The following is a 57,671-nucleotide window of genomic DNA, read 5'->3' on the forward strand; positions in this document are numbered from 1 at the left end:
TCTCCTAGAAATTTTGCTCCGGCACGCCCCGAATATTCTCAATACCTATACAATCCTCGAGCAGGGCTGGAATGCCTTAGAGGTGCCTAGTGATGAAACCTTACGCACCCACATGAAGGGATTGCGAAAAAAGCTGAGGCTAGCCGGAGCCGCGAATGATTTTATTAAAACGGTCCATCGCCAAGGCTATCGCCTGAATCCGCTATATGGAGAAGTGGCCCCAACAGCCCAAGAAAAAACACCGACTCTCTTGCAAATGGCGGAAATTAAAGCGGTTAATGAAGAGCTACGTACGGCCTTAGAGCAGCTCCAGGCGACCCAAGCAGAGTTACAAATAAAAAATCAAGAATTACAAATGGTACGCGATGAACTTGAGCAACGCGTAGCAGAGCGGACAGTGGAGTTAAGGCAACAGGAAACCTTTTTACGCAGTATCTACGAGGGCACAGCCCAGGCAATTTTTGTGGTGGCTATCACGGAAACAGGGGACTTTCACTATGTGAGTCTGAATGCTGCAGCCCAGCGCTTGACGGGGCTTTCCCAAGAAGCATTCCAGGGGAAAACACCGGAGGCAGTTTTTGGCCCCGAGACTGGTGCTCTTTTCCGTCAAAACTATAGGGAATGTGTGCAGGCCCAGCAGAGTATTTTTTATGAAGATTATTTTGTGTTTCGGGGCTCTCCTGTGTGGACGCTGACAACCCTGTCGCCCATACGTAATGCCCAGGGCCAAATTGATCAACTGGTGGGAACTGTTTTAGACATTGGCGATCGCAAAGCCATAGAAGCGGCTCTCCAAGCTTCAGAAAGTAAATATCGCGCCTTATTTAACGAGATTGACGAAGGATATTGTATTGCCGAAATTATTCTCGATGATGCGGGAAACCCTGTTGATTATCGGATTCTCGAGGCGAATCCCCAGTTTGAGCAGTTAACAGACCTATCCCTTGAGATTGCCTTAAGCGGGCAGACGATCCGCGAAATCGCCCCGGAGCTTGAAGAACATTGGTATCAAATCTATGGCAATGTTGCCCTGACGGGCAAGCCAATTCGTTTTGAACAACAAGCTGCTGGTTGGGGACGTTGGTATAACGTTTATGCTTTCCGGATCGGTGCCCCAGAGAAACGCCAAGTTGCCATCCTATTCAGTGACATTAACCACCAGAAAAATGCAGAGACGGCCCTCCGGCAGAGTGAAGAAAAATTACGTTTATTTGTTGCTGCAAGTTCAGATATCATCTACCGAATGAGCGCAGACTGGCAGGAAATGCGTTGCCTTGAAGGAAAAGAGTTTCTTGTGAGCACTGATATTCCCCGCCGCAACTGGCTGAACATCTACATCCCTACGGAGGAACAGTCCCGGGTGATGGCGGCGGTCCAAGGTGCCATCGATACAAAGCGCTTTTTTGAATTGGAACATCAGGTGATTCGTCGGGATGGCACAATTGGCTGGACATTTTCCCGGGCGATTCCTATTTTGGATGATCAAGAAAATATTATCGAATGGTTTGGGGCGGCCAGTGATGTGACAGATCGCAAAAATGCTGAGCTTGATCTCAAGCGACAAATTCGTCAGGAATATTTGTTGGCAGATATTGCTCGGGAAATCCGCCAGTCCCTTGATTTGGAGCAGGTGCTGCGGAGTACGGTTGTACGGGTTAGGGAGTGGTTAGAGTGCGATCGCGTTGTGATCTTTCAGTTTGCCCCCGATTGGCAGGGCAATGTGATTATGGAATCTGTTAGCGATCAATTCAATGCGCTTCAATCAGCGACGATTGTTGATTCTTGCTTGACAGAAAACTTTCTTGAACCCTATTGCCAAGGTCACATTTCTGTTTTAAATGATGTTAATCAATCTGATTTAGATCCCTGTTACGTTGAGTTATTAAAACAATTTCAGGTACAAGCCAGTCTTGCCGTGCCGATTCTCCAGGGTCAGGGTCTTTGGGGATTGCTCATTGCTCACCAATGCGCTGCTCCCCGCCATTGGCAAGATAATGAGATTGTGACTCTCCGGCGCTTGGGGACTCAAGTGGCCATTGCTATTCACCAAGCCGAGCTCTATGAGCGGATTCGTCAAGAACTCACGCATCGGGCCCAGATACAAACTGTTTTACAAGAGAGTGAGGCACGACTTCAGGCGATCGTCGATAATGCTCCGGTCGTCATCTATTTACTCAATCCTGAAAATAGGCATTTGTTGGTAAATCGCAGTTATGCAGACCTCCTTGAAGTGACGCCAGATAGCCTGATTGGGAAAAATGTATATGAGGTCTGGCCCGAGGCGATCGCCGATATTTTTGTCTCCCAAAATCACAGCGTCCTAGAAACAGGTCGGCTTCTCCAAACAGAAGACGTAATTTCCTTATCGGACGGCTCCCATACCTACATCACCATTAAATTTCCTCTGTATGACGCCAGTGGTGTCCCCTATGCAGTCTGCGGTATTTCCACAGATATCACCCAAAAGAAACTTCTTGAAGCTCAGTTTTATCAAGCGCAACGCCTAGAAAGCCTCGGTACATTAGCTAGCGGCATTGCCCATGACCTGAACAATGTATTGACACCAATTCTAGGAATGACGCAAATTTTTCGTTTAACCCAACCAGACTTAGATACAACAGGTCTAGAACAACTCCAGTTTATTGAGGCCAGCGCTAAACGAGGGGCAAACTTAGTCAAGCAAGTTTTATCGGTCACCCGAACAACCCAAGGAGAACCAACGACCGTTAATTTGGCGGCACTATTGCAAGAAGAAATAGAGATGATTCGCCAGAGCTTTCCCAAATCTATTGAAATTCAAGTTAATTTTTCTTCAACCACAAACGCCCAAGCAGATTTAGGCCAGATTTTGGCTGATCCTATTTTCTTACATCAAATTATTTTAAACCTATGCATTAACGCTCGCGATGCGATGCCAGCTGGTGGTCTAATCACAATTTCTGGGGAAAAAGTCTTTGTGGATAAAACCAAAGCCGCAAAAAAATTAGATGCCCACATAGGACATTATGCGGTTATTAGCATTACTGATACGGGATCTGGCATTCCCCCCGAAATACAAAAACGAATGTTTGATCCATTCTTTACAACGAAAGGGCCAGGTCTGGGTACTGGATTAGGTTTGACGACAGTGAATAGTCTAGTCAAATCAAACCAAGGATTTTTAGAAGTTTTTAGTAAAGTCGGCCAAGGAACCCAGTTTAAAATTTATTTTCCTCTGATAGAAGATGGTCGACTTACTGACGAAAAGTCATCAAAACTCACGCAAGCACTCAAAGCGAATAATTATGGGGAGTTAATTTTGGTGGTAGAAGATGAAGCCCTTCTCCGTGGTATGTTGCAGTCTCTGTTAGAAACTCAACATTATCAAGTTTTATTAGCAGAAAATGGCGCGCAAGCTTTGGAACTATATCAGCAGCATCAAGAAACAATCAAGCTGGTCATGACTGATTTGATGATGTCTCCCATAGATGGGTTTGTGCTCACAGAGCATTTGAGAGCAGCGGGAGCTTCAATTCCAATTATGGCTCTCAGTGGTGTACCTACCCATGAACAAAAGGCGATCGCCACGGGTGCTGACTGTTTTATGACAAAACCTTTTGATATCAATATCCTGTTAAGCCAAGTTGCTGCACTATTAGAGAACATCTGAAAAGAACCTGACAATCGTCCTTACTAGAGTCAGTTTAATAAAAAAATAGAGATTTAGGGGCCAATTCAGTGAAAAGCATGTGGTTTTTATAACCCCTGAAGTCCTCTTAGATCTCCTCTTAAAACCAACACGTCCTTAAACGTAGCTTTCTTATTTTAGATATTGCTATAATAGTGCTATATGAGCATGTCAGATAATATCGAGCCAGACCATTATCTCAATCCACACAAATCAACTATCTCATCCCATAAATTACCTTGAGCAAGGAGAGTCTATACGTGAATAAGTTACTCTCAGTCTTCCTCGGCACCGTGGCCGTTGCTTTTGTCCAACCAGTTCAAGCTGAGCCTGTCTTTATTGATTTCGATTATCAATATCGTTATGGCTATGAATATAACTATGACTACGATGATTATAGTTATTATTACTATGCAAATATCTACACATACAACGATCACTCGGTAGCGTTTTCCGAGCCTGTCCTAATCAGCGCAGTTTGTCAACAGCCTCAAGTTCCTGCAGTAATTGAGCCCCAAACCAGTGCTTTTAACCATGGGAATGTATTTATTGAAGAGTCCAATATTATCATTGACAACAATTTCAGCGTAGAATGCTCTGTGCTGACAGAAAAAAATAATCCTGCGTGGGTAGAAGAAGCTATAGACTAACAGGATTCTATTCTTTTGAGTCTAGATAAAAATCTAAGTGAAAAGCTCATTAATTCATAGCTATCCAGATAAAAATCTGTGAGCTATATCCTAATAGATTTGGGAAAAATTTTACTAGCTGCGATGTTTTGAAAAGTGCGCTACTTAGACGATTCATTCATTACTAGAAGGCTGACCTTGCGAAACTAAACGAACAGCAGAACATTGCCGTGCAAGTATAGGATAAACTTCTGCATCTACCTGAACGCCTGCAGAAATCATATTTGTACAAAGCTTAACTATTTCTGCTGAAGATTCTACTTGATATCTTTCTAATTCAGCCTGTTCTCGGGCGAGTAAGGTGGTGCTAAATTCTTCGCAATTTCTCCCCACTTGCCCACCTAAAGGGATAATGATTGCCCCAGAAACAGCATAAGAATCAGAATCACTTCCATCAAATGTGTTTCCATTCATAGAACCACTAAATACTAGAGATGGCCGGGGGCAGACAATTCCCCTAAAACCGTAAGTCGCGCTTTGTCCTAGGTTATATACAGCAGTTTGGTTAACGACACCAGTATTTCCTAATGAATTATCATTATTCATGGTATTACTCTGATTTTGAGATGATTGCGCTCTAACATACATCGGTGTTGCTATGACTGCAGACATCGCTAATAGAAGTGAGACACACTTTTTAAAAAACATAGATAAAACCTTTAAAAATCAATGGAGAGACTATTTTGAAAAGTAAAAGAAGCACCAAAGGTTTCAACTGAACCACTAATATTTCTGGAGTAACCACTGATCACAAACTCTGATGCGCGTGAATACTCGCTTTCAACAATGTATTCATTGAATTCTGTGCCATTATTAGTTGGATTGACAGAACCCGAAGTCTTAAATTGTGACAGCTTTGTTTCAAAATAACTGGACTGTAGGCCAGATTCTGTTTTTTCTTCAATCTCTGTTAATCTGTGAAATGATGATGCGGAATTAGAAAAGCTTGCCCGGATTGTGGGACCAGCATCAAAGGGATCTGGATTGATATCTATTGCCAAAGGCTCGCCAATATACAATCCACTATAGTAGGGTTCCCCCATGAGCATATCACCCGCAAATGCCGGGCTGGCGATAAATATTGTCATCGCCAAGCCGAGCATTACTTTCATGGCTTTGTCCGTAATATTTGAAATTTTAACTACAGAATAAATAACCGTTAATTTTATCGGTTACCAGCCGCAGTTTCATGGCTATTACTGACAGAGTTGATGATGCTGTTAATCGTACCAAAGACAGTCGTGCTAGAGCCAAACTCTTCGGTGCCATTTTCTACCGCAAGGGCAGTATGGAAGGTGAAACCATCGTAGTCTGTCGTGGTCGTAAAGTTATCAGCAAAACCAGTGGAAGTGCCATTTAAAGCGATAGTGCCTTCTGTTTCTCCAGAAAAATCATCCACATAGAAATCAACAGCACCATTACCTGCATTTTCACCATCGATAACAGTACCGTCAACAGTACCGTCAAAAGTTCCATTCAAAGCAATATCACTCTCGAATGAACCATCTACGATTGTTGATACGGCGCCATCATAGTATTCTTTATAGGCATAGTTAGCCCAGTCGCGGCTACCATGGGACCATTCATTAGAATACATATACAGATTGGTTTTAGTTTGAGAATTGCTGTTAGTCCAGGTGTTAGAGACATAACTTTCACCAGCTTGGGCGGCTTGACCGATGGCTCCGAAAGCAATGATTGTACCGAGGGCGATCGCCGAAGACTTAAATTTCATCATTGTGGGAAATCCTCAATAAAATTAGGTTTCGTATGAAAAATTACATAGAAATTCAGGTAAATGAGAGCCTTTGAGCAATTGCATCAATGAAGCTTTTGCTATTTATCTTGATTAGTGGCAGAAATCTTGTTGAATTGAACCCTTTAAGCAATACTAATTGGCTATTGCTTATGTGGATGATAAAAGAATGCCTTTGAGATAAATAAAGCCAGTTCACTTCATATCTGAAGATGCTCCTTTGCTTTCACTTACGTATTTCTTTGTAACCCAGTTATATTCATTTTTTCTAATGGAGTCAACCCACGGTTTTCCTTTTTAATAAAGTCTATAGAATTGATAAATATCGAAACTTTTTAATGCAAAATAAACGTGAAATTGGTGTGAGTTTTATGGAATTAGAAACAATAAAATCTCATGTAATTGATAGGTTTGAAATGAAATTACTGTGAAGTAAACATAAATCTATAAAGCCGATTTTTTGAAATGATGCTCCTTTAAAGAGCATCTTTATGCTTTCTATGGGCAGTAAATCAGGGACTTTTGAGAGAGATAGTGATCGCCAACTGGCCAATCATGATCAAAAAAAATGTGACAAGATATCAATAAAACCAGAGCTTAACGGTGCACCTAGGGGGCGATCGCCCTACGTTATCTTTTGGGTTACTGCCGCGGTAACAGCGCAGCTATTGTAAATAGCATGTTTACAAATCGCGTATTCCGGCAAGACCTATCATTACCGAGTGCAATCAAGGAGCGAAGCATGCATATAGCCTGCCTGGGAGCTGCCATTGAGGGTGAAAGTGACGAAATACCAATCTGTTGAATTAGCCAGGCGATCGCCGATAACTTTGCTCTCTACTCTTACCCTTGCTGCTCGAGTTAACTCCCTGACGATGATTGCGTTAGCGGACGGTTCCGTTCGCACCCGCCCTAAACCACTTCCGGCCGCGACATTGAAGGCACACCATGTGGGTAAATAGCTAGGTAACAGCGGTGATTGAGCCACTGGGAGTGAAACCGCATTTGTGTCGATGAAAACCGAATAATCTACAAGGATCGGTAAACCCTGTCCATGGACAAGGTAACCCTCTAAACTTTTGGCAAGATCATAGAGACGTTGATGCTCTGTGATGCGAACACAGCCATGGCCGCTGCGGTCAATGAAGCCATCGTGTTGCAGAGGACCTGCCCCCCAGACAGGGGCATGGAGGGCAAAACCATTGTGGATCTGCATAAAATTTCGAATTCCGAGGGATGTCCTAGACTGTAGGCCATGGATATTGAAGTGAGACCCCATCCCATCACCAAATCTTTGGTTTGTACTTCTGGCGAGGTTTACTGTTTCTGGTGCCCAGGAAATTAATCCCAACTCGAAAACGATATCGCTTCCCCCATAGTCCCTGGTCACTTTGCCATGCATCCGACCAGCGGCATCTTTATAGAATTTGACGTAATAGATATCTTCGGGCTTTGCCCCCATTTTCGCGAGGCGAGTATGCCAGTCAGAGATGCCTCGGATAATTTCTTTGGGAGCTGCTTGGGTTATTGTTGCGGAGCTGACATTTAGATACAGGTTTTCCCTAGGCTGCCTAAGACCATAACTTGATAAAACGAACAAACAGCCTAGTGAGCAGATTAGTCTGAACAACCCAGTGCTTATCGAGTTCATAATCCTATTTTAAGTGCCCTGGCTAGGCGATTGGCGGCTTCTATTGCGCGATCGCAACAAAGAAATACACCAGGTCAACCCCGTCTCGGAGGCCGTAGGCGATCGCCCTGGACCAGGTAAATTTATATGAGGAAATTTTCACTTAATGAAGCATATTTGTATCATTGAATACAGAAACTGAAAAATAAGATTATTTTCGAGAAAGCCATGACAAGTGCCGTTGCTACCCCGTTGGATGTGTCTGCGATTCGTTACTGTGCCATCACCGCAGAACATCCTTTTGATACTAATTTCGCCCCGGCCCAGGCCAATAGCGACTGGGTGAAGTTAGTAGAAACCGAAGATGATGAATATGCTCTACTGCTCTGCTCCTACTCCCAAGAAGAATGGGTTGTCTGGCTGCCCTCCCAAGGGGAAACCATTCTCCATCAAGAAAAAATGTGTCGTCTTGCTTAGGTTTAGGCTGTGACAGGGTTTTAATCATCACTGCAAACGGGTGATTTATTTGACCCCTGGTGGTTCCCCGGTGGTTATGGAGAGCGATAAGGCTGAGGCTGATCCCAGAAGTTGGGAGTATAGCCTCGGCAAGATTTCAGCAGATTCAGGGGTAGATTGATTTGGTGTGGTTGGTGGTTTTCGTAAAATTTCCGTGGGCTCCCATAGTAAGATCAGTGGGCTAATGCCATATTGTGAGTTTTTTATAAGTCCATGGTTGCCCCTGAGTCCGCAGAAAATCTGTCTGAACAACTTGATCGCATTCATCGGGAATTGTTGGCGATCGCCAGCCAGTATGAAGGTAATGGGGAGCGTCTATTAGAAATTTTGCGCCAACTCGAACTCACCCATCGTCAGATTTCTGAAGAATATTTTTACCCGAGTCTGCCGGAGCGACGTCGGGATTTATACAATATCCTGCGGGATATGGAGACAGAGGGGGGCTGGCCGTATATTGCTCGCCCAAAGTTAAAGTTTATTTTAGAAAAATTACTGGCGGCTGAGACGGAAAATTCTACGGCAGAATAGGTTTTATCCAGTCTTTTGCCGAGCCCATGTGCCCTGTTCATCCACACCATCAGCTGATTCGCAACATCCAGGCCGCCATTGATACCACCCAAGATTTGGCGGCTTTGTTTCCCCGGGCGATCGCCGACTTGCAGGCTGCTTTTGCGGTGGATGAGGCCACAATTGGGCTAATTAAATCGACCCATCCCCTCCGGCAACGGCGGGAGCAGATCGCCACGGCGACCCTCGAACTACAACTGCCCTCAGAACAGCTGCCCTGCCGCTGGGCCCTCCAGGATTGTGACTTTTGTCAGGCGGCCTGGCATCAAGCACCGGAGATTTGGATGCTCTCCCCAGGGCAGGCTCAAAGAGAGGGGCGATCGCCCCTCTCCTTGGCGCAGTATCATCAAATTCTGCTCGCGCCACTCATGGGCGGCCAACGTCTTCTCAACCAAGAACAGACTGTTTTGGGGTTCATCATGCTCATGGGGCGATCGCCCGGGGTGTGGCTCCCCGAAGATCTTTCGACCCTCGCGATCATCGCTCACCAACTGGGTCAAACAATCATCCACCGCCAGACCCTCAGACAAATCCAAGCCTTGGTAGAAGAGCGCACCCGACAATTGCAGTGGAGCCTCGAAGTTCAGGGTAAGCTCAGTAAAAAAATGCGCCAGCAAATCCAACAACTGCGGCAACTCAACCGCCTGAAGGATGATTTTCTCAGTACCGTTAGCCATGAGCTCAATACTCCCCTTGCCACAATGAAACTGGCGGTGAAGATGCTCAAGCAGCCCGGGCGATCGCCAGAAAAACAACAGACCTATTTAGATATTTTGGATGAAGAGCTCAACCGCGAAAGTAAGCTGATTCACGATCTATTACAGCTCCAACAGGCCGAGGCCAGCACCTTTGCCCTCAAACCCCAACGGCTGAACCTCATTCCAGCTTTGAACACCTTGGCTGAAAAATTCCAGGCCCGCTGGTTTCCCCTCAAGCAACTCCAATTGCAGTTGAGCCTGAAACCCACAACCTTGGGGGCGAATCTCCAGCTAGAGACGGATCCAGAACATTTCCTCAATGCTATCAGTGAGCTCCTCACCAACGCCGGGAAATATGCAACCCCCAACAGCATCGTTCAACTGGAGGTGCAATATTTCAGGCGATCGCCCGCCCATATTCAAATTCGCATCTGCAATGATGGCATAAAAATTGAAGGCGCCGAACAGGGCCAAATTTTTGAAAAATTTCAGCGGGGGGAAGCCGCCACCCAACGCGCCATTCCTGGCACAGGTTTGGGGCTAACCCTCGTCAAAACTATTGTTGAACACCTTGAAGGGACAATTACCGTTTCTAGCGCACCCAACCCAGACCGGGAGGATTATCATACCTGCTTTAGCTTGGTTTTTCCCCAGGCGATCGCCTCCATTTAAGCCGGAAAAATCCGGAGGCGACGGTTGGGTTCTTCCCCAAAGCTCGACGACTGCAAATGGTAATGCTCGATGAGTTCATGTTGCATCTTGCGGATTTTTGCCGAACGGGGCAGCAGCTCCACTGGCTGACCCTGGGGAATCACAATTTGTTCTACGGCAAGGCGGGCTTCTTCGAGGGCATCGATTTCATCGTCACTGTTGCTTTGGGCAAAGAGGCGCACATCCGTCGGTTCCTGATTGTTTGGGTCATCCATATTGAGCAATTGCCGCAATGCCCTGGTGATCTGAGGAATGCTATTCGACTTCACCGCATGGATTGGCACATGGCAAGTTTGAGCAATTTGGCGCAGTTTAGAATGATTTTTGAGCTGCGATCGCAGGGCTAAAACCGCATCGGCGCTCTCGAGATCCTTCGTCAGTTCAATGGGTAACCGCAAGATTTCGATGACTTGCTCCAATTGCGATCGCCCCACGCCGTAGGGATACACATAGACGGGGTAATCTTCACCGTTGGGGCCAGGAATGCGTACTTTCTCCTGCTGTTGGGGATCGCGGGCCATCCAGGATTGATCAATCAACTGGTCGAGGGGGTTTGCCCGGGGGGAAAGCAATTTTTTTTTCGGGCTACCGAAGGGGAGGGGGGCCATTTTCCCCGATGCCCGCAACCCCTGAGGACGGCTAGGTTCGGCCACCATCGGCGTTTGGGGGTTCCAGTTGGGAATCTCAACGGGATGTTCCATTTCTTCGGTGATCTTCACATTGCCTTGATCATCGACGGTGCGCACCTCCAATAGCGGCTGGTGGCCCCGCAGCAGAGTATCAATGGTGATTGACACATCGCTATGCACCACCCACCGTTGCCGCTCCAGCATTTCTACGGCCACATCAAAGGTGGGGGGAGCTTTGCGTTCGAGGACGGTTTTTTGCGATCGCCGTTTGCGGGCCTCTTCATCTCCCAGGGTCACCGCCTGGATCCCCCCCACGAGATCAGAGAGGGTGGGGTTTTTAATCAAGTTTTCAATGCGATTGCCGTGGGCGGTGCCAACAAGCTGGACACCCCGTTCGGCGATCGTTCTGGCGGCCTGGGCTTCGAGTTCTGTACCAATTTCGTCAATGATAATCACTTCGGGCATATGGTTTTCCACGGCCTCGATCATCACTTTATGCTGCAATTCTGGGGTGGCCACCTGCATCCGCCGGGCGCGACCAATGGCGGAATGGGGAATATCGCCGTCCCCAGCAATTTCGTTGGAAGTATCGATAATCACGACCCGTTTGCCAAAATCATCGGCTAAGACCCGCGCAATTTCCCGGAGAGCTGTGGTTTTACCGACCCCAGGCCTCCCAACAGGAGGATCGATTTGCCGCTTTCGACTAGCTCCTGAATCATCAAAATCGTGCCAAATACGGCGCGACCGATGCGACAGGTCAACCCGACAATCTCCCCTTGGCGGTTACGCATGGCGCTGATGCGGTGCAAGGTCCGTTCAATGCCGGCACGGTTATCGCCACTAAACATCCCCACCCGCTCTACGGAATATTCCAAATCGTCGCGGCTAATGGGGCGATCGCCTAAATCTTCGGCACTGTTTTCAAAGCGGGCTTCGGGGATGCGGCCCAGATCCATCACCACTTCAATCAGAGCATCTTTGTGGGGATGATCCGCCAGGCGATCGCGGATCGCATCGGGCAAAATCGTCAGCAGTTTTTCGAGGTCGTCCGTCACCAGGCGGCGGTGGGCCGGAAAAGCAGGGGATTGGGGTGCGGTCATAGACTAAGGCTTGGGTTTAACGAAGATTTTAGTGGATTTATCAGTTGGGTGGCACAGGCGATCGCCTGGTCGAACCGTTCGGGATCAGATTCGAGGGGTTTGGGGTTGAGATCAGCGGGATTTTCAAGGAGGGGCTGGAGGATTTTTCGGGCATAACCCCCAAAGGCAATCCCGGAAATAAAAGGTGCTTGGCCTTCATTTAAGAGACAGAGGTGTTGCAGCTTCTCAACGGTGTGATTATTCGTCCCCCCTGCCAGTTGCACATACCCTGGCAAGCCGCTCCGGATCACCTTTTGGGCAAATTGAATACTCGCGTGGATGGTACCTTTGCCGATATCACCGCTCATGGGCCGCCCGTCCGTCTGCCAGAGGAGCAGACAATCTAGGGGCTGAATTTCTATGAATAATTGTTCGAGATAAGGCAGAACATCGGGGTGATCTTGGCAGCTAATCGCCAACAGTTTTAAATGGTGATGGACAGGTTTTAGGGTCTGCCAGAGCCGCTGAAAATCCGCAAAATGGCCCACTTGGGTATGAATCTCCACCGCATCGATCGCCATAGTCGTGATCATCTCGGCGGCGGCCTTGGGACTGGAAAGATAATTCTGCGCTTCGATCAAACCCAGGGGACAAATAGGTAAACAGCGACCACAACCATAGCAGCGATCACCAATCACCCCAGTCTGGTTAATCGCCAAGGCGGGGCAAACCGTTTCGCAGGGGCGCGGACAGTCAGCCGGACAACGACGCGGATCAAAATAAGCTTTGCGGAAATGGGGATCCTCGGCGTCATTGAGGCTGATCATCAGCCAGGGTTTACCCTGCCACCGGGGAAAATTGTCAGGATTTTCGGCGGCGATCGCCTCGGCTATTTCCATCGCCTCCTGGGCCATGGTCACCACTGCTGGGTCTGCTGCGACATCGATGCAATCAGCGCCCACCAAACTATAAACAAGGGTCAAATCACGGATCGCGGGGAGGTGCTGAAAACTGGCGCCACAGATGAGTTTGAACCAATGGCCAGCAGTGAGGGATTGGGCAGGAAAAGAATATTGCTTCACCTCCCTATCGTACCGCTCTGATTTTCCCTTTGGAAGGCCTGATTACGAAGATGAAGATGTAAACAACCGTAAGGGCGATCGCCTTTCTCCCCGATTCCTAACCCACAATAGATTTAATTTTCCATTTTTTAAGGATCTCCAGAGATGACGTGGCCCCCAGAAAATCGCACCGTGATTCCCGTCCGCGAAGAATTTTTTAACGATGGCCATTGGTATGTGCTCACTTCGACCAGCTTGGGGGGTGGCCAACTGTCCCTCAAGGCGATCGCCGACCAATTACAGAGCGATGATCCCGCAGATTTTGTGCAACTCCTCGAAAATGGCATTTGTTTACCCCTCTGTTTTCCGGCTGATTGTTGTCTAGATAATGCGGTAATTGTGGTGGGTGATTTAACAGCGCAGGAGGAGCAGGCATGGTTGGGCCGGATTCAAAGCGTGTTGGAAATTCCCTGCGGTGAATTTGTGCTGATGGGGGGCGGCATTGAAGAAGATTTTGAAATAGCAACCCAGCATTTTGCACCGCCCAATCCCCATTTTCAATTTTTCCAAAAGGTCAGAGTCCCCCCCGGTCGCTACCTCGTGGAAGTCTATGCTTTTATCGGCAGCATTATCGTCACCGACGCTTGGGATGCCAATGATACTGCCACCATCTTAAAAACCCGATGGCAAACCGAACATCCCAGTGCACCCTATCCTGATTGGTTGACGGAATATCTGGAAAATGGCTATGTTGATGCAGAAAAATTCGATTTCCTGGAATATTTAATTCGCCTCCAGCCCTTCACCGATGGCGATCGCCCCCCATTGCCTGCCCTTGGTCAATGGTGTGATGAATTTACCATCCGTCAACCGATAACCTTTCCCATCGGTTTATCTCGTAGTCATTACGGCAAATTAGGTCACACTGATTAACATCAAAAAATATGACAGGCGATCGCCCTTCTCCCTGATCCCTAACCCACAATGGAAGGAACAACTCCCGAACTTTGTGGATATGCTGCAACACGACGTCATTATCGTTGGCGGTGGTCTCGCTGGCTGCCAGGCTGCCCTAGAAATCAAACAGAAAAACCTCCACTTCGATGTGGGACTGGTGGCGAAAACCCATCCGATCCGTTCCCATTCCGTGGCCGCCCAGGGGGGCATTGCCGCCAGCTTAAAAAATGTTGACCCAGAAGATAGCTGGGAAGCCCATGCCTTCGATACCGTCAAAGGTTCTGATTACCTCGCCGACCAAGATGCAGTCGAAATTCTCACTAAGGAAGCGCCTGAAGTAATTATCGAATTAGAGCATTTGGGGGTATTGTTTTCTCGCCTTGAGGATGGACGCATTGCCCAGCGGGCCTTTGGGGGGCATTCCCACAAACGCACCTGTTACGCTGCCGATAAAACGGGTCACGCCATTCTCCATGAGCTGGTGAGTAACCTGGGGCGTAACGGGGTCAAAATTTACGACGAATGGTACGTGATGAACCTGATCTTTGAGGACAATCAGGCCAAGGGCATTGTCATGTACCACATTGAAACGGGCCATTTGGAAGTGGTACGGGCGAAGGCGGTGCTCTTTGCAACGGGGGGGTATGGCCGCGTGTTTAATACCACCTCTAATGATTTTGCCTCCACGGGGGATGGGCTGGCGATGACGGCAGCGGTGGGGCTACCCCTAGAGGATATGGAGTTTGTGCAGTTCCATCCCACGGGACTGTATCCGGTCGGTGTTTTAATCTCCGAGGCCGTGCGGGGTGAGGGGGCATATCTGAGAAATAGCGCAGGCGATCGCTTCATGGAAAAATACGCCCCCAACCAGATGGAACTGGCCCCCCGAGATATCACTTCCCGGGCGATCGCTTTAGAAATTCGCGCTGGCCGGGGGATTAACCTTGATGGCAGTGCCGGGGGGAATTTTGTCCATCTCGATCTGACTCACATGGGCAAAGAAAAAATCATGGCGCGCGTCCCCTTCTGCTGGGAAGAAGCGCACCGCCTAGTGGGGGTTGATGCCATCACCCAACCGATGCCCGTGCGGCCCACAGCCCACTACTCCATGGGAGGCATCCCGGTGAATACCGATGGTCGCGTCCGAAAAAATAGTACCGAATTAACTGAAAACTTTTTTGCGGCGGGGGAATGCGCCTGTGTCTCCGTCCATGGGGCTAACCGCCTCGGCAGTAACTCCCTTTTAGAATGCGTTGTTTTTGGGCGACGGGTCGGGGCAAAAATTGCCGAATATATTGTTGACCAGTCTTTCCCAGAAATTGATGAACAGTTCTATTTAGATGCCGCAAAAAACCGAATCGGCCAACTCCTCAACCAATGCGGCAATATCCGCATCCATAGCCTTAGACAAGCGTTTCAAGATACCATGAGCGACTATTGCGGTGTTTTTAGAACTGAAGCAACAATGGCCGGAGGCTTAAAAAAAATCTCCACTTTAAAAGAACAATACAATTGCCTATTTCTTGACGATAAGGATATTCATTGGAATACGGAACTCATTGAAGCTCTGGAGTTACAGAGTATCCTGAAAGTTGGTGAGGCAATTTTAACCTCTGCCTACCACCGCCAGGAAAGTCGCGGCGCCCATTCCCGGGAAGATTTTCCGGCTAGGGATGACCAAAAGTATTTAGCCCATACCCTGAGTTTCTGTAGTGAATCAGGTGTAAAAATCGAATATATGCCTGTGGTGATCGATCGTTTTGTACCGAAAGAACGTAGATACTAAGCAAAAAGCTTTTTAACTTCTATTTCCACATCTGGAAAAGCATGGGGCGAAATGGTTCCGTCCGTATGGATAATCAGAGAATGATATTTATCATCGATTAAATCCTTAAAAACATGGAGCCGCTGATTTGGAATATCAATCACCCAATATTCTTGAATACCTTCCTGTTCATAGACATCTTTTTTGTCATGTAAATCATAATTCAGAGTGGAATTAGACACTTCAATCAATAGCAAAATATCAGCTGCAAAGGGGTGCTTTGTGCGGTATTGCTCTTTAGGTAGCTTTGCCAGGACAAGATCAGGTTCTGGCTCTGATTGACTGAGGGTAATAGGATGCCCCTCATAGATAACTGCCCTATCTTTAACTAAGCTTTGAAAATAATCATTGCCATGGCTCATTGTGTAGCAATGAATGGGACTTTCGGGAGTTATCTCAACTAATTCCCCTTGTAATAATTCCACCCGTTTGTGATCCAAAATACCCTTGTCAACCATGGCATGGTACTCTGCAACCGTCCATTTAGTGAGGGTTTTCATTGTTCCTTAACCTCTACGGATCTAGACATTAAAATACTTCGACACAGGATGGTAGGTGATAATTGCCGAGGTAGATTGTTCCGGATAAATTTGCTCACTTTCATCCATATACATCCCGATGCGGTCTGTTTTGAGTAGTTCTAATTGGGTGTATTGATCCAAAATATTCGGACAAGCCGGATAGCCAAAACTGTAGCGGGAACCCTGATACCGTTGTTTGAGCATATCTTTGATGTTGTCGGGCTCTAAATGCCCAAAGCCTAGCTCACGCCGAATCCGCGCATGACACCATTCCGCTAGGGCTTCGGCGGTTTGGACGGCAATGCCATGGTAATAGAGATAATCGGTGTATTCATTGGCTGCAAAGAGCTTTTGGGCGTATTCCGTCGCAATCTCCCCAACAGTTACTGCTTGCATCGGAAAAACGTCTAAAACGTCGGAGTCTGTGGAGGCAAAGAAATCCGCAATACAGAGGCGCTTGCCTGATTTTTGGCGGGGGAAGGTAAATCGAGCTACTTCGCTTAGGGTTTGTTCCGCTACATATTCATCGGGATCATAAATGATTAAAGTGTTTCCTTCCGATTGGCAGGGAAAATAACCATAGATGACCGTTGGATCAAGAATTTTTTCGGCGATCGCCTTTTCTTTCCATTGCGCTAACAGAGGGTGAACGGTGTCTTGGATAAACTGATCATACTCTGCCTTCGACTGGTCTTTGGTCTTGCGAAACTGCCACTGACCCACAAAGAGCGCTTGCAGATCCAGATGCCAAAAGACATCCTCTAAATCAATATCCTCAGCGCGCAGAATTTTTGTCCCCCAGAAGGGCGGCCGGGGCCGGGCGATATTTTCATCTACTGCCTCCGAGCGGCGAGTATCAAGCACTTCCGGTTCTTTCGCTTTACTTTCTTCCGCCATGATTTCCTCCCCATCACCACTATAGGTGCGGGTATTTTCTTCGGCATATTCCCCTAGAAAGCCTTGGAAATTATCCCATTTGCCATGGTTCTTAGCAGGCATGAGTTTGTCCATAAAATGGAGGTCGGCAAAGGCATCTTTGCCGTAAACCACTTGGCCCTTGTAGGTATTTTGGCAATCTTGGTAGACAAATTTCGGGGTGAGGGCTGCCCCACCGAGAATGACAGGAACCGTGATTCCTTTTTCGTTGAAAGCCTCTAAATTATCTTTCATAAAAGCCGTGGATTTCACCAAGAGGCCACTCATGGCAATGCAATCAGCGCCATGTTCTTCGTAGGCTTGGATAATATTTTCAACGGGTTGTTTAATCCCCAGGTTGATCACTTTATAACCGTTATTCGACAGAATGATATCAACAAGATTTTTACCGATATCGTGGACATCACCTTTGACGGTGGCGATGATAAACGTGCCCTTACCGCTGTCGTCTCCTTCTTCTTTATCCATATAGGGTTCGAGAAAGGCCACCGCTGCTTTCATAGTTTGGGCTGACTGCAAAACAAAGGGCAATTGCATCTGTCCAGAACCAAAGAGTTCACCGACAACTTTCATGCCATCAAGCAAAAAGATGTTGATAATATCGAGGGGTGGATGGTTTTCGAGAGCCTCGGTGAGAGCTTCTTCTAAACCAAGTCTTTCACCGTCAATGATGTGCTGTTTTAAGCGTTCGTTGATGGGGAGATTTTTATCGATCGCCTCGGCTTTCTTCGCTTTTTGGCCTGCAAAAATTTCTGTTAATTTGGTCAGGGGGTCGTAGGTGCAGACCTCGCCATCAAACTCGCGGCGATCGCCAATGAGATCCCGACAGATCTTGATGTGCTCCGGGTCAATTTTCGCCATGGGCAGAATCTTGCTGGCGCTGACGATCGCCGAATCCATCCCCAATTGCATCGCATCATGGAGGAAGACAGAATTGAGGACTTGCCGGGCGACGGGGTTCAGGCCAAAGGAAATATTCGAAACCCCGAGGATAATGTGACAACCGGGCAATTCATTGTGGATGCGTTCAATGGCATCGAGGGTGGCTTGGCCATTGTTGCGGTCTTCCTCAATCCCGGTGGAAATCGGTAGGGCCAAAGGATCAAAGAAAATTTCGTGGGCAGGCAGTCCGTAGGCGATCGCCGCATCATAGGCCCGCTTGGCAATTTCAAATTTTTTCGCGGCGGTGCGGGCCATCCCTTCTTCATCGATGGTACCGATCACCACCCCGGCACCGTATTTTTTCGCGAGGGAGAGCACTTGATAGAAGCGTTCTTCACCGTCTTCATAGTTGGTGGAGTTGAGGATACATTTGCCCCCGGCCACCTTGAGGCCCGCTTCCATTTTTTCCCATTCGGTGGAGTCGAGCATCAAGGGCAAGGTGACATTATTCACCAAACGGGAGGCCAGTTCGTGCATATCCCGCACCCCATCGCGGCCCACATAATCGACGTTTACATCGAGCACATGGGCCCCTTCTTTCACCTGGGATTTTGCCAGGGACACCAAACTATCCCAATCTTCAGCATTTAACAGGGTGCGGCATTTTTTTGAGCCACTGGCGTTGAGCCGTTCCCCGACAATCAAGAAAGAATTGTCCTGGATGTAGGGTTGGGGACTATAGATCGAAGCTGCCGCTGGTTCATATTGAGGCTGGCGTTCCTTGGGTGTCAATTCTGCAGCGAGTTCGGCAAGGGCCTTGATATGGTCGGGCCGCGTCCCACAACAGCCGCCGATCACCTGGACTCCCAGATCTTCGACGAAATGCATCAACGCCATCTTCATTTCCAGGGCGGTCAATTTGTAGTGGGCTTGGCCGCCAATGTTTTCTGGTAGTCCGGCGTTGGGAATGCAGGAGACGACAAAGGGGGAATGGGCCGAGAGATATTTGATGTGATCCTTCATCAGGTCTGGCCCAGTGGCGCAGTTGAGGCCCAGAATATCGATCTTGTAGGGTTCGAGGATCGCCACGGCGGCGGCAATTTCCGTGCCCACGAGCATTGTCCCCATGGTTTCCATAGTCACAGACACCATGATCGGCAGGCGATCGCCTTTTTTCTGAAATGTGCGTTCTACCCCATTCAAGGCCGCTTTAATCTGCAAAACATCCTGGCAGGTTTCCACAAGCATCAGATCCACACCGCCGTCATAGAGCCCCTCCGCCTGCTCTGCGAAAGCATCCTCTAAACTGTCGTAGTCAATGTGGCCCAGACTGGGGAGTTTTGTCCCAGGGCCAATGGAGCCGGCGACGAAACGGGGTTTTTCGGGGGTGGAAAATTCGGCAGTGACACTTTTCGCCAATTCCGCCGCTGCTTTGTTCAGTTCATAGGCGCGATCGCCCAGGTCATATTCCGCCAGCACAATGGAAGTACCGCCAAAGGTATCGGTTTCGATCACATCGGCTCCGGCTTCGAGGAAAGCTCGGTGGACAGTGGCCACCGCTTCCGGCTTCGTTTTTACCAAGTATTCATTACAGCCCTCATACTCGGCCCCGCCAAAGTCTGCAGCGGTCAGATTTTGCACCTGCAAGTTAGTTCCCATCGCCCCATCAAATACAAGGACGGGACGTTCGGGACTGTGGAGGCGATCGAGGAAGGCACTTTTCATGGAGAGATGTTGTGGCGGTGTAGAACAAAATCAAGGAATTGCGTCCTATATTCTAACCTGATTCCCCCGCTTGGGTTTGCCCAAAAGCCTAGACAGGGAGAGGCCCTCAGGAGAAATTTTCAAAAATTGACTAAGGCGATGGAACCGTTAGGTCAATGGTCGCTTTAACCACTTCAAAATTTTGCCGCTTCAGGGTAAAGCCCGCCTTTTCGGCCACCCGTTGCATGCCTTTGTTTTCGGCGAGAATATCGGCATGGACCGCCGTTAAACCTTCATTGCGGGCGATCGCCACTAGGCGTCGTAGGATTTCTGTACCCAGACCCTGGCGCTGGAGCGGGTCACTGACAATCATCGCAAACTCCCCCTCTGTCGTGCCGTGCAGTTGGCTTAAACGGGCCACCGCATACACTGCCTTGGTTTGGGTATTGGGGTCGGTATATTCAGCAACCAGGGCCATTTCCCGGTCATAGTCAATGAAACAAAGCCGGGTCAGCCGTTCATGGGCGACGCGACTTTGCAGGGTCACCAGGTGAAAATAGCGAAAATAGACGCTCTGTTCGGACAGGGTTTTGTGAAACTGCACCAGCATCGGTTCATCTTCCGGGCGGATTGGGCGGATCATCAACTCCCGGCCATCGGCACTGGTCCAGGCTTTTTCGTATTGCAAGGGATAGGGGCGGATTGCGGGCTTGGGTAAATCTTTTTCAGCTAAATCCAAAGGGTGCAGCACAATGCGACCATCGAGGGCGATGAGGCGATCGCCTGAGGCAAAGAGGGGGTTAATATCTATTTCTTTGATCCAGGGCTGCTCCACCACAAGACGACTAAAACGCACCAAGATTTGCTCTAGTTCGTCTAAACTCACTGCCTTACGGCCCCGCACCCCCTTGAGGGCTTGGTAAATTTTCGTCTGTTCCATGGCCCGCCGCGCCAGGGTACTGTTCAAGGGAGGTAAGGCGATCGCCCGGTCTTGAAACACTTCCACCAATTGGCCCCCTGTCCCAAACACCATCACCGGGCCAAATTGCGCATCGATGCTGCTGCCGAGGATCAGTTCATAGCCATCCTTGAGGTTGAGCATGGGTTGCACCGTCACCCCCTGGAAATGTTCGGCGCCGGCCTTTTCGGTGACGCTCTGGCAAATCCGTTCAAAAGCGCCCCGCACACTGTCGGCATCATTGAGATTGAGTTCAACGCCCCCCACATCGGTTTTGTGGGTGATGGTGGTTGAAAGGAGTTTTAAGACCACCGGATAACCCAACTCTGCCGCGAGGGCGATCGCCATCTCCGGGCTGTGGGCATTCCCTGTAGGCACAATGGGAATGCCGTAGGCGGCCAGGATTTTTTTTGACTCCGATTCCGTGAGTAGGGTTCTCCCTTCGGCGCGGATCGAGTCGAGAATGACTTTCACGTTGTGGCGATCGATTAGACCATCGGTGTCGGGGGCGAGGGTGGGCGTTTCGTAGATGCCTTCGAGGGTATATTTGTAGCGCCAGAGCAGTTGGAACAAATAGGCAGCGGAATCGGGATAGCGATAGGTGGGCACCTGGGCCCGGTTGAGAAATAGTTCCCCCTCGGTGACTTCGTTGCCCCCCATCCAACTAGCTAGTACAGGTTTATTGGTCTTTTCGACGCATTTTTGCAGGGCGATCGCCGTTGCAGTGGGGTCGGTCATTGCCTGGGGGGTGAGAATCACTAAAAAACCGGCACTGTTGGGGTCGGCGATCGCCACGTCGAGGGCTTGGGCATAGCGCTCCGGTTCGGCATCCCCCAGAATATCAATGGGATTACTGCGGCTCCAGTGGGTCGGTAAAAATTCATCGAGGGCGGCGATCGTTTCCGGGGCCAATGCTGACAGTTCGCCCCCCCGCTGAATCAGCGCATCGGTGGCCAGCACCCCGGGGCCCCCGGCATTGGTGATGATCGTCAGTTTGGGTTTTTTGGGCAGGCGGGGTTGTTTGGCAAGAATTTCGGCTAGGTTAAACAGCTCTGAAATGCGATCGACCCGGAGCACCCCGCATCGCCGGAAAGCCGCATCAAGTACCGCATCACTCCCTGCGAGGGAACCCGTGTGGGACGCAGACGCCTTTGCAGCGGCTTCTGTTCGGCCTGCTTTGATCACGATGATCGGTTTGGCGATCGCCACCTCCCGCGCTGCCGAAAGAAAAGAACGGGCCTCCCCCACCGATTCCATATAAATCACAATGCTTTTGGTATTGGGGTCATCGCCGAGATAGGTGATCAAATCGCCCCAGTTCACATCCAGCATCGACCCGAGGGAAATAAAGGCACTAAACCCGACATTTTCCGGAAAGCTCCAATCCAGTACCGCCGTACAAAAAGCACCACTCTGGCTGATAAATCCCACATGGCCGGGTTTGGCCATGGCGTGGGCAAAAGTTGCATTGAGGCCGCTATAGGGATTCATTAACCCCAAACAGTTTGGCCCAATGAGCCGCATTTTTCCGGCGGCGATCGCCATGATTTCCTGTTCTAAAGCTTTCCCTGCCTCACCAATTTCTTTAAACCCGGCGGAAATAATGATCGCAGCTTTAACGCCGATTTCGACGCATTCGCGAATGATGGTAGGCACCAAGGGCGCAGGAATGGCAATAATCGCGAGTTCAACCAGCTCGGGGATAGCAGCAAGGTTTGGGTAGGCTTTAATGCCGAGAACACTGTTACGCTTCGGATTAACGGGATACACCGTACCCCCGAAGGGATTACTGATTAAATTCCAGAGCAAAGTACGGCCCACACTCCCGACTTTATCGGTAGCGCCGATCACCGCCACAGACTTGGGATTGAAAAAATAGCTGAGGGGCTGCTTTTCTGATCGAAGGATATCGTAGGCCGGATCAATGGTGATCGTCAGGGGATTACTGCTCATGGGAACTTGCTGATACTGCTCTGCCGCTATGCTACATCAAGTGTTCTGGGAGCAGCCGTAGGTTAAGGTTGAGACATCAGCGCCACCAAGGAGCAAGGGGATCAGATTGGGAATCACAATTTCCCCTGTGCTAGAGTCGAGATTTCTTGTGAAAAAGTTATTTTTTCCTGCTCATTTCACCCAGTTTCCATGCGCGTTGTTCAGCTCCAAGATGATATTCTCTGTATCCACCAAGACGATGTTCCCCCCTATAAAAAAGGCGGTTCAGTGGTGCGCAACAGCTATTTTTGGGCGCTCAAATCCATTGCCTGCTATGCACCGCGCCAAGGTGATTGGGAATTTGACCAGGTGGTGTGGGTGGCCCTGGCCCGTCTGCTGATGGCCTTTACCACTTCCGGTTATTTGGGCACAGCGGAAACCACCTTAGAATTTCCTGAGGCGATCGCCATTCCTGAAGCGTTGCGGTCTGTGTCTACCTATCTCTAGGGATTTTCTGGGCGAAAGACAATGGAGTCATTTAAGGCTTCAAGGGTAGTACCTGGGTAATAAAACGCCAGAATGCGTGCCGCTGACCAGCCCAGATTTGCGAGGTTGTAGGAGCCAAACTGACTCATGCCGACCCCATGGCCGAAGCCGCCGCCGACGAAAGTATAGCCCGTCAGTTGATTTTGGCCATTCATGTTGGGCCGTAGGTAAAAGAAGGTGCTGCGGGGTGGACCCAGAGCACTGCGAATTTCATTTTTAAACAGGCTAACAATACCGCGATCAGTTGTTACTTGAAGTTCGAGAATCCGGCCCGAAGGCGATCGCTCGATAATTTCTAGCTTTTGTACCGATTGGATCCCGGCGAGGGGATGCTGAGTTCGTTCGAGATAGGTTTGCAAAGTGGTGGTTAGTTCCGCGAGGGTAGCGCCCTGTTCCCAGCGAAACAGAGGACTACGGCCCACTTCATTAAACCCCTGGGTTTGATCGATAAATTTGCGGAAGGCTTGCTCATCGTCCAGGGGAGCACTAACAATGTTCCATGGGGCATTGGGCGCATCCACAACGGGCCTGAGATAAGGCCGATCCGCCCCGTCCCACACGTCACTAAAAAATGCCGTAACGCCGCCACTGGTGGAGGAATAGAGGGCATCGACCAGTTTATTGTCATAGGTCAAGACTAAGCCTTCAGTGCGGGCGATCGCCTCATCGATGCGGGGAATGGTTCCCTGGAGCCCTTTGTAAACTTGGCAGTGCACAGTGGCGCAGAGTTCATAGTTGTCCGCCTGGAAGCGGCGCAGGTTCCGCAGGGCATAGGTGCGGGCAATAATGGTCTGGGCTTCGACGGCATTATTGGGGGCATTGGGGCCGATTTCATGGGGCACAACTCCCCGGAGATAGGTTTCGATATCGACATCATTGACCAGGGTAAATGTGCCATAGGCATTGGGCTGGAGCCGGAGCTGCCCAGCAAAGCGATTCTTCGGCCCTTCATTTTCTTGGATTTCAAAGCGGCCATTACCAGAGCGGAGGGTCATTTCCGTGCGGTTATACCGGTAACCCCCCACCACAAAGGAGGCGATCGCCCGTTCTGTGCGCACGGTGGAACTGAGGTAAGGCGTAGTATGGCCCTGCTCCCGCAGTTGCTGGAGTAGCAGGCGACGAAGGAGGGGCGTCTGATAAACATCTCGCTTGGCCCACACTTGCCAGCGGCCCGGCTGGGTGATTTCCACTTCAACACCCTGTTCTCGCCAAAATCTAGCGCTGTCCTCGGCGGTCTCAAAAGTACCCTGGTCACTGAGGACAATGTACTCAACCAGTTCTGCTTGGGCGAGGGGCTGAGCCCCAATTTCTAGGGTTACTTGATCGGTCTCAAGGATTTGCGGAGTGCCGCCGCTGATAATTTCTACCTGGAGGCGATCGCCTGAAACACTGGAGATGGTCAAAGTATCATCCTGTTCTTCCCCGAACCGCTGGACAATCCCCACGGCAATCTCTACCGCCGCCGCTGACCAAGCCCCAGGCCCCAGGAGCCATAGCCCCACCAAACAGATAAACCCAAGCCATTGACCCCGAAATTTTGCACGCCGACCCATGGCGAGTTTCCCAACTTATTGAACAAATCCAGAATGGCGATCGCCGTATTCCTTATGTCACCACCTTACCATCTTCATCCAACAAAGTTTCTCCAGCAATTAGCCGCCCCGCCGCCGCCAGTAATTGCTCTTCCACATAGGGCTTCGTGAAATAGGCTTTTGCCCCCCGCTCCGCCGCAATTTTGCGGTGCCGACCCGCTCCCCGCGAGGTGATCATCGCCACGGGAATGTCGATCAATTCAGGGTAAGCACTGATGGCCTCTAGGAACGCTAAACCATCCAGGCGTGGCATCTCAATGTCACAGAACACCAAGTTGAAATTAGGATCTTCGAGCAGCTGATTAAGAGCATCTTGACCATCCCGGGCTCGCTCCACATGGTAGCCCGCCTTCTGGAAGGTAATCGCCAACAGTTCTCGCACCGTCACCGAATCATCCACAATCAAAATCCTGGGAGCACTCACCTTCACCGAGGCATCGTCTAGTGGCTCAAAATCTTGGGTGTCTAATTCAGACAGCTCAGAAACCACCTGGGTGGGTTGTCTTGTACTATCAGGGAGCAACACTGCCCCCTGGCGCATTTTTTGAGCCGCATCTAAGAGAGCTTCTTCTAAGTAGGGCTTCGTAAAATAAGCGCTGGCTCCCAATTCTGCTGCCATTTGGCGGTGACGATCAGCCCCCCGGGAAGTGAGCATTGCCACCGGAATTTTTTTGAGGCTTGAATCTTTTTGAATCCGAGATAAGAGCTCTAGGCCATCCATCCGGGGCATTTCAATGTCGCAGAACACCAATTCGCAGGGCAAACCACCCCGGAGTTTTTCCCAAGCTTCCTGGCCATCCCTAGCCTGCTCTACCCGGTAACCTGCCTTTGTGAAACTCATTGATAGCAGCTCTCGCACTGTAATCGAGTCATCCACAATTAAGACAATGGGCTCTGTCTGAACCATTTCCGGCACCAGCAGATGGAGAGCTGGATTTTCTTGCCAGGTGGTTACTTTGGCTCGCACCCGTCCCTGGGCAGCCAATTCAATGAGTTCTAAAACATCTACCACAGGCATCACTGTGCCATCCCCGAGCACCGTAGCCCCAGAAATTCCTGCAGGCTTAGGAATCGGACCTTCAATCTGCTTGATAACAATTTCCTGTTCTCCCAGCACCTGGTCTACTTCGACGGCGAGCAAGTTCCCGGCACTCCGGAGAATCACAACGGGAATTTGGTCGGGATCACTGGCGCCCCCATAGATAGAGCTACGGCCAATTTGTCGTTGGAGTGTTAGGAGATTATTGAGTGGATAGACTCGGAGCCGTGAATCTCGCCACCGAACGTAGCGTTTGCGACCTTCCTGTTCAATTTGCTCTAGGGTGTAGGTCTGCATATCTTCGACCCCATCCATTGGCAGCGCAATGCGAGAATGGCGGTTAAGACAAAATAGAGCGCGACAGATATTGAGGGTTAAGGGCAGTCGAATGGTAAAGGTGGTTCCTTTACCGAGCTCTGACTCAATATTGATCGTGCCACGGATACTGCCGAGGGCGGTACGCACCACGTCCATTCCCACACCTCGGCCAGCGAAGTCATCGGCCTGTTCTCGGGTGGTAAAGCCGGCATGGAAGATGAAGTCGTAGATGTCTTGTTGACTGAGGTTGCGGAGTTGATCGGGAGTGATTAGATTTTTTTCGAGGGCTTTGCGGGTGATTGCTTCGGCATCGATCCCCGCGCCATCATCGGCAATGGAGATCACAATTTGGTTGCCCTGTAAATAAGCCTTGAGGGTAACGGTTCCTCCGGGGGGTTTTTTGCGGCTCAGACGTACATCCGGGGACTCAATACCATGGGTGATGGCGTTATTGATCAGGTGTGTTAGGGGATCATAGAGCTGTTCAAGGATCATTTTGTCGATCAGCACTTCCCGGCCCTCAATGTTTAATGAAGCTCGTTTATTGAGCTTGAGGGAGATTTCCCGGACGGGACGCACAAGGCGATCGGCAGCCTGGGAAAAAGGAATCATCCGTGATTTTGTTAAACCCTCCTGGAGTTGGGTACTGACCTGGCGGAGGTTGCGGGCAATTTGTTCGTTGTCATCGACTAAAAATTCGATGTCAGAGGAGGACTCTCGTACCCGAACGATCAGCTCGATCATCTCCTGGGAGAGGAGGTGAAAGCCGGTGAATTGATCCATTTCTAAGGGGTCGTATTCTTGGGTAACCGCTTGGCTTGGGTTAACACCGAGCCCATGCCCTTTATCGGTAAATCCGGCGGGAAAATGATATTCATTCCCCTGTCCCCGGCTGGCAAGGAGGGAGCGTTCGAGGAGGGAGCGTTCGTAGAGGTCTTGGAGCCGACTACCAATATCATTGAGCTGTTGGACTTGGCCTGTGAGGTTATCGAGAAATTGGCGGAGCTTCTCTTGGCTTTGTTCGAGGGTATTACGGTTAACAACGAGTTCCCCCATGAGGTTGCTGAGGTTATCTAGTTGTTTTACAGGAATCCGCATGGTTTGCTCAAAGGCATTGGCTTTGGGGGTGCGGCTACGGCTGGGATTGGTGGTGCTGGTGGTGAGGGGGGGGCCACCAATCGTGTCGGCTTCCTGGAGGAGGGCTTCGAGCTCGCCAAAATCTGTTTGTTTGGAGATGGCGATCTGGGGGCGTTTGGGGACGGGGGGAGCAATACTAGGAACTTCTTGAATCAGTTGATTCAGGGCTTGCCAGTCGATGGTACTGGGGGGGGCGGCTGGTTCTAGGTATTGGGCAAGTTCTTGGGGGGGGAGATAGTAGGCGATCGCCAAGGGCTGTTGTGTTTTTTTGGGTTTGACTTCAGGTCGCTTCAGGGGAGGGGAAACAGGATCTTCTAAGGGGAAAAAGGGTTCGTTTTCGACGTTGGGATCGGTGTCCTGAAGGAGAGCTTCGAGGTCTGTTTGGAGGTCGTTGGTCTCCTGAGACCGTCCGGGTTGGCTGGTCAGATGGGGTTGGGGGTGGGCCATCTCTTCAAAGGCCAGCAGCTCCTCAAAGTTTTTGGCGAAGCTCACAAAAGAAACCTTGGGGTCGATTTCGCCCGCAAAAGAGCCCAGGGACGTCAGGGGAGAGGACGTTTCGGTTTCTAGGTCTTCAAACAGATCCAGAAGTTCATCTTCGAAATCTGCATCTTGGTGTTTGTTTGAGTCATGACTGTTGCTATTCACTGCTATCCCCATCTAACGCGAGTCTGAAAGTGCAAAAATTGCCAATTACACCCAGGATAACCCAATCTTTTCGCGGGGTTGCGCTTGGTAAAGTTTTACTGACAGGTTTAGAAATTAGGCGGGAATTTTTCTGTCCCTAGGAAGCCTGCTATGGTTTTAACGCTGATATCAATCAATGAATTATTTTTGATCACAAACGATGGCTGGACATAGTAAGTGGGCAAATATTAAACGGCAGAAGGCGCGGGTTGATGCCAAGAAAGGGAAGACCTTTACCCAACTATCCCGGGCGATTATTGTGGCGGCGCGCCAGGGGATCCCAGATCCGGCGGGGAATTTTCAGCTCCGTACGGCCATTGAAAAAGCGAAGGCAGCGGGCATTCCCAACGAGAATATTGAGCGGGCGATCGCCAAAGGGGCAGGTACTTACAATGATGGGGAAGCTAACTACGAAGAAATCCGCTACGAAGGTTACGGCCCAGGAGGGGTGGCGATTCTGATAGAGGCTCTCACTGACAACCGCAATCGCACCGCCGCTGATCTGCGGTCTGCCTTTACAAAAAATGGTGGTAACCTCGGCGAAACAGGTTGTGTGAGCTGGATGTTTCGTCACAAAGGGATCGTGACCCTCACCGGAGATATTGAAGAAGAAACCCTCTTGGAAGCTTCTTTGGTAGGGGAGGCAGAGAGTTATCGCGTCCGGGAAGATGATGATGGGGTTGAAGTGTTGACCACCGTCGAAAACCTCGAACATCTCAACCAAACCCTCCAGGAGGCAGGTTTTGTCGTTGAAGATGCAGAATTGCGTTGGCTGCCGGAAACGGCGATGACCCTAGAAGAAGACAGTCAAATCCAAGCTGTTTTGAAATTGATCGACAGCCTCGAAACCCTAGACGATGTCCAAGGGGTGACGAGTAATTTGGCGATCGCCCCAGCCCTCACAAGAGTCTGAGCTAGAATAGGTCAGGAGCAATGGTGATCTCAAAGGAGTTCCCACTCGTCCCGACCAAGGCTGAGTTTCGGGAGAGGATGCCCCAATTTTTTGTTATCACAGGGAAATTTTGACTGATGCGCATCCCCGAACCGCTCCCCCACGAAGCTGAGCGCCTCAAATCTCTTTTTCAGCAGGATCTGCTAGACAGTGCACCGGAAGCAGAGTTTGATAGTATCGTCACCCTGGCCGCCCAATTATTTGGGGTAAAAATCACCTTGATTTCTTTAGTCGATGATTGTCGTCAGTGGTTTAAAGCAAAGGTGGGCCTGAACGGGGATGAAACATCTCGAGATCTCTCGTTCTGTGGCCATGCACTCCATGGGGAAGATATTTTTGAGGTCCCCGATGCTCGCCTTGATGAACGTTTTTTTGATAATCCCTTTGTGACGGGAGAGCCCCATGTGCGCTTCTATGCGGGGCAACCGATTCGCTCCCCGGATGGCTATAAACTAGGGACCCTCTGCCTAATTGACGATCAACCTCGTATGCTCACCATGCCAGAGCGGCATTCATTGCACCTACTGGGACAACAGGTCGAGCATTACATTCAACTGCGCCATCACATTAGGCAGCAAGAGAAAAGAATTAAGCTCCTATCTGCCCAGGTGCAATCTAGCAACCAAGCCAATGCTCTCAAGGACCAATTGCTGGCGGTTCTGTCCCATGATTTGCGGAGCCCCTTGATCAGCTTTCGGTCGGTGCTAGAACTTTTTGCGACCCAAAATCTAGAACCAGGGGAACTGGAAGGTTTTATCCCAGAGATTTGCCAGAAGTTCGACCAGACAGAAACTAAAGTTGTGCAAGTATTACGCTGGGCCCAACAGCAGTTACACAACCAAGGGGTTTCTTTAGAACCGCTCAATGTGGAGGCGATCGCCCGCTCTGTCCTTCCTTGGTGTCAAGATTGCGCCCAAAGAAAAAAAATCAACTTACGGGTTGACCTCACCCCTGGTCTGCAAGCACTGGGAAATTTGGAGTTGGTGGGGGTGGTCCTCCGTAATCTCTTGGGCAATGCGATGAAATATTCCCGGCAGGGTGATCAGGTGACTTTATTTGCCTACCAAGAAGGCCAATATGTGGAATTAGGCGTTCAAGACACGGGGCTCGGCATGAAACCAGAAACCCTCAAAAAACTCCGTAGCTACACCTACCAAGCCTCTGCCCCAGGAACGGACAATGAGCTGGGAACTGGCTTGGGCTTGTTGCTCTGTCAAACCTATCTAAACCAGATGGGAACGGCCCTCGACATCGAGAGCCGTTGGCTGGAGGGGTCGAGCTTTTCTTTTCGGCTGGCGATCGCCCCCGACCCGTCAGCGCACCTGCCTAAAGGGACACCGTGCCCTGGAAACTAACCGCCGCTGGCCCAGTCATATAAATATGGTTGTCGGCGGCTGACCATTCAATCTGAAGACAGCCCCCCGGCAGTTCGACGGTGCAGAGGCGATCGCAATGGCCTGTCAACACCCCAGCCACCACCGAAGCACAGGCGCCGGTACCACAGGCCAGAGTAATACCTGCCCCTCGTTCCCAGACCCGCATTTTGATGTAGTCGGGACGCACCACTTCGATAAACTCGGTGTTGATCCGCTGGGGAAAGGCAGGATGGTGCTCAAAGTCTTTGCCAATGGTTTCTAAGGCGATCGCGGCCACATCATCCACAAAGGTAATGCAGTGGGGGTTCCCCATACTCACACAGGTGACAGTCCAGGTTTTACCGACTACCTCTAGGGACTGGTTAATCGCTTGACCATTGGCGTCGGCCAAAGTGGTGGGAATTTCAGCAGCACTAAGAATTGGTTCTCCCATATCCACCCGCACCTGCTGATTGGCTTCTAGTTGGGGGCGAATCATCCCAGCGAGGGTATGGATATTGTAGGTTTTCCCCGGCGCGTTGCCCCCTTCAAGTTGGTCGAGGAAGCGGGCCATGCAACGAATGCCATTGCCACACATCTCCGGTTCGGAGCCGTCGGAGTTGTAAATGCGCATGGTGTAATCTGTCCCATCTTGGCCGGGGAGAGCAAAGATCACACCGTCAGCCCCAATCCCGAAATGGCGATCGCACAACTGAATGGCCTGTTCGGGGGTGACGAGGGGGGTATCTTGCTGGCGATTATCGAGCAAAATAAAATCGTTACCCAGGCCTTGATATTTCGTAAATTCCAGCACCATACTTGTCGGTTAAGCTAATTCAGTAAAAGATAACTCGCCATTATGACAGAATTTAATACGGGCTACCCAAGCGTGCGGCGTATCCAGAGCCTCGTCAAAGCAAAAGGGGAAGTGGAAATCAAACTCACCACCAGCGATGTGCTGATTGGCCGCATCCTCTGGCAAGACCCCTTTTGTCTCTGCGTTGTAGACCGCAGTTCTGCCCAACAGTTTATGGTTTCCCGCCAGGCGATCGCCTACATTAAAGCCTAGGGCCGTAAACTTTATGGGCCAATCCGTCGTCCGTGGATTCTTTGAAACCCCCAAAAATTGCTATGACTGTCTCTTGCCCCCGTGTTTTACCCTTCCTCGCTGGTCTATCTCTCCTCATCGGTCTGCCCCGGCCCGCCAGCGGTGAGCCCCAACTCCAGGTAAATGTTAATCCCAGTAGCCCCCGGCTTGGTGAAAGTATAGCGGTGATTATCGATCCCCCCGGTAACCTAGATCCTACCCAAGCGGATAATTTAACCGTGCGTTTCACCAGAAGCGGCGCCACCGAAGCAGAAACCTTTCCTGTTTTCCCCCTCGATCCGGCGGGCGATCGCTATCGGGCTTTGATTCCCACCACCCCCCTCGAAGCCCATGGTCGGACTCTCCTCCAGGTGAGCGATGGCACCGAAACCCGCAACCTCGCCGTCTGGATTCAAGACCGTCGTTTTCCCACCCAACGCATCACCCTTTCCGGCAGTGGTAGCGGTAGTGCCACCCAATACGAATTAGACCGCGTTGCCGCCCTTAAAAATCTCGTTACCCCCACAAAACACTGGAGTGGCCCTTTTCGTCGCCCTAGCAATGGCCGTACTTCCACCGCCTTTGGGGTGCGCCGCTACTACAATGGCGTTTTTGCCCAGGACTATTACCACCGGGGCCTTGACTACGCCGCTGGTACAGGCTCTCCTGTCGTTGCTCCCGCGGCGGGCACTGTGGCTCTAATTGACTATGAGCGCAATGGCTTCCGGATCCATGGCAACACCGTTGGTATTGACCATGGCCAAGGGGTTGTGAGCATTTTTCTGCACCTCCATACCATCCCTAGCGGTCTTAAAGAGGGGGATTTTGTCCAGGCGGGCCAAAACATCGGCACGATTGGTTCCACTGGCGCTTCCACGGGGCCCCACCTCCATTGGGGTCTCTATGTGAACAACATTTCCGTAGACCCCACTCCTTGGCTCAATCAAACAGTGCAATAAGCCCCCTCCCTTTGTGGCAATCCGCAAAAAAACTAACCTATAGTGGAGACCAAGTGTCACTCTCAAGCGGGCGTTCCATGGTTTTTTCCCTGACCCAGAGCAGTTCTCGCCAGCGAGAAATCATTGAAATTGTTTTCAGCAATGGCTGGGACTTCATGAAAAGCCTCCTGACTGGCGGTAAGGCTGATAAGCCGCAAATTCCGCCTCCGGAGGTGTTTCGCAATATCCTGGTGGAACTCGGTCCTTTTTATGTCAAGCTTGGCCAGCTCCTTAGCACTAGGCCAGATTTGCTCCCGCCCAAGTACATTGAAGCCCTCACTGCGCTCCAGGCAAAGGTGCCGACTGTACCCTGGTTTGAAATCGAGCAGACCATCCGGCAACAGCTCCCCAAGCCCCTAGAGGAAGTTTTCCAGGAAATTAACCCCAACCCGATCGCCGCCGGGTCGATCGCCCAAATTCACAAAGCAGTATTGCGGACAGGGCAAGCAGTCGCCCTCAAAGTACAACGACCCGGCATCGACCAAATCGTCGCCCAGGATATCACCCTAATCAAAGGAATCGCCGAACTAGCAGCCCTCACTGATTTTGGCCAGGACTATGATGTGATTGCCCTGGCGAAGGAATTTACCAAGGCGGTTCAGGCAGAACTCGACTTCCGTACCGAAGCGGCCTACACCGATCAACTGCGGCGCAACCTGGCAAAGAGTCGTTGGTTTGACCCAGAAAAATTGACCATTCCCGAAATTTATTGGGAATTCACCACTGAAAAGCTTCTTGTGATGGAGTGGCTCGATGGCAAACCGCTCCTAGAAGCCGATGTACCCGAAAATCAGCGCCAGGCGATCACGACCATTTTGTTTCGGGCCTTTTTTCAGCAGATCTTTGTAGATGGTTTTTTCCATGCCGATCCCCACCCTGGCAATATTTTCTATCTGGATAATCATGCTGTGGCATTGATTGACTTTGGGATGATTGGTCGCTTAGATCCGCGAACCCAAAAGCTTTTGACAGAAATGCTCTTGGCGATCGTTGACATGGATGCCCAGAGTTGTGCTCAGTTGACCCTAGAGCTATCTGAGGGGTCGGGGGATACAAACATCGCCCGTTTAGAAGCGGACTATGATCGCCTGTTGCGAAAATATTATGACCGCAGCCTGACGCAACTCAATTTTAGTGAGGTATTTTACGAAATTTTGCAGGTGGCCCGCAGCAGTAGGGTAAAGCTACCCGGTAATTTGGGCCTCTATGCAAAAAGTTTGGCAAATCTGGAAGGGGTAGCCCGTAATTTCAACCCAGAGGTCAACTTACTCGATGAAATTAAACCACTAATTACGGATATTTTTCGACGACAACTCATTGGTGATACCCCGTTTCAAACGATGTTTCGTACGGTCTTAGATCTCAAAGCTATCTCTTTGCGATCGCCGAGACAAATTGATGTGATTCTTGATCGCCTCAGTTCCGAAACTTTGCAATGGAACCTGAACCTACGAGAACTCGATGGCCTGCGCCGCAGTATTGACGATTCTGCCAATCGCCTTTCTTTTAGCATCGTTGTGGGTTCTCTGATTATGGGGGCAGCGATTATCACGGTTTCCCCCAATCGCCAGTTAATGATTGTGAATGAGATTTTATTCGGCGCCGCCAGTCTTCTAGGATTGTGGTTGATTATCAGTATTCTGCGGTCTGGACGCTTGAAATAGCCCCGGGGAATGAAATCAAGAAAAATTCCCCAGTCCGAACAACCAAAGGATACTATAGAAAATGGCCGTGACCCTTGGCATAAATCATCGTTGCTGATCAGATCTATTATGCTTTCCACCCTCCTTGCCGACTTTCGCATCATCTTTGAACGGGATCCCGCTGCGCGTAACTGGCTTGAAGTTTTATTTTGTTACCCCGGCCTCCAGGCGCTCATTGTGCATCGGGTTTCCCATGGTCTCTATCGGCTGGGACTCCCCTTTATTCCCCGCTTTTTATCCCATATTGCCCGCTTTTTCACTGGCATTGAGATTCACCCAGGGGCCCGCATTGGCCATGGGGTTTTTATTGACCATGGTATGGGCGTCGTGATTGGCGAAACAGCGATCATCGGTGACTACTGCCTAATTTACCAAGGGGTTACCCTCGGCGGTACAGGCAAAGAAAGCGGCAAACGACACCCGACCCTCGGCGAAAATGTTGTTGTCGGTGGCGGGGCGAAGGTGCTAGGTAATATTGAAATTGGTGACAATGTGCGCATCGGTGCGGGATCTGTTGTGCTCCGTCATGTCCCCTCTGACTGCACCGTAGTAGGTATTCCTGGGCGTATTGTGTACCGCTCTGGGGTCAAGGTAAATCCTTTGGAGCATGGCAGTCTGCCAGATTCTGAAGCGACAGTAATTCGTACCCTTTTAGACCGCATCGAAGCCCTCGAAGAACAGGTGCAAACTCTCCAAGGCCAACGGGAGCCGGAATTAGCCGCTGTTCACCGTAGCTATCTCAAAGACAGCTGTCGTTTGTCTGACCGAGAAATTCAGCAATTTTTAGACGGTGCTGGTATTTAAGGCCTTTCACAATAGCCTAGGCAACAATCCCTGCATCAAAGACCCGCCCAATCACCTCTTCAACAGGGGGGTCATTAACGCTCAGGTCGACTACAGGAAGATTTTCCAGAATTTTCGCAATGCTCTGGGTTAAAGATTCTCGCTTCACTAAAAAACGGACTTCCTGGCCGTCGATGTGCTCTACCTCCCCGAAAAAGCTGAGGGCTTCGCGGGAATAGCTCTCCGTCAATTCGATCCGTACTTCTCGGTAGGGGGCAAAGCGATCCAATAGCTGCTCTAGACTACCGTCATAAATGAGCTTGCCCTGATGAATGAGTAGCACCCGTTCACAAAGGGCAGTAATGTCGGCCATGTAGTGACTCGTCAAGAGAATGGTCGCGCCATAACGCTGGTTATATTCTCGCAAAAAGTTTCGCACGGCCACCTGAGCATTGACATCTAAACCAAGGGTTGGCTCATCTAAAAACAAAACCTGGGGATGATGCAACAGCGCGGCCAGAAGTTCTGCTTTCATCCGTTCGCCGAGGGAGAGCTTCCGCATGGGTTGGGTGAGTTTGCCCCCAAGGGATAGCATCGTGCTGAGTTCAGTGAGGCGTTCTTGAAAAATTGGCTCAGGAATATCGTAAACGGCGGCGTTGATCCTCAGGGAATCGAGGGCGGGTAAATCCCAAAGCAGTTGTTGTTTTTGGCCCATGACAAGGCTAATGTTTTTGAGAAAATCCCGTTGCCGTTGGCAGGGAATCGCCCCGGCAACCCGGACAACGCCGGTGGAGGGATAAACCAACCCTGTCAGCATTTTGAGGGTGGTGGTTTTACCCGCTCCATTTGGCCCGAGGAAACCAACAATTTCACCGGGTTCGATGTGAAAGGTGACGGCTTCGACTGCTTTTATCTGGCGGTATTGCCGCTGGAAAAAGTGCTTGAGAGTGCCTTTGAAGCCGGGCTGCTTGAGGGCAACGGGATAAATTTTGCTGAGAGAATCGACTTCAATAATCGGCATGGGCAAGCGGTGAAAAAAAGATCGCGAGGATCTCACTAGGCTAGATCATATCAGGGGCGATCGCCTTTGGGGTTTCTTCCTTGGGGGTCATGAGCGTCGCCTTATAGGGAATCACCCCCGTTTCGACACTATTGAGACATTGGGCGGCCCCAAGGGAAAGATCTAAACTCCGGGGTGGAATATAGGGCCCCCGGTCGTTGAGACGGATAATTACGCTGCGCTGATTATTGAGATTAGTGACCTTAAGAAAAGTATTCAAGGGGAGGTCGGGGTGGGCTGCGGTTAGGGCATATTGGTCGTAGGTTTCACCGTTAGCAGTCAGACGACCATGGAAGTATGGGCCATACCAAGAAGCTAAACCTTCAAGGGATTGATTACTTTCTTGTAGTTGGTACATTTTGGTCTGGGCAGTCACCATATCAAGGGCGGGTACTCCCAGGGCAAGGCGGAGGTTATTGGCCCAGCGCATGGCCAAAATTTCATGATTGATGATTTCTTCTTGGGTGATCTTTTCATCGATCACCAGCAGGATTTGTTCCCCTTGGGCGATCGCCGGTTTACCTTCGTGGAGGGTCGGGGCGATCGCCGCCGCGTCAAAGCCTTCCATTTGGATGAGCTGTTCTAGCTTTTGGGCTAAGCGGTCTGCTTCTTCCTGAGAACGAAGGGAGGCGATCGGTTGACCCTGGATCCACAGTTGATAGGTCTGGTTGCTCCCTTGGTCTGGGTCATAACTGACCAACTGGGCCGCCCCTGGGGAGGGAGATGTTCCAGGCCGGGGTAAAACCGTTACCCGGGGAACAACAGGGAGGGGCTCCTCTAGGGTCACGAGAAAATCAAGGCCTAAATTTTCAGTAAAACGCTGGAATAAAGTCGTTGCCCAGTTGACCGTTGGGAGATTGGCTGCGGGGGCCGGGTTCCGAACAAGCCGTGCCACTGGGGGACTGGCCAAGTCTGTGGCTAACTGACAAAGGGGATTTTCAGCAAGGCTTTCCCGTTGGGTATCGAGGTGGGTGGGACTGCCTGGTTCGGTGTTGGTGGCGATCGCCCCACTTTGGTGCACAGTCACACCAGCCGCAGCCATGAGGAGGGGAACCCCCAAACTAGACAATAATCCGGTAAATTTCGGGAAATACATAAAGGATACAAAACAGTTAAAAATCACAAATGTCACCCCAGCACCGAGAGCCTTATTTGAGGTCGGATTTTGGGGATCACAAGATGTCGCAAGTCCATTTGCTAAATTGCTCTATGTTTTATAGCCCATGAATTTCCCCAAAAAATTCGCCCTGACCACTGCATCACCTTGGAATTGAGGGAAAAACCCGACCATGGGTTCCTCAGCCAATCTCCCCAGGCGCTTACCAGGACTGTCTTTAGGCCGACTCAGACAAAACTCTGGTTAACCCGACATTATGATTTCTTATTTAATATTTTTACTAATCTAAAACAACGCCAGAAATAAATAAATTTAATTCTAAATCCTGTTTTTTTGTAATCCTTGCTACAAACTCTGAGTAAAAAAATGAGTTCTGACTTTTTTCTAAAATCGATGGCCTCGCACCTCACCAGTGACCAGCGACAGTTTTTGGCACACTTAGCCCAGGGACTCCGCCCTGGTCAAGATCGTTTAGCCCAGTGGCAGTCTGGCCCGATGGCGATCGCCGCAGTGCCTGGTTCGGGAAAGTCCCATGCCTTGGCCGTTGCCGCCGTATTGACCCTGGCGCGACAGCCGTTGTCATCGGAAAAACAATTGGTGATCGTCACTTTTACCCGGGCAGCAGCTGAAGGCATTAAACAAAAAATCTACGACCATCTCAAGGGGGCTCAATTGCCCCTCACAGGGTTTTCTGTGCAGACTATCCACGGCCTTGCGTTACAGATTGCCAGTCGTCATCCAGAAAGCTCCGGCTTAGATCTAGAACTGGTTACCCTCCAGGATGTCCCCAAAAATCATCCTATTTTCCAGGAAGCGGTGGATCAGTGGATCCAAGATCACGGCGCTTTGTTTGAAAAATTATGCCAAGGAGCCCGCTCTGATCAAGAGGCCACGGAACAGTTGCGCCGCCGTTTTGCCCTCAGGACAGAAATTTTGCCCCAATTGGCCCATACGGTGATCCATGAATGCAAGAGCTCGAACCTTTCTCCGGCGCTGGTTGCCCAATTGGGGGCCGAGATGCAGGATGAATATCAACTGTTGACGATCGCCGCTGGCATCTACGCAAACTACCAACGGCTCATGGCCCAGGCGAATCTGATTGATTATGATGATCTGATTTTGGGGGCTATTCGTGTTCTTGAAACGCCAGAGCTCCAGGCCTATTGGCAGGCGCAAATTTCTGGGATTTTTGAAGATGAAGCCCAGGATTCGAGCCCACTCCAGGAACAGTTGATTCGCCTGTTGGCGACAGATCCCCAGTCCGGGGTGTGTAATCTTGTGCGGGTAGGAGATCCAAATCAGGCGATTAATTCTACTTTTACCCCAGCGGATCCGTTCTATTTCAATCGTTTTTGCCAAGCGGTGGATTGCGCAGAAATTCACCATGCAGGCCGCTCTAGTTTCCCGATTATTGAGGCAGCCAACCAATTTTTACGCTGGGCCAGCCAGACCATTTCTCCGCCAGATCGTTTTGCCTTCCGCTGGCAAGAAATCTGCCCTGTCCAAGCTGATGACCCCCAGGTTGAGGCAAATCCTGCACCCGCGGGGGCTGGCGTTGAATGCTATCACCCCGAAAATATTTATGAAACTGTGGCGCAGATGGGCGATCGCCTTGAAAGATTACTCAGCGACAATCCAGACCATAGCGCCGCTATTTTGGTCCGGACCCAGCGCCAGGGCAAGTTCATCGCCGATCAACTGGCCGAACAGTTTCGTGAAACATCCATTCAGCTCTATGATGCCCGCATTGGCGCTAGCGCCAGCTATCTTGTACAAGAATTGCAGCACATTCTCCGGTTCCTGGAGCGGCCCCACTCCCCCGATTGTCTTAAAGCAGCTCTGGAAGTGATTGGCGATCGCCAAAAAATTCCGACCCAAGATGTAACCCGTTTAGCCTTAGCTCCCGAAAAATTTCTCTATCCCAGTCCCTTAGACCCTGACTTGGTTTTTCCTGGAGCCCAGGCTGCCCAAACCCTATGCGATCGCCTCTTGACGGCCCATTGGCAACTGCCCCATTACCAACTGCTCCCTTTTTTAGCCATGACCTTGGACTATGACGCTCAAGAGTTGGCGACGGTCCAAAAACTCAGTGAACGTATCGCCCAGCAAACCCAAGGCTCCAAACATCTCCGCCATACCCTAGAAATTCTCGAAGGTCTTCACCGGGATGGCTTTGAAGGCATTGAGCTTGACACTAATCACCGCTACACTCGCCCCAGCCAAATTACAATCCTCACCATGCATAAGGCGAAGGGGCTCGATTGGGACTATGTTTTTTTACCTTTTTTACACCAATCAGAAATCCCCGGCAGTAGTTGGATTCCTAACAGCGCTAAGTTCCTCGGGGATTATGATCCCACCGCCGTAGCCCGCGCCCAGATCCGTCAATTTGTCCACCACCAGGCCCAAGGGCGATCGCCAAAGACCGCGAATAAACAGGTCAAAACCCTCTGGGCAGAAGCCCAACAGCTCAAAACTGAAGAAGAATATCGCCTGCTTTATGTGGCGATGACCCGTGCGAAGCGTCTCCTCTGGCTCGCAGCCGCCAAGCAAGCCCCCTTTTCTTGGAGTACCTTCAACCCTGGCCAAGGGAAATTACAACCCCAGGAACCCTGCCCCATTTTTGCCATACTGCGCGGTGAAAACCCCTAGGGATAGAAAGCCAACTGCGGTAAACCCAAAGTCTCTTCCCAACCCATCATCAAGTTTAAACATTGCACCGCTTGACCCGATTGTCCTTTGATCAAGTTATCAATGGCTGACATCACGATTACCCGCCCAGTGCGGTGGTCTACTTCGACGCCTAGATAGCAGAGATTCGTACCACAGGCCCATTTCGTTTGGGGATAGACACCATTAGGGAGCACTTCGACACAGGGAGCGGCCCGATAAAAGGCGTTGTAAATCGTCAGGAGATCATCGCGGACAAGGCCTGGATCTCTGAGGGTGGCATAGACTGTGGCGAGGATGCCCCTGGGCATGGGGATCAGGTGGGGCGTAAATTGGACGCGGATATCTTGGCTGGCGAGTTTGCTGCAAATTTGTTCAATTTCTGGGGTGTGGCGATGGGAGCCGACCCCATAGGCCCCCAGGGAGCCATCGGCTTCGGCGAGGAGGAGGTTGATTTTGCCCTGGCGACCGCCCCCGGACGTGCCAGATTTGGCATCGATAATCGCGGTTTCGGGTTGAATTAAACCCTGCTTAAACAGGGGAGCGAGGGCCAATAAACTGGCGGTCACATAGCAACCGGCACAGCCCACCAACTGGGCACGACTAATTTCATCACGGTACAGTTCGGGTAGACCATAGACGGCGATCGCATTGGTCTCCTGGTCAGTGCGCTCGGTTTTGTACCAGGTTTTGTAAGTATCGAGGTTTTTAAAACGATAATCTGCCGATAGATCGAGCACCTTACAGCCCCGGTCGAGGAGTTGGGGGGCAAGGTCGCAAGCAAGACCGTTGGGAAGCCCCAGAAAGACCACTTCGCAGCGTTCCGCAATAACGTCTAGGTCAATGGGTTCAATGGTCATTTTGATCCGGTGACCGACATGGGGATAAAGTTCGGCATAGGGTTTTCCGGCGCTACTGTTGCCCCCAAGGTAGGTCAGTTCTACCTGGGGATGATCACTCAGGAGACGAACCAGTTGCATACCGCCATAGCCAGAGGCTCCTACAATCCCGACGGAAACTTTTTTCCCACTGCTCATAAACGCTACTGTTACCTAAATGTCTGGGGCGATCGCCCTTGTTGGCTGCAATTGTACAGGGAAATGTTGAGGACAACCGATCTAAAATTTCGCCAAGTTAGCGAGACAGGAGTCGAGAAGATTACCCAGAAGATTGTCCGCCATTTCAGTCACAAAGCAGCGACTCCCAAATTGGCGATAATACAAACAAAAGCTGTGGGCTACCGGACAAAACAATGAGATCAATCGCCTCTTCCCTCAGACGACGGCTCAAACCCCTGCGGATCCATCTCCTGTCGGTTCGGGGGCGGGTCTTTCTTTGGTATCTGTTGTTGCTGTCGGGTTTTTTGGTCATTTCATTCCCGATTATGCTCCACCTGGTTTTTAGTGAGATTAACCAACGGGTCAGGGCAGATCTCCGGGAAGATATCTATCTTTTTGAAGGGCTGTTGAATAATGATCCCCAAGTGAAGCAGCGCCTTGCTCTCCAGGACACGGAAATTTTACCCTTGGCCACGCCTGCGGACTTAGTGGCTGTGTTTAATCTCTATCTGGCCCGGCGCGTACCGGAGGATGACACTTTTATCATTGGTGTAATTGACCAGGACTTTTATCGTTCTAGTCCTGAGGCTCTCCCCCCGACTCTCCAACCGAATTCTCCCTTACTGCTACGCCTCGCCCAGGCTGAAAATTGGAAAGAAGGGGTTGATCCACGCCCTAATTCTGAGACGGGGGACATTCTCTTTGTCGTCTTGCCTCTCACCAATGACCAAGGTGAGATTATCGGGCGTTTCATTGCAGTCCATGCGGTAGCCGGAGAACATCGTGAGATTCTCACATCTTTGAAGATTGTCTTTGCCACTTTGATTGGTGTGTTTTGCCTATCGATTGGTGCGAGTGCAGTGGTGGCTGGTCGTGTTTTAGCACCCCTGACCCTCATTCTCAGAACGGCGACAAGTATCAATGAGTCAAACTTGACGCGACGGATTCCGATTACGACCCAGGGGGAGCTAGCAACCTTGGCCCAGGCGTTTAATTCAATGTTGGATCGCCTAGAAACGGCCTTTGAGCACCAGCGGCAATTTCTTAATGATGTGGGCCATGAGTTGCGTACTCCCATTACGATTATTCGGGGTCATCTGGAGTTGATGGCGATCGCCCAATTGCCCCTCGAAGAGCAAAAAACGGTGGAGTTGGTTTTAGATGAACTTGATCGCATGGGCCGGCTTGTGCAAGAGCTAATCCTGTTGGCGAAGTTAGAGCGGCCCGATTTTTTGCATTATGAACCCATTGATCTGGAACCATTTGTGGCCGAGCTCTACAATAAAATTACGGCTTTGACCCCAGACGATCGCCAATGGGAATCGCAAGGAGTCGTCAGGGGCATTCTCTGGGGCGATCGCCAACGGCTCACCCAGGCGATCATCAACCTGGCCCAAAATGCGGTGCAATACACCCAGAGCGGCGATCGCATTTGCTTGACTGTTACCCAAACAGCCAAGACCCTCCAGTTTTCGCTCATCGATAGTGGCCATGGCATTTCTCCTGCTGACCAGGCTCGCATCTTTGAACGGTTTGCCCGGGGTCGTCAAACCCGTGGCACAGAAGGATCGGGCCTAGGTTTAGCGATCGCCAAACAGGTGGCGATCGCCCATGGGGGAACGATCACCGTTGAAAGTGAGCTGAACCAAGGCAGTACATTTACCCTCACGATCCCCTATGACCCAGATTTTGATTATCGAAGACGAACCTAGAATTGCCTCCTTTCTCGAAAAAGGCTTTAAGAGTGAAGGCTTTACCGTTACCCTGGCCAGTACTGCCGCCGAAGGCCTGGGCTGGGCCCTACAATATCCCTTTGCCCTGTTGATTTTAGACCTGGGTTTGCCCGATGCCGATGGCCTAGAGGTCCTCCACGACCTGCGGGGCCAGGGGGTCACCGCACCGATTATCATTTTGACAGCCCGGGATGACATTGCCGATAAGGTCGCTGGTTTAAATCTGGGAGCTGACGATTATTTAAGTAAACCCTTTAGCTTCAAAGAACTCCTGGCACGGGTGCAAGCTCGGTTACGCACCTTTACTTCTACCCCTGCCCCAGCAGCGATGTGCCTGAAAACCCAGTCCCTCGAACTTGATCTAAAGACCCGCCGCGTTAAACAAGGAGATGCTTGGTTAGAATTACCCACCCGAGAATTTACCCTCCTAGAAACCTTATTGCGGCATCCAGATCAAGTGCTCAGTCGGCAACAGCTCCTCGATCAGGTATGGGGTTACGACTATGATCCGGGTTCAAATATTGTAGATGTGTATATTGGCTATTTGCGGAAGAAGCTGGGGAGTGATCTCATTGAAACGGTACGGGGCATTGGCTATCGTCTCAAGCCCTAAGAAAAACAACGCCAGGATTTAAAGTTCCCCTGATACAGTGAAAGAAATATGTCAGGCTTTAATTTTTGACGATGCTTTATGATTAGCCGTTTTAATCTGCCATCTATCCTCGAAGGCTATTCCCAGGGCTATTTTCTCATGGCGGATGAGCAGGGGCATTTGGGTTGGTATTCCAGTCGGCAACGGACATTGATTCCCCTCGATAACCGTTTCCGTTACCCGAAATCCCTCCGGCGATCGCTAAACCAACAAACCTTTACCCCAGCGATCAACCGGGCCTTTGAAGCGGTATGTGCCGGCTGTGCCAATCGAGATGTGACCTGGATTTCCTCAGATTTACTAGAAGTTTACCGGGCCTTACACCGGGCGGGTTGGGCCCATAGTTTTGAGACCTGGCAGGGGGATCAGTTAGCTGGTGGTATTTTGGGCATTGTCATCGGTGGAGCGTTTATCGGCGAATCGATGTTTTTTAATCTTCCCAACGGCTCCAAGGTGGCGATGGTGCTGTTGGTAGAACATTTACGGCGGCAGGGGTTTATTTTGTTTGATGCTCAGTTGCAAAATCCCCATCTGGCACGGTTTGGCTCCTACATTATCAAGAATCAGGATTACCGCTATTTACTGGCCCAGGCGGTACAACTGCCCTGTACGTTTGTGGTGGGGGACAAAAGTGAAAACCCGTTTTTATAATTGAAGAGCTTTTTGGTGTTTGTAATTGGCACTGGGGGAGGTAATGGCATCCATCGATAATTTTTTGCGGGATTTAGAAAATCAACACCGTGGTAAAAGCCAACCCTCCCCCGGAGATGATGGTCTGGATCAAGCTTTGGCGGCCCTCCAGCAGGCACACCAGACGAAGCAAGCGATCCCGCAAACATCCCAGGGCGATCGCCTCTCTGAAATGTTGCAGGCTCTCGAACAGGAGACCACGGCGAACAAACTCAAGGATTGCGAAAAAAATCACCGCATCTATCAAGATATCAACCAACTGATCGCCGCCAAACAACGGCAAGCCCAGCAGCCCTTGCCGGAAACAGATATCAAGGCGATCGCCGCCGCCGAAAAACAAAAGCAAGCCCAGAACAAATATTGGCGCACTAGGGCAGAAACTTGGCTCCAACAGCTCGATCCTTTCTCCAATGAAGGGCTCTGGTTTATGGAATTTGCCGAAACTTACGAATCTCCCCTAGCTGCCGCGATCGAATATCTGCAGGCATTAGAATGAAAAACAAATAATACCTTTGGCAACCCTGGCAAGAACTTATGGATTGGTGGCGCAAACTTCGAAATAATCCCCTGGCCCGTGTGGGCGCAATTGTTCTGATCTCTTTTTACGTGCTGGTGATCGGTGCAGATTTTTTTGCCCCCTATAACCCCTATGCCTCCCAGCTTGACGGCTCCCTGATGCCTCCCACGGCGATCCATTGGCCTAACGGGACGCCCCATGTTTATCCCACCAGCCAAGGGCCGACGGATCTTGACACAGGCGATCGCCAACTGATTATCGATGCCGAAAATCCCCAACCGCTGCGCCTGTTTGTGAAGGGGGATGCCTACCAATTTTTACAAATCAAGCTGCCTGTCCCCCCCTCCTTTGAAGAACGGGTTATCTTTCCTGGAATCCGGGGCGATCGCCACCTCTTCGGGGTGGTAGGCGACGCTCGCTTCAATCTCCTCGGTACTGATGAACAGGGCCGCGACCAATTCAGTCGCCTGCTCCATGGGGGGCGCATCAGTCTCTTTATTGGCCTTGTGGGGATCACCATTTCTTTTCCCTTAGGGATGATTATTGGTGGTATTTCCGGCTATTTTGGCGGCTGGATTGATGCGGTGTTGATGCGGTTTGTGGAAGTGCTGATGACGATTCCGGGGATTTATCTATTGGTGTCTCTCGCTGCTATTTTGCCCGCCAGCCTCACCAGTGCCCAGCGTTTTCTCTTGATTGTTTTGATTACGTCCTTTATCAGCTGGTCAGGATTAGCACGGGTGATTCGCGGCCAGGTGCTCTCGATCAAAAACCAAGAATTTGTCCAGGCAGCCCAGGCCACGGGGGGGCGATCGCTTTACATCATTACCCGCCATATTCTGCCCCAAACTGCCAGCTATGCAATTATTTCTGCAACCCTCGCCGTGCCTGGCTTTATCATCGCCGAATCGGTATTAAGTCTGATTGGCCTGGGGATTCAACAGCCCGATCCCAGTTGGGGAAATCTGCTTTCCCTGGGGACAAATGCTTCGATCTTGGTGTTGCAGCCCTGGCTAGTATGGTCGCCGGCGGTCCTGATTATCATCACAGTGCTGGCCTTTAACCTGCTCGGAGATGGTCTCCGGGACGCCCTCGACCCCAAAAGTCTCCAGAGCCGTAGGGATTAAGCAAGGACTTATTTTTAAAAAAACTTGTGGATTTTTAGGGTGGTATCTGTGGCGGTATGACCCTAATTTTTTGGGGAGTTCTGGGGCTGGGCACAGAAAAAAGACCGGCGACTTTCCGTGTTTCGTCTCGGTCTTCTTTCTGGTTCGCTCCTCACACACCTGTAAGTTTAGACCATCTTTTCTGAAAGCGCCATGGTTTTTTCAAGTTTTATGTCGAAAATTGAGATCATTTTTGAGCTAAAAAGCCCCTAATCCTTTAGGGGAGCGCTTTTGAGATGGTCAAGAAATCTTGAGATGGGGGCAAATAATTCTGGAAAAACTGCGCCAAGTACTTCAACCACTGCCAATAATGACAACCTAAGGTAGGTTGTTGCTGCAAATAGCCAAATAGGCTGCAGTGGCGGTGAAATTCCCAGAGGCTTTTTTCTACGGTAGCCAGGAGGTGGGGTTTCGGCTGATGGTTGAGGGCTGCGAGAACATAGCGGGCGATCGCTTCTAGAAGGGTTTGCTCCCAAGCCGGAAAGCGACTGTGGTGAAAGTGCCACTGGGGTAACTGGGTGCTGTGATAGACAGCGGCGAGGTCGCTCAGTTCTTGGCAACGGCTCCGCAGGTAATGACAAGAAAACAGCAGATCAGCGTCCAGCGTGATGGATATGGGGGCTTGGGGGCGTATTACTTGATCTAGCCAGCGGCCAATGTCTAGGGGGATTAGTGAAAACTCCAGCCAGCCCTGGGGGGTGGCGATCGCCTCGTAGGTGAAGAGGTGGGTGGCATTATTCGTTGGGGAGACGGTGGCCGTAATCTGTTCCAAATATTGCTGGGCCAATTGTTGGGGAACCTGGGCCTGATGGTGGGCTAATTTACGGGCGATCGCCGAACGGAAACCCAAGCCTGGCCGCCGGAAGCAGAGACTTAAGGGAATATCCTTTGCCGGATATTGCCCCGGCTGGGCCAATAAATCTTGGAGGGCCGCCGATAGATCGGCGGCCTCGGTCACCACAGAGAGCAAAGGCATCGAAGCTTGCGTGGGGTATGGACATCTTTTAGAATCATAGGACCCTAGCTACGCCCGTCATCAAAGCTTTCATTTTTCGGGGCCTTGGACAATGTCTGATTTTTCCGTTGCTGATCTGAGTTCCCCGCTGTCTCTGATTACGCCGGAACTTGAGCAATGGGCGATCGCCCATTGTCGTAGTCGCACTTTTGGCCCCGAAACAACCATCCCCACCCGGGCGGGCCTGCTCTACTTCGTCACCCAAGGTTTTGTTCGTCTCGAAGGTCAGCGGCGTCTTTGTCAAGCGCCCCTATTCTCCCAGGAAGTACGACCCATTACCCTGGCTTTTTTGGGTGCGGGCCAACCCTTCGATCTGGGTCAAAGTGAGGGGGTGACCCTCCAGGCGATCGCCCAAGTCGATCAAACCACTGTCTTTTGGTTGTACTGGCAAGATTTAGCTCTCTGGCCCACCCTAGAACAGCACATCTTCCAGGCACTGCGGCAGCAGCACCAGCAACAGCTCTGGCGACAAACGATTCTCAGTCAAGGTAAAACCCTCGATCGCCTGTGGCTCTATCTAGAAATGCTTGGATGCATCCATGGAGAAATCATCCCTGGGGGTCTGTTATTGCCTTTCCCCCTCACCAGTCAGCAGTTAGCCGGAGTTTTGGGGGTCGCCCCACTCACGGTCAACCGTTTATTAAAACAACTGCTCCAAGCAGGCCGATTAGAGCTGTTTGGAGCAGATCAATTTAAGATTTGTGCCATCTCAAAGCGCGAGAAGCACCCATCAAACAATCCCTGAGATCACCTGTTCATTAGCCTCTACAGGGCCAGGATCGCTTGTACCTGGGCCATGGTTTCTTGGTAAAGCACATCTTTCCCCCATCGCTGGAGCTGCTGCCCGAGGAGGTGATCTGTTTTTTGATCCGCTAGGGGGGTCACTTGCTCAATGCGACAGGCCTGGGCGCCCCCTCCAGACTCCATATGCATACAGCCTGATGTTTCTGAGCAAAGAACAGTACAACAGTCGGCAGCCAGGTTACTGGAGGTGAGCTTGAGACTGACTAAATCGCCCACAACTTCGCCCACATCAGCCATGGGAAGACCCACTAGTTCGGCGGTAATGGTCTTATTTTGGCGATCGCTAAATCGAAGTCGGTGAATCTCATAGTCTCCCGACTCCCGCTCAATGGCCGTCGGATCCCAATTTAAGCGGCCCATCAGCCAGCCCATATACATCAATGCCTGGGTTGCGTTGCCTTTCTCATAGTTGAGGGTAACATGGTCTACTTCCCAGATAGCCGCCCGGCGTTCGGGGGGATCAAAGGCCGCAGCGGTTAGCTCTTGCCAGGCGGCGAGGCGACTCCAGTTGAGATCAGCCACGTTTATACCCTGAGAGATCAATTGGCAGAGGACCCGTAAATCCACCTCGGCATTCAGAAATTCACTAGAATCGACGATGAGGGTATCTGCCTCAGCCATCAGCCGCTGGAACAGTCCGTAGTTACTGTCGGGCACTGCTTTCCACCAGATAAATTTCGGCAAATCCCGCACCATCAAAGCTGTGATCAGACCACCGATACGCTCTAAGGCTGCGGCTGTGCCACTCAGGGTAATGTATTCACAGCAAATGAGAGTACTGCTGCCGCGCTTGTTAATCGGGCAATAGGCAGACACCTGGGCTGAGACCCCCACATCTTCGCCCGTGGTGGGACAAAGGGTAATAATGCGACAGGGGTTGGAGCTGGCGATCGCATCCGCCACCCCAGCACTACTCAGATCTGCCGAATAGGTCAGCGGTTGGCAACCCTGGCCTTGGGTTTGACAGGCCCAAGCTTCCCGGAGCTTTTGGAGTAATTCTGGCGAAAGTTTTCCCGTTTCCTCAAAACCATAGGCTTTTTGGGCAGCTCGAATCGCGGCCGTTGTTCTGGAACCAGCGATGCCGTCAATGGGCCCTGAATAAAACCCCAGACTCCCCAGTAAAGCCTGGGAGTCATCCGGTTCGTATACCAAAAAGCTAAAGGTGGTAGCCCGGGTTGCACTCATACCTTCGTCGGAGCGGTAATTCTGCCACAGTTGTGTCAGTTCCACTTCAATCTCTTCAATGGAGACATCCTTAGGTGCTTGCAAAGAAACAAGGGGAGCTGAAATAGTCATAAATTTTTCTGGAGATTGGGAAAGCGAATTTAGAAGATTAAGGGTTGAAAACAATTAAGGCGATCGATCGCTCAATCACAGTCTGCGCCAGCGGCGACCATCCCGATTGATCAAAAATTCCGCTTCCGTCGGTTCCCAAGTACCCGCCTCATACTGGGGAATCGTCTTAGGATCTGTCGGTGAATCCCAGGCAGCAAGGGCTGGGGTCACCACTCGCCAAGCTTCTTCCACCTCATCGGCCCGGGTAAAAAGGGTTTGGTCCCCCACCATGCAATCGAGCAAGAGGCGAGTGTATGCATCTTGGGTCGCCATCGCAAAAGATGTCCCATAACTAAAATCCATATCCACACTGCGGGTGCGAATATCTGCCCCTGGCATCTTTGCCTCAAAGCGGAGGGCAATTCCTTCATTGGGCTGAATCCTCAGGGCTAGCACGTTGGGATTGGCCTGTTTTGCCGCCGACGGAAAAATGCTGAGGGGTACTTGTTTAAATTGGATCGCGATCTCAGAAACTTTTTTCGGTAAGCGTTTACCCGTACGCAAGTAGAAGGGAACCCCCTGCCAACGCCAGTTATCCACCATAAATTTCATCGCCACATAGGTGGGAGTCGTTGATTCGGGATTGACGCCAGGTTCTTCGCGATAACCGGGCACGGGTTTCCCCTTCATCCAGCCTGCTTTGTACTGACCCCGGATCGCGGATTTATCAAGGTTGTGGATATCGGCCAGGTGAGTTGCCTGTAATACCTTCGTTTTTTCGCTGCGAATACTGTCGGCATTGAGGGCATTGGGGGCTTCCATGGCAGTCAGACAGAATAGTTGCATCAAGTGATTTTGCAACATATCCCGTAGTGCCCCAGAAGTTTCGTAATAGCCTGCCCGGTCTTCTACCCCCACGGTCTCGGCGACGGTAATCTGCACATGGTCAACGTAGTGACGATTCCAGAGGGGTTCAAAAATGGCATTGGCGAAGCGAAAAACCAATAAATTTTGAACAGTTTCTTTACCGAGGTAATGGTCGATACGGTAAACCTGTTCTTCTCGGCACACATTTCTCACCACACCGTTTAACACTTGGGCAGAGCTGAGGTCTTTGCCAAAGGGTTTTTCGATGACCAGGCGATGTTTGATGGGATCATTGAGCATGCCTGCTGCCCCAAGATTTTTGATACCGGGGGGGAAGAATTTGGGAGAAACAGCAAGATAAAAGACGCGATTCCCCCTTGTACCCCGTTGTTGATCGAGGTCTTCGAGGAGGGCTTTCAGCTTTTGGTAACTGTCGGCGTCGTCCATATTGCCGGAACAATAAAACAAGCCCTCGGCAAAATTTTTCCAGAGATCTTCGCTGCCAATGCCATCGGAAAATTCTTCAATCCCCTGGCGCATTTGCTCACGGAAATAGTCATGGCTCCAGTCTCGACGCGCCACCCCGACAATAGTGAGTTCTGGGGGAAGGAGATTGTCTTTTTTGAGGGCGTAGAGGGAAGGGACAAGTTTGCGCTGGGTGAGGTCACCGGAGGCGCCAAAAATCACGATGATGAGGGGATCAGGGGTACGTTCTTGGCGGAGTCCGACGCGGAGGGGATTTTCTTGAAGGGCAACCATATTTTGGTGTTTGAGGGAGCGAAGGGTAAGACAGAGGGGAAAATATCCCCCTTGGGTGAGGGGGAAATGTTTCGGCTGGGTTAGACAGCGGCCAGTTGTTCAACTTTGGCGGCGAGGGAAGCCATCAGGGATTCGAAGGGTTTGATAAATTTGTCGATGCCATCTTCGAGGAGTTCGGCCATCACGGCATCGAGGTCGATCGCCACATCTTCATCATTGAGGGCAGCGATGATTTGCTTTGCTTGGTCTACATTGGCATCGATGCGACTGGCAGGATCGCAGTGGTCGGCACAGGCTTCGATGGTGCTGGGGGGGAGGGTGTTGACGGTATCGGCGCCCACCAATTCATCCACATACATCACATCGCTGTAGTCGGGGTTTTTTGTGCCGGTGCTGGCCCAGAGGAGCCGTTGGGGCTTAGCGCCTTTTGCGGCGAGGGCTTGCCAGCGATCGCTACTAAAAATGTCTAGGTAGTGTTGATAGGCGATTTTAGCGTTGGCGATCGCCACTTTTCCTTTGAGGCTGATCAGTTTACTGGCCACATCTTCACTGACCCCAGATTTGATTTTGGCGTCTAGTTGGTCGTCGATGTTTACATCGATGCGGCTGAGGAAGAAACTGGCGACGGAGGCAATATTTTCGACACTTTCACCAGCGGCAGCCCGTTTTTCGAGCCCTTCGATGTAGGCCCAGGCAGTGTCAATGTAGGCTTGGACAGAAAATAGGAGCGTGACATTAACGTTAATACCTTCGGCGATCGCCTGGGTGACTGCGGGCAACCCTTCTGGAGTGCCGGGGATTTTGATCATCACATTGGGGCGGCCAATTTCTTTAAAGTAGCGGCGGGCTTCGGCGATGGTGCTGGCGGTATCTTTGGCGATGGTGGGGGGGACTTCGATACTGACGTAGCCGTCGAGGGCCTTGGTTTGGTTGTAAACCTCAGCAAAGATATCGCAGGCGCTCGTAATGTCTTCAAAGACGAGAGATTCGTAGATTTCTAGGGTCGACTTCCCTGCAGCGATGCCCTGTTTAATCGCTTCGTCGTAGATCTTGTTGCCGGCGATCGCCTTTTCGAAGATGGCCGGGTTAGAGGTAATCCCATGGATGCCCCGACTGCCGATGAGTTGGGCCAATTCCCCAGAGGTGATCAAATCCCGACTGAGGTTATCCATCCAGATACTCTGGCCGTATTTCTCAATGTCAATAATCGGGTTCGCAGTAGCCATCGATAATTCTCCTTGTGCGTTTGGCGATCGCCCCAAGCCTTGTTTCTGATGTTTTTACAACTCAGTGAGGCGGGGGCACTACCCTCAACTTACCGGATCTTTTTAAAAGTGGCTTGGGATTGTTGAGGAACTTTTCACTTTTTAAAAAAATCTTGACCTACCTATGGGGGGATTACCGCACCTATAAGTTGCTTCCCTGACCAATACCTAAGCAAAAATGTCTTTAAGGACTATTTTCATTTGGGTTAATAACGCCCTAAACCCCTAGATCACAGCCTATTTGCGCCAAGAAAAATCGAATTTTTCGCTTCGTCTGTAGGGGGAATTGCATTTATTAAATAAATATAAAAAATCACTGTTTGACAACATTTTGTAAGCAGAAAATACTGAATTAGATGATGATCTCGGTTGTCAATTTTGGGGCGATCTTAAAAGCACCTTACTCAAAGGGTTGGACTTCGATTCGGTCACCATCTTTAAGGAAGGCTGCTCCTTTGACCACAAGGCGATCGCCTGCCTGGATACCGCTGCGGATTTCAATTTCATCATTAGCCAGCAATTCCCCTAGTTCTACTTCTAGGGCAACCACTGTATTATCCGGGTTGACACGGAAAACCGTGCCTTGGACACCGTCTTGGGGAATCACCGCCTCTGTGGGCACGCTGAAACTCTGGGCTTGGCTGAGGACAATATTGCCCCGGAGAAACATCCCTGGCTTAAGGTCGGCACTCTCGGGCAGGGTAATTTTGAGCGTTGCTTGGCGGGATTGCCGATCAACTGTGGGGACAATCTCACGGATTTGCCCTGTAATGTTGAGAGTCTGGTCGCGATCGCTGGTAATTTGAACTGTTTGGCCAACGGCGACTTCATTGAGCTGTGTTTCAGGAATGTTTGCTTCCAGCTCTAATTTCCCCGTTTCGAGAAGGGTGAATAGAGCGTCACTTGAAGAACTCAGACTACCCAGTTGTGCGAATTTTTCGATGATTTTTCCGGCACGGGGCGCAAAAATTTGGGTTTCTCGAAGACGAGTGCTCACCAAATTTACCTGGGCTTGGGCTTGCTGTAGTTGGGCTTCGGCCTGGGCCAGTACTTCGATCCGAGTGCCCCGGCGCAGTTCCCCCAGTCTCTGTTCTGCTTCTCGGAGGGTGGCTTGATTTTGGCTCACGCTGGCGGCCGCACCGTCACGTCTCGTGCGCGTCTCATCAAGGGTATCGGCGGCGATCGCCCCAGCTTCGAAAAGTTCTTGGTTCCGGCGGAGGCGCTGCTCCGTGAGGGACAGATCTGCTTGACTCCGGCTAAGGGCAGCGGTGGCTTGATTGACCTGTTCCTGGGCCCGGGCAATCTCTTCCGGGCGCGCCCCGGCCCTGAGTTCTGCGAGGCGAGCCTGGGCTTGGGTCACTTGGGCTTGGGCTTGGCGGAGTTCGGCCTGGAGCGTGCTGTTATCGAGTTGTACCAGGAGTTGACCCGCTTGCACCGTGGCCCCCTCATCTACGAGTACATTGGTGATTTGGAGGCCGGGACTGGCGGCAGTAATCGAGACAAGATCCGAGGCAGTGACAGTACCGACAACGCTCATGGTTTTGGCGATCGCCTGGGGTTCAACGGTGAGGGTAGTAACGGTACGCCCGGGGGCTTGACTGATTGCATTCGCCGCCGAAGCTGAATCTTCTGGCGCTGGTGCGACCAGTTGTCCCCCAGCATAGGCAACGATCACCCCGATCAAAATTCCCGCCCCCAAAGCCTGCCAGGGAAGCTTTCCAGAACGTTGAACCGCCGCAGTGGTCTCTGGCGAATCGGGTTTGGGCGCGAGTTGAGTCACGGTAAAATGCTTGTAATATTGCTTAATAAATCATTGTAAAAAATTTTCTGGGGATTTGGGAAACTTCCTTAAAAGTCTTTTTAGCAGAGTCCTTCGACCCAAACAGTATTTTTTTTTTGCTGTACGCTTGGGTTTTCGATGGCGGAGAGAAAAATAAAATGCAAATTTTTAGAAAAAACTAAGTCAAAGCGCCACCACAGCTAGATCCGCTCCCTGCTGTACAACCATAGCAATAGGGTTTTGTGGCCACCGTTTCGAGCAAATCTAAAGACTGCGCCTCTAGACAATCCGCCACCGTGATTCGCTTCCCAGCAGCGGTGTAGGCAGGTAAATCTTCCATCTGGTTAAAGTCACAATCGAAAATATTCCCCTGGTAGTCTACCGACAATTGATTCCGACACATCAGGTTGGTTACCGTCGTCTCATTGTGGTGGTCGGCGAGAAAGCGAAGATAAGGTGTGTAGAGTTCGTGAGCTTGGAGATAATGTTTCACCCGACCGATGGGCAAATTGGTAATCGTAAATAGGTGATTAAACCGAATCTGGAAATGCTCCTTTAGATAAGTCTTGTAGTCCTGTTCCAAGCTTGTTTGGCTGGGGGTAAGGGAAAAATCTGTATTGCGGGGCACGGGCGGATTGTAAACCAAATCCAAGACTAACTCGGGATCGCGGCCATAACCCAAGGCGTTTAACCGTTGGAGGGCCGCAATGGAATCTTGATAAACCCCAGTCCCCCGTTGGCGATCGACATTATTCTCTAAGTAGCAGGGTAGAGAAGCCACCACCCGCACCTGATTTTGGGCGAAATATTCCGGCAAATCTTCATAACCAGGCACAAAGAAAATCGTCAGATTTGAGCGCACAATGACTTCTTTGCCGGTTTCCCGGGCAGCAGCCACCAATGGCCGAAAACCGTAGTGCATTTCTGGAGCCCCCCCGGTGAGATCCACCGTTTGGATTTGAGGGAAGGTGCGAATCAGTTGAATCAGTTGCTCACAAATCTCTGGGCTGAGTTCTTCAGTGCGCCTTGGCCCTGCTTCCACGTGGCAATGGGTACAGGCGAGATTGCATTTTTTGCCGAGGTTGATCTGGAGGACACGAATGGAGGTTTTGGTTAGGGGTTGGCCGAGGGCTTGAGTAAAAGGTGTAATGGCAGTCGGAGAGGGTGTTTGAACCATGGAGATCTCAAAAATAATTTTAGGCCAGAAATTTTAGCAACAGCTCTCGGGCGTGCAACAAGCAGTATCACCATTCAATTGGGTGAGGTGATAGTCTTCGCCTTTGGTGACTTGGGGAGAGCGACGGGCCTTGGCCTGGCAATTGAACTCTGGCGCTGCTTCGAGGGGAATTTCTTGGTAGGGGGGAACGGGGATAAATTGTCCGGCGTAGGGGCCGTCGGGACTGGTCAAAAGCTGGAAGGTTTTATCGCACACGGCCATTCTTTCGCCTCGACAATAGGTGTGCCCATCGTCATCTTGGATCTGTTGCCAGGGGCCTTTGTAAATAACAGCCTGATTGCGTTCGAGACAAATCCCTTCTTTACCTTTGTAGGCCCGCACAGTCATAGAGCGAAATTCGATGCCGTCGATGGTTTGCCAGGGCTCTGGGGCATAGCTGAGAATTTCGACCCCATAAAAACCCGCTGCTTCAAACATTTGCAAAAATTCTGCTTCGAGGAAAGCCCCAGCAATACAACCACTCCATAGCTCGGGATCGTTGAGGATTTTTTCGCTGGGTGGCTCGTCGCAAACAATATCCGAGATGACAGCCCGGCCCCCTTTTTTCAGGACCCGGTGAATTTCCTGGAACAGTTGCCGTTTGTCGCTGGGTTTAACCAGATTTAAAACGCAGTTGGAAATGACCAGATCAATACTTTCGTCGGCAATTAAAGGAGATTCGGCCCGGAGGCGATCGCCTTCTGCTTCGTAGCGGGCCACATCTTCGATGGTGTTAATCGGATTTTTCTGGAGCCAAGCCTGGAGTGGGGCGAGGGGTAGCTTTAAATCCTGGATTTTGCCTTTGACAAATTCTGTATTCTGAAAACCAATTTTTTTGGCGATCGCCCCTTGGTATTTACGGGCGAGATTTAACATCACATCATTAAAATCAACGCCAATCACCTGCCCCGTCGGCCCCACCTTCTGGGCGACCATGTAGCAGTTTTTCCCTGCCCCAGACCCAAGATCCAAGACCACATCCCCCAGTTTTGCATAGCGGGTCGGATCACCGCAGCCATAGTCTTTCGTCAAAATTTCTTCAGGAATCACATCCAAATAATGGACATCCTGATAGTCCGTCGGACAACAGAGACTCGGCTCATGCTCCTGGGCACCCGCTTGATAACGGCTCAGGACAGCATCTTCAACATGGTAGTGAGGCGTAGCAGTAGTTTCTGGCATTAAATTCGTTCAGATTTCAAACAACGGCAGAGAATTGGGATGATCATATCGATAATTGCTGAAAATTTCCTGAAATAGCACCAATCCGTCGCTCAATCCCCTGACTTTCTCGCCCTTCGCTGGCCCAGTCCCCTATATTTGCCCTAGGGTTCTTGCCTACAATGGGAAAGAACAAATTTTTTGCCCCGGCCTTCAACCATGACCCCAAATGCCGCCCCCGTTGGAACCGATTTTGATCGTGCCATGATGCAACGGTGCATTACCCTGGCAAAGCAGGCAGCGGGCAGAACAGCACCCAACCCAATGGTGGGAGCCGTTGTCGTTAAAGATGGTCAAATTATTGGCGAAGGTTTTCACCCAGGGGCAGGGCAACCCCACGCAGAAGTGTTTGCCCTCCGGGAAGCGGGGGAAGCGGCCCGAGGTGCCACTATCTATGTAAGCTTAGAACCCTGTAATCACCACGGTAGAACACCCCCCTGTAGTCAGGCGGTGGTCAAAGCCGGCGTCAAAAAAGTCGTGGTAGGGATGGTGGATCCGAATCCGCTCGTCGCTGGGGGCGGCTTACAAACCCTCAGGGATGCAGGCATTGAAGTGCTAGTGGGCGTTGAAGAAGCGGCTTGCCGGGAACTGAATGCGGGCTTTATTTGGCGGATGCTACACAAGCGGCCATTTGGCATCTTGAAATATGCGATGACCCTTGATGGCAAAATTGCGACGACCACGGGCCATAGCGCTTGGATTACCCACCAGGAAACGCGCAATCAGGTGTATGACCTCCGCTCCCGCTGTGATGCGGTGATTGTCGGGGGAAACACAGTACGCCTTGATAATCCGTACCTAACCACCCATGCACTGACGCCCCATAATCCTTTGCGGGTGGTCGTCAGTCAGTCTCTAGATCTGCCAGGCGATCGCCATTTGTGGGATGTAACCATCGCACCAACGGTGGTGATTACCCAAGCAACTGCCAATCCAGAAATGCAGGATTTTTTACGGCAACGGGGAGTAGAAGTAGTACACATCGATCCAGTTTCCCCCGATAGAGTGATGCAATACCTCTATGACCAGGGCTGTTTGCAGGTGTTGTGGGAATGTGGTGGCACCTTGGCGGCAGCGGCGATCGCCTCGGGCAGCATCCAAAAGGTGATGGCTTTTATCGCCCCGAAAATTATTGGTGGCCAAGGGGCACCGACCCCTGTAGGTAACTTGGGTTTAACGTTGATGGACCAGGCGATCGCCCTCGAAAATGTCCAACTTCAATCCATTGGCCATGATTTCTTGTTGACTGGCGATCTTCCTAATTTGGAAAAATAATTTGCCGCACTGAGCTTCACATGAGACGTAACCAGGAAAATAGCTCTGTGGCGGTGGGTTGCCAGTGGGCGATCGCTACCATTGAAAAGATGAATCTAAAAAAGATTCCTATCTTCAAGCATAAGTTGAATGCAAGCTTGAAGGGGATTTAATTTCGTTTGCACGATGCTCCAGACAATTTTGGTATTGATACGGAAATAAGTATGAGCAATAATATCCCTCAAGCCAGCAATCTTCTTCCATTCAATTTGTGGATATTGCTCGCGTAGAGACTCAGGAATTTGTTTTGTTGCTTCGCCAATAATTTGTAAATTGTGGGCGATCGCATCAAGGGTTCGGCTGTCTTCACATAGTTCTTCATAGGTCAAACTTTCGGCATAACTTTGGATTTTTGTAATACTCTTGAGAATATCACTGAGGTAAAGACGAAGACTACGGGACATAAATCGCTTGTTTAAGGATATTCTCTCTAATTTGAGGCTTGAGATCTTCTTTGATAACAAGATCTACTCTGCAATTAAATAGCTCCTCAAGAAAAAACTTAAAATCCATATAGATATCGAAGGTGAGTTCAGTATCAAACTCCACCAGAAAATCTAAATCACTATCGATAGTC

At 50.6% G+C, this 57,671-nt stretch carries 45 protein-coding genes and 1 pseudogene (2 of these 46 cut by a window edge); 22 read left to right on the forward strand and 24 right to left on the reverse strand.

Annotation, left to right across the window (positions count from 1 at the left end):
- A protein-coding gene (locus tag ACZ45B_RS07225) for a response regulator (protein ID WP_024545557.1) crosses the window boundary here: on the forward strand, nt 1-3,649 show its 3' portion. 470 nt of this gene lie to the left of the window's left edge; the window shows 3,649 of its 4,119 coding nt (coding positions 471-4,119); its start codon lies beyond the left edge, outside the window; the stop codon is at nt 3,647-3,649.
- A gap of 278 nt (nt 3,650-3,927) precedes the next feature.
- The gene (locus tag ACZ45B_RS07230; RefSeq protein ID WP_024545556.1) at nt 3,928-4,317 is read left to right on the forward strand and encodes a hypothetical protein; all 390 of its coding nucleotides are present in this window, start codon (nt 3,928-3,930) and stop codon (nt 4,315-4,317) included.
- Between the two features lie 153 nt (nt 4,318-4,470).
- Here ACZ45B_RS07230 and ACZ45B_RS07235 read toward each other — a convergent pair whose 3' ends face one another.
- From ACZ45B_RS07235 to ACZ45B_RS07250, 4 genes are all read right to left on the reverse strand, one after another.
- Entirely contained in the window at nt 4,471-5,004 is a 534-nt protein-coding gene (locus ACZ45B_RS07235) for a hypothetical protein (protein ID WP_158505980.1), read from the reverse strand.
- 11 nt (nt 5,005-5,015) lie between these two features.
- Nucleotides 5,016-5,468: a hypothetical protein gene (locus ACZ45B_RS07240; RefSeq protein WP_038027843.1), complete on the reverse strand. Its 453-nt coding sequence runs from the start codon at nt 5,466-5,468 to the stop codon at nt 5,016-5,018.
- A 53-nt stretch (nt 5,469-5,521) separates the two neighbouring features.
- Nucleotides 5,522-6,094, reverse strand: coding sequence for a hypothetical protein (locus ACZ45B_RS07245; protein WP_038027842.1), 573 nt, complete (start codon nt 6,092-6,094; stop codon nt 5,522-5,524).
- 733 nt (nt 6,095-6,827) lie between these two features.
- Nucleotides 6,828-7,574 (reverse strand): SH3 domain-containing protein, encoded by a 747-nt coding sequence (locus tag ACZ45B_RS07250; protein ID WP_081699638.1) that lies wholly within the window; start codon nt 7,572-7,574, stop codon nt 6,828-6,830.
- A gap of 396 nt (nt 7,575-7,970) precedes the next feature.
- Between ACZ45B_RS07250 and ACZ45B_RS07255 the strand changes: the two genes are divergently transcribed.
- The 3 genes from ACZ45B_RS07255 to ACZ45B_RS07265 all read left to right on the forward strand — a co-directional run bounded on the left by ACZ45B_RS07255 (nt 7,971) and on the right by ACZ45B_RS07265 (nt 10,195).
- The gene (locus ACZ45B_RS07255; protein WP_024545550.1) at nt 7,971-8,219 is read left to right on the forward strand and encodes a hypothetical protein; all 249 of its coding nucleotides are present in this window, start codon (nt 7,971-7,973) and stop codon (nt 8,217-8,219) included.
- Nucleotides 8,220-8,471: 252 nt separating this feature from the next.
- Nucleotides 8,472-8,786 carry a hypothetical protein gene (locus tag ACZ45B_RS07260; protein WP_024545549.1) on the forward strand — a complete coding sequence of 105 codons (315 nt, stop codon included), beginning with the start codon at nt 8,472-8,474 and terminating at the stop codon, nt 8,784-8,786.
- A 26-nt stretch (nt 8,787-8,812) separates the two neighbouring features.
- A complete protein-coding gene (locus ACZ45B_RS07265; RefSeq protein WP_024545548.1) occupies nt 8,813-10,195 on the forward strand; it encodes an ATP-binding protein in 1,383 nt (460 codons plus the stop codon).
- Here the strand turns inward: ACZ45B_RS07265 and ACZ45B_RS07270 are convergent.
- Both ACZ45B_RS07270 and ldpA read right to left on the reverse strand, forming a co-directional pair.
- Nucleotides 10,192-11,966 (reverse strand): annotated as a pseudogene (locus ACZ45B_RS07270) (R3H domain-containing nucleic acid-binding protein). The gene ACZ45B_RS07265 and the pseudogene ACZ45B_RS07270 sit on opposite strands and share 4 nt — an antisense overlap.
- Nucleotides 11,963-13,027: a circadian clock protein LdpA gene (gene ldpA / locus ACZ45B_RS07275; RefSeq protein WP_024545547.1), complete on the reverse strand. Its 1,065-nt coding sequence runs from the start codon at nt 13,025-13,027 to the stop codon at nt 11,963-11,965. Before ldpA ends, ACZ45B_RS07270 begins: the two are co-directional and overlap by 4 nt.
- Nucleotides 13,028-13,171: 144 nt before the next feature.
- Here ldpA and ACZ45B_RS07280 point away from each other — a divergent pair, with 144 nt between their 5' ends.
- Together ACZ45B_RS07280 and ACZ45B_RS07285 are read left to right on the forward strand one after the other, a co-directional pair.
- Nucleotides 13,172-13,939, forward strand: coding sequence for a hypothetical protein (locus ACZ45B_RS07280; RefSeq protein WP_024545546.1), 768 nt, complete (start codon nt 13,172-13,174; stop codon nt 13,937-13,939).
- An 82-nt stretch (nt 13,940-14,021) separates the two neighbouring features.
- Nucleotides 14,022-15,749: a succinate dehydrogenase/fumarate reductase flavoprotein subunit gene (locus ACZ45B_RS07285; protein WP_024545545.1), complete on the forward strand. Its 1,728-nt coding sequence runs from the start codon at nt 14,022-14,024 to the stop codon at nt 15,747-15,749.
- Here ACZ45B_RS07285 and ACZ45B_RS07290 read toward each other — a convergent pair.
- The 3 genes from ACZ45B_RS07290 to ACZ45B_RS07300 form a co-directional block, all read right to left on the reverse strand.
- Nucleotides 15,746-16,288: a Uma2 family endonuclease gene (locus ACZ45B_RS07290; RefSeq protein ID WP_024545544.1), complete on the reverse strand. Its 543-nt coding sequence runs from the start codon at nt 16,286-16,288 to the stop codon at nt 15,746-15,748. The two genes, ACZ45B_RS07285 and ACZ45B_RS07290, sit on opposite strands and share 4 nt — an antisense overlap.
- A 21-nt stretch (nt 16,289-16,309) precedes the next feature.
- Nucleotides 16,310-19,852 (reverse strand): methionine synthase, encoded by a 3,543-nt coding sequence (metH, locus tag ACZ45B_RS07295; RefSeq protein ID WP_024545543.1) that lies wholly within the window; start codon nt 19,850-19,852, stop codon nt 16,310-16,312.
- A gap of 130 nt (nt 19,853-19,982) precedes the next feature.
- Complete coding sequence (locus ACZ45B_RS07300; protein WP_024545542.1) at nt 19,983-22,742, reverse strand: bifunctional acetate--CoA ligase family protein/GNAT family N-acetyltransferase; 2,760 nt, start codon at nt 22,740-22,742, stop codon at nt 19,983-19,985.
- A gap of 189 nt (nt 22,743-22,931) precedes the next feature.
- Here ACZ45B_RS07300 and ACZ45B_RS07305 point away from each other — a divergent pair, with 189 nt between their 5' ends.
- Nucleotides 22,932-23,228: a hypothetical protein gene (locus tag ACZ45B_RS07305; RefSeq protein WP_024545541.1), complete on the forward strand. Its 297-nt coding sequence runs from the start codon at nt 22,932-22,934 to the stop codon at nt 23,226-23,228.
- Here ACZ45B_RS07305 and ACZ45B_RS07310 read toward each other — a convergent pair.
- Nucleotides 23,225-24,820, reverse strand: coding sequence for a SpoIID/LytB domain-containing protein (locus ACZ45B_RS07310; protein ID WP_024545540.1), 1,596 nt, complete (start codon nt 24,818-24,820; stop codon nt 23,225-23,227). The genes ACZ45B_RS07305 and ACZ45B_RS07310 overlap by 4 nt on opposite strands.
- 52 nt (nt 24,821-24,872) lie before the next feature.
- Complete coding sequence (locus ACZ45B_RS07315; protein ID WP_024545539.1) at nt 24,873-27,998, reverse strand: hybrid sensor histidine kinase/response regulator; 3,126 nt, start codon at nt 27,996-27,998, stop codon at nt 24,873-24,875.
- 199 nt (nt 27,999-28,197) lie between these two features.
- Here ACZ45B_RS07315 and ACZ45B_RS07320 point away from each other — a divergent pair, with 199 nt between their 5' ends.
- Together ACZ45B_RS07320 and ACZ45B_RS07325 are read left to right on the forward strand one after the other, a co-directional pair.
- Nucleotides 28,198-28,950, forward strand: coding sequence for a YebC/PmpR family DNA-binding transcriptional regulator (locus tag ACZ45B_RS07320; protein WP_024545538.1), 753 nt, complete (start codon nt 28,198-28,200; stop codon nt 28,948-28,950).
- A gap of 116 nt (nt 28,951-29,066) precedes the next feature.
- A complete protein-coding gene (locus ACZ45B_RS07325) occupies nt 29,067-30,344 on the forward strand; it encodes a GAF domain-containing sensor histidine kinase (RefSeq protein WP_024545537.1) in 1,278 nt (425 codons plus the stop codon).
- On the opposite strand, the gene dapF is transcribed toward ACZ45B_RS07325, so the two are convergent.
- Nucleotides 30,316-31,161 carry a diaminopimelate epimerase gene (dapF, locus tag ACZ45B_RS07330; protein WP_024545536.1) on the reverse strand — a complete coding sequence of 282 codons (846 nt, stop codon included), beginning with the start codon at nt 31,159-31,161 and terminating at the stop codon, nt 30,316-30,318. The two genes, ACZ45B_RS07325 and dapF, sit on opposite strands and share 29 nt — an antisense overlap.
- A gap of 42 nt (nt 31,162-31,203) precedes the next feature.
- On the opposite strand from dapF, the gene ACZ45B_RS07335 reads away from it, so the two are divergent.
- The 4 genes from ACZ45B_RS07335 to cysE all read left to right on the forward strand — a co-directional run bounded on the left by ACZ45B_RS07335 (nt 31,204) and on the right by cysE (nt 34,936).
- On the forward strand, nt 31,204-31,413 hold the full coding sequence (locus ACZ45B_RS07335) for an Hfq-related RNA-binding protein (protein WP_024545535.1): 210 nt from the start codon (nt 31,204-31,206) through the stop codon (nt 31,411-31,413).
- A 62-nt stretch (nt 31,414-31,475) separates the two neighbouring features.
- Complete coding sequence (locus ACZ45B_RS07340) at nt 31,476-32,390, forward strand: M23 family metallopeptidase (protein WP_024545534.1); 915 nt, start codon at nt 31,476-31,478, stop codon at nt 32,388-32,390.
- Between the two features lie 77 nt (nt 32,391-32,467).
- Nucleotides 32,468-34,093, forward strand: a complete 1,626-nt coding sequence (locus ACZ45B_RS07345) for an ABC1 kinase family protein (protein WP_024545533.1) — start codon at nt 32,468-32,470, stop codon at nt 34,091-34,093.
- Between the two features lie 108 nt (nt 34,094-34,201).
- Nucleotides 34,202-34,936: a serine O-acetyltransferase gene (gene cysE / locus ACZ45B_RS07350; protein ID WP_024545532.1), complete on the forward strand. Its 735-nt coding sequence runs from the start codon at nt 34,202-34,204 to the stop codon at nt 34,934-34,936.
- 16 nt (nt 34,937-34,952) lie between these two features.
- Here the strand turns inward: cysE and ACZ45B_RS07355 are convergent, their stop codons facing one another.
- Both ACZ45B_RS07355 and ACZ45B_RS07360 read right to left on the reverse strand, forming a co-directional pair.
- Nucleotides 34,953-35,936: an ABC transporter ATP-binding protein gene (locus ACZ45B_RS07355; protein WP_024545531.1), complete on the reverse strand. Its 984-nt coding sequence runs from the start codon at nt 35,934-35,936 to the stop codon at nt 34,953-34,955.
- Between the two features lie 40 nt (nt 35,937-35,976).
- Complete coding sequence (locus ACZ45B_RS07360; RefSeq protein WP_024545530.1) at nt 35,977-37,071, reverse strand: septal ring lytic transglycosylase RlpA family protein; 1,095 nt, start codon at nt 37,069-37,071, stop codon at nt 35,977-35,979.
- A 414-nt stretch (nt 37,072-37,485) separates the two neighbouring features.
- Here ACZ45B_RS07360 and ACZ45B_RS07365 point away from each other — a divergent pair, with 414 nt between their 5' ends.
- Nucleotides 37,486-39,744, forward strand: coding sequence for an ATP-dependent helicase (locus ACZ45B_RS07365; RefSeq protein WP_464674838.1), 2,259 nt, complete (start codon nt 37,486-37,488; stop codon nt 39,742-39,744).
- On the opposite strand, the gene argC is transcribed toward ACZ45B_RS07365, so the two are convergent.
- Entirely contained in the window at nt 39,741-40,799 is a 1,059-nt protein-coding gene (gene argC, locus ACZ45B_RS07370) for an N-acetyl-gamma-glutamyl-phosphate reductase (protein ID WP_024545529.1), read from the reverse strand. The two genes, ACZ45B_RS07365 and argC, sit on opposite strands and share 4 nt — an antisense overlap.
- Nucleotides 40,800-41,014: 215 nt before the next feature.
- On the opposite strand from argC, the gene ACZ45B_RS07375 reads away from it, so the two are divergent.
- The 5 genes from ACZ45B_RS07375 (at nt 41,015) to ACZ45B_RS07395 (ending at nt 45,539) form a co-directional block, all read left to right on the forward strand.
- Nucleotides 41,015-42,532 carry a sensor histidine kinase gene (locus ACZ45B_RS07375; RefSeq protein ID WP_029681750.1) on the forward strand — a complete coding sequence of 506 codons (1,518 nt, stop codon included), beginning with the start codon at nt 41,015-41,017 and terminating at the stop codon, nt 42,530-42,532.
- Nucleotides 42,498-43,166, forward strand: a complete 669-nt coding sequence (locus ACZ45B_RS07380) for a response regulator transcription factor (RefSeq protein ID WP_024545527.1) — start codon at nt 42,498-42,500, stop codon at nt 43,164-43,166. Before ACZ45B_RS07375 ends, ACZ45B_RS07380 begins: the two co-directional genes overlap by 35 nt.
- Before the next feature lie 78 nt (nt 43,167-43,244).
- The gene (gene aat / locus ACZ45B_RS07385; RefSeq protein ID WP_024545526.1) at nt 43,245-43,856 is read left to right on the forward strand and encodes a leucyl/phenylalanyl-tRNA--protein transferase; all 612 of its coding nucleotides are present in this window, start codon (nt 43,245-43,247) and stop codon (nt 43,854-43,856) included.
- A 43-nt stretch (nt 43,857-43,899) separates the two neighbouring features.
- Nucleotides 43,900-44,391 (forward strand): salt stress protein, Slr1339 family, encoded by a 492-nt coding sequence (locus ACZ45B_RS07390; RefSeq protein WP_024545525.1) that lies wholly within the window; start codon nt 43,900-43,902, stop codon nt 44,389-44,391.
- A gap of 38 nt (nt 44,392-44,429) precedes the next feature.
- Nucleotides 44,430-45,539, forward strand: coding sequence for an ABC transporter permease (locus ACZ45B_RS07395; protein ID WP_024545524.1), 1,110 nt, complete (start codon nt 44,430-44,432; stop codon nt 45,537-45,539).
- Nucleotides 45,540-45,795: 256 nt separating this feature from the next.
- On the opposite strand, the gene ACZ45B_RS07400 is transcribed toward ACZ45B_RS07395, so the two are convergent.
- On the reverse strand, nt 45,796-46,554 hold the full coding sequence (locus ACZ45B_RS07400; RefSeq protein WP_024545523.1) for a hypothetical protein: 759 nt from the start codon (nt 46,552-46,554) through the stop codon (nt 45,796-45,798).
- Nucleotides 46,555-46,645: 91 nt separating this feature from the next.
- Here ACZ45B_RS07400 and ACZ45B_RS07405 point away from each other — a divergent pair, with 91 nt between their 5' ends.
- Nucleotides 46,646-47,338, forward strand: a complete 693-nt coding sequence (locus ACZ45B_RS07405; RefSeq protein ID WP_024545522.1) for a Crp/Fnr family transcriptional regulator — start codon at nt 46,646-46,648, stop codon at nt 47,336-47,338.
- 20 nt (nt 47,339-47,358) lie between these two features.
- Here the strand turns inward: ACZ45B_RS07405 and opcA are convergent, their stop codons facing one another.
- The 6 genes from opcA to ACZ45B_RS07435 form a co-directional block, all read right to left on the reverse strand.
- On the reverse strand, nt 47,359-48,693 hold the full coding sequence (opcA, locus tag ACZ45B_RS07410) for a glucose-6-phosphate dehydrogenase assembly protein OpcA (RefSeq protein ID WP_024545521.1): 1,335 nt from the start codon (nt 48,691-48,693) through the stop codon (nt 47,359-47,361).
- Nucleotides 48,694-48,768: 75 nt separating this feature from the next.
- On the reverse strand, nt 48,769-50,298 hold the full coding sequence (gene zwf / locus ACZ45B_RS07415; protein WP_024545520.1) for a glucose-6-phosphate dehydrogenase: 1,530 nt from the start codon (nt 50,296-50,298) through the stop codon (nt 48,769-48,771).
- 80 nt (nt 50,299-50,378) lie between these two features.
- Nucleotides 50,379-51,524, reverse strand: a complete 1,146-nt coding sequence (tal, locus tag ACZ45B_RS07420) for a transaldolase (protein ID WP_024545519.1) — start codon at nt 51,522-51,524, stop codon at nt 50,379-50,381.
- Between the two features lie 439 nt (nt 51,525-51,963).
- Nucleotides 51,964-53,343 carry an efflux RND transporter periplasmic adaptor subunit gene (locus ACZ45B_RS07425; RefSeq protein ID WP_024545518.1) on the reverse strand — a complete coding sequence of 460 codons (1,380 nt, stop codon included), beginning with the start codon at nt 53,341-53,343 and terminating at the stop codon, nt 51,964-51,966.
- A 178-nt stretch (nt 53,344-53,521) separates the two neighbouring features.
- On the reverse strand, nt 53,522-54,520 hold the full coding sequence (arsS, locus tag ACZ45B_RS07430; protein WP_024545517.1) for an arsenosugar biosynthesis radical SAM (seleno)protein ArsS: 999 nt from the start codon (nt 54,518-54,520) through the stop codon (nt 53,522-53,524).
- Between the two features lie 33 nt (nt 54,521-54,553).
- Complete coding sequence (locus ACZ45B_RS07435) at nt 54,554-55,741, reverse strand: methyltransferase domain-containing protein (protein WP_024545516.1); 1,188 nt, start codon at nt 55,739-55,741, stop codon at nt 54,554-54,556.
- A gap of 198 nt (nt 55,742-55,939) precedes the next feature.
- Here ACZ45B_RS07435 and ribD point away from each other — a divergent pair, with 198 nt between their 5' ends.
- Nucleotides 55,940-57,055: a bifunctional diaminohydroxyphosphoribosylaminopyrimidine deaminase/5-amino-6-(5-phosphoribosylamino)uracil reductase RibD gene (ribD, locus tag ACZ45B_RS07440; protein ID WP_024545515.1), complete on the forward strand. Its 1,116-nt coding sequence runs from the start codon at nt 55,940-55,942 to the stop codon at nt 57,053-57,055.
- Nucleotides 57,056-57,150: 95 nt separating this feature from the next.
- Here the strand turns inward: ribD and ACZ45B_RS07445 are convergent, their stop codons facing one another.
- Both ACZ45B_RS07445 and ACZ45B_RS07450 read right to left on the reverse strand, forming a co-directional pair.
- A complete protein-coding gene (locus tag ACZ45B_RS07445) occupies nt 57,151-57,498 on the reverse strand; it encodes a HepT-like ribonuclease domain-containing protein (protein WP_024545514.1) in 348 nt (115 codons plus the stop codon).
- Nucleotides 57,488-57,671, reverse strand: the 3' portion of a protein-coding gene (locus ACZ45B_RS07450) for a nucleotidyltransferase family protein (RefSeq protein ID WP_024545513.1). The gene runs 122 nt beyond the window's last position; only the last 184 of its 306 coding nucleotides appear in the window; its start codon lies off the right edge, out of view; the stop codon is at nt 57,488-57,490. Before ACZ45B_RS07450 ends, ACZ45B_RS07445 begins: the two co-directional genes overlap by 11 nt.

This window comes from Picosynechococcus sp. NKBG15041c, assembly GCF_055380235.1.

Coding starts and splice junctions, on each gene's coding strand:
- ACZ45B_RS07235 (WP_158505980.1), bottom strand. CDS start 5,004: ATGTTTTTTAAAAAGTGTGTCTCACTTCTATTAGCGATGTCTGCAGTC.
- ACZ45B_RS07240 (WP_038027843.1), bottom strand. CDS start 5,468: ATGAAAGTAATGCTCGGCTTGGCGATGACAATATTTATCGCCAGCCCG.
- ACZ45B_RS07245 (WP_038027842.1), bottom strand. CDS start 6,094: ATGATGAAATTTAAGTCTTCGGCGATCGCCCTCGGTACAATCATTGCT.
- ACZ45B_RS07250 (WP_081699638.1), bottom strand. CDS start 7,574: ATGGGGGCAAAGCCCGAAGATATCTATTACGTCAAATTCTATAAAGAT.
- ACZ45B_RS07255 (WP_024545550.1), top strand. CDS start 7,971: ATGACAAGTGCCGTTGCTACCCCGTTGGATGTGTCTGCGATTCGTTAC.
- ACZ45B_RS07260 (WP_024545549.1), top strand. CDS start 8,472: ATGGTTGCCCCTGAGTCCGCAGAAAATCTGTCTGAACAACTTGATCGC.
- ACZ45B_RS07265 (WP_024545548.1), top strand. CDS start 8,813: ATGTGCCCTGTTCATCCACACCATCAGCTGATTCGCAACATCCAGGCC.
- ACZ45B_RS07280 (WP_024545546.1), top strand. CDS start 13,172: ATGACGTGGCCCCCAGAAAATCGCACCGTGATTCCCGTCCGCGAAGAA.
- ACZ45B_RS07285 (WP_024545545.1), top strand. CDS start 14,022: ATGCTGCAACACGACGTCATTATCGTTGGCGGTGGTCTCGCTGGCTGC.
- ACZ45B_RS07290 (WP_024545544.1), bottom strand. CDS start 16,288: ATGAAAACCCTCACTAAATGGACGGTTGCAGAGTACCATGCCATGGTT.
- metH (WP_024545543.1), bottom strand. CDS start 19,852: ATGAAAAGTGCCTTCCTCGATCGCCTCCACAGTCCCGAACGTCCCGTC.
- ACZ45B_RS07300 (WP_024545542.1), bottom strand. CDS start 22,742: ATGAGCAGTAATCCCCTGACGATCACCATTGATCCGGCCTACGATATC.
- ACZ45B_RS07305 (WP_024545541.1), top strand. CDS start 22,932: ATGCGCGTTGTTCAGCTCCAAGATGATATTCTCTGTATCCACCAAGAC.
- ACZ45B_RS07310 (WP_024545540.1), bottom strand. CDS start 24,820: ATGGGTCGGCGTGCAAAATTTCGGGGTCAATGGCTTGGGTTTATCTGT.
- ACZ45B_RS07320 (WP_024545538.1), top strand. CDS start 28,198: ATGGCTGGACATAGTAAGTGGGCAAATATTAAACGGCAGAAGGCGCGG.
- ACZ45B_RS07325 (WP_024545537.1), top strand. CDS start 29,067: ATGCGCATCCCCGAACCGCTCCCCCACGAAGCTGAGCGCCTCAAATCT.
- dapF (WP_024545536.1), bottom strand. CDS start 31,161: ATGGTGCTGGAATTTACGAAATATCAAGGCCTGGGTAACGATTTTATT.
- ACZ45B_RS07335 (WP_024545535.1), top strand. CDS start 31,204: ATGACAGAATTTAATACGGGCTACCCAAGCGTGCGGCGTATCCAGAGC.
- ACZ45B_RS07340 (WP_024545534.1), top strand. CDS start 31,476: ATGACTGTCTCTTGCCCCCGTGTTTTACCCTTCCTCGCTGGTCTATCT.
- ACZ45B_RS07345 (WP_024545533.1), top strand. CDS start 32,468: ATGGTTTTTTCCCTGACCCAGAGCAGTTCTCGCCAGCGAGAAATCATT.
- cysE (WP_024545532.1), top strand. CDS start 34,202: ATGCTTTCCACCCTCCTTGCCGACTTTCGCATCATCTTTGAACGGGAT.
- ACZ45B_RS07355 (WP_024545531.1), bottom strand. CDS start 35,936: ATGCCGATTATTGAAGTCGATTCTCTCAGCAAAATTTATCCCGTTGCC.
- ACZ45B_RS07360 (WP_024545530.1), bottom strand. CDS start 37,071: ATGTATTTCCCGAAATTTACCGGATTATTGTCTAGTTTGGGGGTTCCC.
- ACZ45B_RS07365 (WP_464674838.1), top strand. CDS start 37,486: ATGGCCTCGCACCTCACCAGTGACCAGCGACAGTTTTTGGCACACTTA.
- argC (WP_024545529.1), bottom strand. CDS start 40,799: ATGAGCAGTGGGAAAAAAGTTTCCGTCGGGATTGTAGGAGCCTCTGGC.
- ACZ45B_RS07375 (WP_029681750.1), top strand. CDS start 41,015: ATGAGATCAATCGCCTCTTCCCTCAGACGACGGCTCAAACCCCTGCGG.
- ACZ45B_RS07380 (WP_024545527.1), top strand. CDS start 42,498: ATGACCCAGATTTTGATTATCGAAGACGAACCTAGAATTGCCTCCTTT.
- aat (WP_024545526.1), top strand. CDS start 43,245: ATGATTAGCCGTTTTAATCTGCCATCTATCCTCGAAGGCTATTCCCAG.
- ACZ45B_RS07390 (WP_024545525.1), top strand. CDS start 43,900: ATGGCATCCATCGATAATTTTTTGCGGGATTTAGAAAATCAACACCGT.
- ACZ45B_RS07395 (WP_024545524.1), top strand. CDS start 44,430: ATGGATTGGTGGCGCAAACTTCGAAATAATCCCCTGGCCCGTGTGGGC.
- ACZ45B_RS07400 (WP_024545523.1), bottom strand. CDS start 46,554: ATGCCTTTGCTCTCTGTGGTGACCGAGGCCGCCGATCTATCGGCGGCC.
- ACZ45B_RS07405 (WP_024545522.1), top strand. CDS start 46,646: ATGTCTGATTTTTCCGTTGCTGATCTGAGTTCCCCGCTGTCTCTGATT.
- opcA (WP_024545521.1), bottom strand. CDS start 48,693: ATGACTATTTCAGCTCCCCTTGTTTCTTTGCAAGCACCTAAGGATGTC.
- zwf (WP_024545520.1), bottom strand. CDS start 50,298: ATGGTTGCCCTTCAAGAAAATCCCCTCCGCGTCGGACTCCGCCAAGAA.
- tal (WP_024545519.1), bottom strand. CDS start 51,524: ATGGCTACTGCGAACCCGATTATTGACATTGAGAAATACGGCCAGAGT.
- arsS (WP_024545517.1), bottom strand. CDS start 54,520: ATGGTTCAAACACCCTCTCCGACTGCCATTACACCTTTTACTCAAGCC.
- ACZ45B_RS07435 (WP_024545516.1), bottom strand. CDS start 55,741: ATGCCAGAAACTACTGCTACGCCTCACTACCATGTTGAAGATGCTGTC.
- ribD (WP_024545515.1), top strand. CDS start 55,940: ATGACCCCAAATGCCGCCCCCGTTGGAACCGATTTTGATCGTGCCATG.
- ACZ45B_RS07445 (WP_024545514.1), bottom strand. CDS start 57,498: ATGTCCCGTAGTCTTCGTCTTTACCTCAGTGATATTCTCAAGAGTATT.